This window comes from Streptomyces sp. NPDC057280, from assembly GCF_042668605.1.
Classification (GTDB): Bacteria; Actinomycetota; Actinomycetes; order Streptomycetales; family Streptomycetaceae; genus Streptomyces.
Genome location: NZ_JBHUYR010000002.1, coordinates 513,043 through 570,713 on the forward strand (window position 1 = coordinate 513,043; position 57,671 = coordinate 570,713).

Annotated in this window: 47 protein-coding genes and 1 tRNA gene (2 of these 48 only partly in view); 42 read left to right on the forward strand and 6 right to left on the reverse strand. The window is 70.8% G+C overall.

What is annotated here, in order from left to right:
• The 10 genes from ACFUO4_RS12915 to ACFUO4_RS12960 form a co-directional block, all read left to right on the forward strand.
• A protein-coding gene (locus ACFUO4_RS12915; protein ID WP_079311145.1) for a DUF4233 domain-containing protein crosses the window boundary here: on the forward strand, positions 1-52 show its end. It extends 311 nt beyond the left edge of the window; only the last 52 of its 363 coding nucleotides appear in the window; its start codon lies off the left edge, out of view; its stop codon occupies positions 50-52.
• 73 nt (positions 53-125) lie between these two features.
• Positions 126-539 (forward strand): nucleoside-diphosphate kinase, encoded by a 414-nt coding sequence (gene ndk / locus ACFUO4_RS12920; RefSeq protein ID WP_079311146.1) that lies wholly within the window; start codon positions 126-128, stop codon positions 537-539.
• A gap of 264 nt (positions 540-803) precedes the next feature.
• Positions 804-1,823 carry a rod shape-determining protein gene (locus ACFUO4_RS12925; RefSeq protein ID WP_004931372.1) on the forward strand — a complete coding sequence of 340 codons (1,020 nt, stop codon included), beginning with the start codon at positions 804-806 and terminating at the stop codon, positions 1,821-1,823.
• 154 nt (positions 1,824-1,977) lie between these two features.
• On the forward strand, positions 1,978-2,925 hold the full coding sequence (gene mreC, locus ACFUO4_RS12930) for a rod shape-determining protein MreC (RefSeq protein WP_383483387.1): 948 nt from the start codon (positions 1,978-1,980) through the stop codon (positions 2,923-2,925).
• A gap of 13 nt (positions 2,926-2,938) precedes the next feature.
• Positions 2,939-3,616, forward strand: coding sequence for a rod shape-determining protein MreD (gene mreD / locus ACFUO4_RS12935; protein ID WP_059191771.1), 678 nt, complete (start codon positions 2,939-2,941; stop codon positions 3,614-3,616).
• Positions 3,617-3,771: 155 nt separating this feature from the next.
• Complete coding sequence (gene mrdA / locus ACFUO4_RS12940; protein WP_383483390.1) at positions 3,772-6,027, forward strand: penicillin-binding protein 2; 2,256 nt, start codon at positions 3,772-3,774, stop codon at positions 6,025-6,027.
• Entirely contained in the window at positions 6,024-7,220 is a 1,197-nt protein-coding gene (rodA, locus tag ACFUO4_RS12945; protein WP_079311149.1) for a rod shape-determining protein RodA, read from the forward strand. The genes mrdA and rodA overlap by 4 nt, the downstream gene beginning before the upstream one ends.
• A gap of 23 nt (positions 7,221-7,243) precedes the next feature.
• Complete coding sequence (locus ACFUO4_RS12950) at positions 7,244-7,852, forward strand: hypothetical protein (protein ID WP_383483394.1); 609 nt, start codon at positions 7,244-7,246, stop codon at positions 7,850-7,852.
• Between the two features lie 74 nt (positions 7,853-7,926).
• A complete protein-coding gene (locus ACFUO4_RS12955) occupies positions 7,927-9,435 on the forward strand; it encodes a CHAD domain-containing protein (RefSeq protein WP_383483397.1) in 1,509 nt (502 codons plus the stop codon).
• A gap of 72 nt (positions 9,436-9,507) precedes the next feature.
• Positions 9,508-11,478, forward strand: a complete 1,971-nt coding sequence (locus tag ACFUO4_RS12960) for a TIGR03960 family B12-binding radical SAM protein (RefSeq protein WP_079311151.1) — start codon at positions 9,508-9,510, stop codon at positions 11,476-11,478.
• Between the two features lie 27 nt (positions 11,479-11,505).
• Here ACFUO4_RS12960 and ACFUO4_RS12965 read toward each other — a convergent pair whose 3' ends face one another.
• The gene (locus ACFUO4_RS12965; protein ID WP_383483401.1) at positions 11,506-12,612 is read right to left on the reverse strand and encodes a glycosyltransferase; all 1,107 of its coding nucleotides are present in this window, start codon (positions 12,610-12,612) and stop codon (positions 11,506-11,508) included.
• Between the two features lie 148 nt (positions 12,613-12,760).
• Here ACFUO4_RS12965 and ACFUO4_RS12970 point away from each other — a divergent pair, with 148 nt between their 5' ends.
• Positions 12,761-14,275, forward strand: coding sequence for a glycosyltransferase family 39 protein (locus ACFUO4_RS12970; RefSeq protein ID WP_383483404.1), 1,515 nt, complete (start codon positions 12,761-12,763; stop codon positions 14,273-14,275).
• Positions 14,276-14,305: 30 nt separating this feature from the next.
• Here ACFUO4_RS12970 and ACFUO4_RS12975 read toward each other — a convergent pair whose 3' ends face one another.
• Positions 14,306-15,157, reverse strand: coding sequence for a hypothetical protein (locus ACFUO4_RS12975; RefSeq protein ID WP_383483407.1), 852 nt, complete (start codon positions 15,155-15,157; stop codon positions 14,306-14,308).
• Positions 15,158-15,357: 200 nt separating this feature from the next.
• Here ACFUO4_RS12975 and ACFUO4_RS12980 point away from each other — a divergent pair, with 200 nt between their 5' ends.
• The 18 genes from ACFUO4_RS12980 (at position 15,358) to ACFUO4_RS13065 (ending at position 41,316) form a co-directional block, all read left to right on the forward strand.
• Positions 15,358-16,497: a hypothetical protein gene (locus ACFUO4_RS12980; RefSeq protein WP_383483410.1), complete on the forward strand. Its 1,140-nt coding sequence runs from the start codon at positions 15,358-15,360 to the stop codon at positions 16,495-16,497.
• A gap of 48 nt (positions 16,498-16,545) precedes the next feature.
• A complete protein-coding gene (locus ACFUO4_RS12985; protein ID WP_383483412.1) occupies positions 16,546-17,304 on the forward strand; it encodes a TIGR03936 family radical SAM-associated protein in 759 nt (252 codons plus the stop codon).
• A 260-nt stretch (positions 17,305-17,564) separates the two neighbouring features.
• Positions 17,565-21,551, forward strand: a complete 3,987-nt coding sequence (locus tag ACFUO4_RS12990) for an Rne/Rng family ribonuclease (protein WP_383483415.1) — start codon at positions 17,565-17,567, stop codon at positions 21,549-21,551.
• A gap of 262 nt (positions 21,552-21,813) precedes the next feature.
• On the forward strand, positions 21,814-22,881 hold the full coding sequence (locus ACFUO4_RS12995) for a glucose-1-phosphate thymidylyltransferase (RefSeq protein WP_383483418.1): 1,068 nt from the start codon (positions 21,814-21,816) through the stop codon (positions 22,879-22,881).
• Entirely contained in the window at positions 22,878-23,867 is a 990-nt protein-coding gene (gene rfbB / locus ACFUO4_RS13000; protein WP_079311156.1) for a dTDP-glucose 4,6-dehydratase, read from the forward strand. Before ACFUO4_RS12995 ends, rfbB begins: the two co-directional genes overlap by 4 nt.
• Positions 23,864-24,760: a dTDP-4-dehydrorhamnose reductase gene (rfbD, locus tag ACFUO4_RS13005; RefSeq protein ID WP_383483421.1), complete on the forward strand. Its 897-nt coding sequence runs from the start codon at positions 23,864-23,866 to the stop codon at positions 24,758-24,760. Before rfbB ends, rfbD begins: the two co-directional genes overlap by 4 nt.
• Positions 24,757-26,760 carry a glycosyltransferase family 2 protein gene (locus ACFUO4_RS13010; protein ID WP_383483424.1) on the forward strand — a complete coding sequence of 668 codons (2,004 nt, stop codon included), beginning with the start codon at positions 24,757-24,759 and terminating at the stop codon, positions 26,758-26,760. The genes rfbD and ACFUO4_RS13010 overlap by 4 nt, the downstream gene beginning before the upstream one ends.
• Positions 26,761-26,868: 108 nt before the next feature.
• Positions 26,869-27,462, forward strand: a complete 594-nt coding sequence (gene rfbC / locus ACFUO4_RS13015; protein WP_383483427.1) for a dTDP-4-dehydrorhamnose 3,5-epimerase — start codon at positions 26,869-26,871, stop codon at positions 27,460-27,462.
• Positions 27,463-27,653: 191 nt separating this feature from the next.
• A complete protein-coding gene (gene rplU / locus ACFUO4_RS13020; RefSeq protein WP_020269559.1) occupies positions 27,654-27,974 on the forward strand; it encodes a 50S ribosomal protein L21 in 321 nt (106 codons plus the stop codon).
• A gap of 14 nt (positions 27,975-27,988) precedes the next feature.
• Positions 27,989-28,243 (forward strand): 50S ribosomal protein L27, encoded by a 255-nt coding sequence (gene rpmA, locus ACFUO4_RS13025; protein WP_004950923.1) that lies wholly within the window; start codon positions 27,989-27,991, stop codon positions 28,241-28,243.
• A 117-nt stretch (positions 28,244-28,360) separates the two neighbouring features.
• On the forward strand, positions 28,361-29,806 hold the full coding sequence (gene obgE, locus ACFUO4_RS13030; protein WP_383483431.1) for a GTPase ObgE: 1,446 nt from the start codon (positions 28,361-28,363) through the stop codon (positions 29,804-29,806).
• A gap of 190 nt (positions 29,807-29,996) precedes the next feature.
• Complete coding sequence (locus ACFUO4_RS13035; RefSeq protein ID WP_383483434.1) at positions 29,997-31,403, forward strand: FG-GAP repeat domain-containing protein; 1,407 nt, start codon at positions 29,997-29,999, stop codon at positions 31,401-31,403.
• Between the two features lie 43 nt (positions 31,404-31,446).
• Positions 31,447-32,952: an FG-GAP and VCBS repeat-containing protein gene (locus tag ACFUO4_RS13040; protein ID WP_383483437.1), complete on the forward strand. Its 1,506-nt coding sequence runs from the start codon at positions 31,447-31,449 to the stop codon at positions 32,950-32,952.
• Between the two features lie 188 nt (positions 32,953-33,140).
• Positions 33,141-34,691, forward strand: a complete 1,551-nt coding sequence (locus tag ACFUO4_RS13045) for an alkaline phosphatase D family protein (RefSeq protein WP_383483440.1) — start codon at positions 33,141-33,143, stop codon at positions 34,689-34,691.
• A gap of 97 nt (positions 34,692-34,788) precedes the next feature.
• Positions 34,789-35,973, forward strand: a complete 1,185-nt coding sequence (locus ACFUO4_RS13050) for a hypothetical protein (RefSeq protein WP_383483443.1) — start codon at positions 34,789-34,791, stop codon at positions 35,971-35,973.
• 214 nt (positions 35,974-36,187) lie between these two features.
• The gene (locus tag ACFUO4_RS13055; protein WP_079310987.1) at positions 36,188-37,687 is read left to right on the forward strand and encodes a bifunctional cytidylyltransferase/SDR family oxidoreductase; all 1,500 of its coding nucleotides are present in this window, start codon (positions 36,188-36,190) and stop codon (positions 37,685-37,687) included.
• 155 nt (positions 37,688-37,842) lie between these two features.
• Positions 37,843-39,894 carry a hypothetical protein gene (locus ACFUO4_RS13060; protein ID WP_383483447.1) on the forward strand — a complete coding sequence of 684 codons (2,052 nt, stop codon included), beginning with the start codon at positions 37,843-37,845 and terminating at the stop codon, positions 39,892-39,894.
• Between the two features lie 207 nt (positions 39,895-40,101).
• Complete coding sequence (locus ACFUO4_RS13065; RefSeq protein ID WP_383483450.1) at positions 40,102-41,316, forward strand: glycosyltransferase family 2 protein; 1,215 nt, start codon at positions 40,102-40,104, stop codon at positions 41,314-41,316.
• Here the strand turns inward: ACFUO4_RS13065 and ACFUO4_RS13070 are convergent.
• Together ACFUO4_RS13070 and ACFUO4_RS13075 are read right to left on the reverse strand one after the other, a co-directional pair.
• A complete protein-coding gene (locus ACFUO4_RS13070) occupies positions 41,294-43,336 on the reverse strand; it encodes a hypothetical protein (protein ID WP_383485639.1) in 2,043 nt (680 codons plus the stop codon). The genes ACFUO4_RS13065 and ACFUO4_RS13070 overlap by 23 nt on opposite strands.
• Before the next feature lie 221 nt (positions 43,337-43,557).
• Complete coding sequence (locus tag ACFUO4_RS13075; RefSeq protein ID WP_079310990.1) at positions 43,558-44,955, reverse strand: polysaccharide pyruvyl transferase family protein; 1,398 nt, start codon at positions 44,953-44,955, stop codon at positions 43,558-43,560.
• A gap of 213 nt (positions 44,956-45,168) precedes the next feature.
• On the opposite strand from ACFUO4_RS13075, the gene proB reads away from it, so the two are divergent.
• The 5 genes from proB to ACFUO4_RS13100 all read left to right on the forward strand — a co-directional run bounded on the left by proB (position 45,169) and on the right by ACFUO4_RS13100 (position 50,254).
• The gene (proB, locus tag ACFUO4_RS13080) at positions 45,169-46,275 is read left to right on the forward strand and encodes a glutamate 5-kinase (protein WP_179143501.1); all 1,107 of its coding nucleotides are present in this window, start codon (positions 45,169-45,171) and stop codon (positions 46,273-46,275) included.
• Between the two features lie 256 nt (positions 46,276-46,531).
• Positions 46,532-46,990 carry a hypothetical protein gene (locus tag ACFUO4_RS13085; protein ID WP_079310992.1) on the forward strand — a complete coding sequence of 153 codons (459 nt, stop codon included), beginning with the start codon at positions 46,532-46,534 and terminating at the stop codon, positions 46,988-46,990.
• 90 nt (positions 46,991-47,080) lie between these two features.
• Positions 47,081-48,367 carry a glutamate-5-semialdehyde dehydrogenase gene (locus ACFUO4_RS13090; RefSeq protein WP_079310993.1) on the forward strand — a complete coding sequence of 429 codons (1,287 nt, stop codon included), beginning with the start codon at positions 47,081-47,083 and terminating at the stop codon, positions 48,365-48,367.
• A gap of 107 nt (positions 48,368-48,474) precedes the next feature.
• Positions 48,475-49,080, forward strand: coding sequence for a hypothetical protein (locus ACFUO4_RS13095; RefSeq protein WP_079310994.1), 606 nt, complete (start codon positions 48,475-48,477; stop codon positions 49,078-49,080).
• A 100-nt stretch (positions 49,081-49,180) separates the two neighbouring features.
• Positions 49,181-50,254: a hypothetical protein gene (locus ACFUO4_RS13100; protein ID WP_079310995.1), complete on the forward strand. Its 1,074-nt coding sequence runs from the start codon at positions 49,181-49,183 to the stop codon at positions 50,252-50,254.
• A gap of 139 nt (positions 50,255-50,393) precedes the next feature.
• On the opposite strand, the gene ACFUO4_RS13105 is transcribed toward ACFUO4_RS13100, so the two are convergent.
• Positions 50,394-51,479 carry a M48 family metallopeptidase gene (locus ACFUO4_RS13105; protein WP_383485644.1) on the reverse strand — a complete coding sequence of 362 codons (1,086 nt, stop codon included), beginning with the start codon at positions 51,477-51,479 and terminating at the stop codon, positions 50,394-50,396.
• 125 nt (positions 51,480-51,604) lie between these two features.
• Here ACFUO4_RS13105 and ACFUO4_RS13110 point away from each other — a divergent pair, with 125 nt between their 5' ends.
• From ACFUO4_RS13110 to ACFUO4_RS13140, 7 genes are all read left to right on the forward strand, one after another.
• Positions 51,605-51,766 carry a hypothetical protein gene (locus ACFUO4_RS13110; RefSeq protein WP_179143499.1) on the forward strand — a complete coding sequence of 54 codons (162 nt, stop codon included), beginning with the start codon at positions 51,605-51,607 and terminating at the stop codon, positions 51,764-51,766.
• 114 nt (positions 51,767-51,880) lie between these two features.
• Complete coding sequence (locus ACFUO4_RS13115) at positions 51,881-52,045, forward strand: hypothetical protein (protein ID WP_097263999.1); 165 nt, start codon at positions 51,881-51,883, stop codon at positions 52,043-52,045.
• A gap of 58 nt (positions 52,046-52,103) precedes the next feature.
• Entirely contained in the window at positions 52,104-52,742 is a 639-nt protein-coding gene (gene nadD, locus ACFUO4_RS13120; protein ID WP_079310996.1) for a nicotinate-nucleotide adenylyltransferase, read from the forward strand.
• Between the two features lie 16 nt (positions 52,743-52,758).
• Positions 52,759-54,471, forward strand: coding sequence for an LCP family protein (locus ACFUO4_RS13125; protein ID WP_383483457.1), 1,713 nt, complete (start codon positions 52,759-52,761; stop codon positions 54,469-54,471).
• Between the two features lie 131 nt (positions 54,472-54,602).
• Positions 54,603-55,049 (forward strand): ribosome silencing factor, encoded by a 447-nt coding sequence (gene rsfS / locus ACFUO4_RS13130; RefSeq protein ID WP_059191740.1) that lies wholly within the window; start codon positions 54,603-54,605, stop codon positions 55,047-55,049.
• Positions 55,046-55,720: a histidine phosphatase family protein gene (locus ACFUO4_RS13135; protein ID WP_079310998.1), complete on the forward strand. Its 675-nt coding sequence runs from the start codon at positions 55,046-55,048 to the stop codon at positions 55,718-55,720. The genes rsfS and ACFUO4_RS13135 overlap by 4 nt, the downstream gene beginning before the upstream one ends.
• Positions 55,721-55,795: 75 nt before the next feature.
• Positions 55,796-55,868, forward strand: a tRNA-Ala gene (locus ACFUO4_RS13140).
• Between the two features lie 50 nt (positions 55,869-55,918).
• Here ACFUO4_RS13140 and ACFUO4_RS13145 read toward each other — a convergent pair.
• On the reverse strand, positions 55,919-56,767 hold the full coding sequence (locus ACFUO4_RS13145; protein ID WP_128112298.1) for a helix-turn-helix transcriptional regulator: 849 nt from the start codon (positions 56,765-56,767) through the stop codon (positions 55,919-55,921).
• Between the two features lie 214 nt (positions 56,768-56,981).
• Here ACFUO4_RS13145 and ACFUO4_RS13150 point away from each other — a divergent pair, with 214 nt between their 5' ends.
• Positions 56,982-57,671, forward strand: partial view of an MFS transporter gene (locus ACFUO4_RS13150; protein WP_383485646.1) — the 5' portion only. 675 nt of this gene lie beyond the right edge of the window; 690 of the gene's 1,365 nt are visible here — the first part of the coding sequence; the start codon lies at positions 56,982-56,984; its stop codon lies beyond the right edge, outside the window.

Below are 57,671 nucleotides of genomic sequence, written 5' to 3' on the forward strand. Positions count from 1 at the left end.
CAGATTCGCGGCCCAGGCACAGGCCGAGACCCCCACACCTGACGCTGCGTGACAGAGGGCCGGACACGCCCTGTAACCTCGGTCTTCCCGCACCACGCTTGACACGCTCGATAAGGAGTCCCCTCGTGACGCAGCGCACCCTCGTCCTCCTCAAGCCCGACGCCGTCCGTCGTGGCCTGACCGGCGAGATCATCAGCCGTATCGAGCGCAAGGCCGGCTGGCAGATCACCGCGCTGGAGCTGCGCACGCTGGACCAGGAGACGCTGGAGCAGCACTACGGCGAGCACAAGGGCAAGCCCTTCTACGAGCCGCTGGTGGAGTTCATGGCCTCCGGCCCGGTCGTGGCGCTGATCGTCGAGGGCGAGCGGGTCATCGAGGGCGTGCGCGCGCTGGCCGGTCCGACCGACCCGATCGCCGCCGCCCCCGGTTCGATCCGCGGCGACTTCGGTGTGATCGTCCGTGAGAACCTCATCCACGCCTCCGACTCCGAGGAGTCCGCCGAGCGTGAGGTGAAGATCTTCTTCCCGGGTCGCGCCTGACGGGTGTGCCGTTGGTGAAAGTCCGGGGGGCCGCCTCCGGACTTTCTTGGCATATGCGTGGCGATCGAGGGAACGAGCACCCCCGAACGCCCCTCTCCAGAAGCGAACACCGTCGGCATCTGCTGACAATGGCGGAGACCCTTACGCAGTGTTCGTGCGGGCGCCACTACGATGGAAGCCTTCACGTCACAGCACCCACTTCGCCGACCTGAAAAGCCCTCAAAAGCTCCCAGGAAGGCCAGACGAATCCTGATGGGGAACTCAATGTCGTTCATCGGCCGTGACATGGCTGTCGACCTCGGGACCGCCAACACGCTGGTGTACGTCAGGGGTCGCGGGATCGTACTCAACGAGCCGTCCGTCGTCGCGATCAACACCAACACCGGTGGCATCCTGGCGGTCGGCGCCGAAGCGAAGAAGATGATCGGGCGCACGCCCGGCAACATCGTTGCCGTCCGTCCGCTGAAGGACGGCGTGATCGCCGACTTCGAGATCACCGAGCGGATGCTCCGCTACTTCATCCTGAAGATCCACAAGCGGCGGTATCTGGCTCGTCCGCGGGTCGTCGTCTGTGTGCCCTCGGGCATCACCGGCGTCGAGCGCCGTGCCGTCATCGAGGCGTCGTCCCAGGCCGGCGCCCGCCAGGTGCACATCATCGAGGAGCCCATGGCCGCGGCCATCGGTTCCGGCCTGCCGGTCCACGAGGCCACGGGCAACATGGTGGTGGACATCGGCGGCGGCACGACGGAGGTCGCGGTCATCTCGCTCGGCGGGATCGTCACCGCCCAGTCGATCCGCGTCGCGGGCGACGAACTGGACAACGCGATCATCCAGCACATCAAGAAGGAGTACTCCCTCCTCCTCGGTGAGCGGACGGCCGAGCAGATCAAGATCACGATCGGTTCGGCGTACGACCTCGACGCTGACGAGCACACCGAAATCCGCGGCCGGGACCTCGTCTCCGGGCTGCCCAAGACCGTCGTCATCTCGGCCGCCGAAGTCCGCAAGGCGATCGAGGAACCCGTCAACGCGATCGTGGACGCGGTGAAGACGACCCTCGACAAGTGCCCGCCCGAGCTGTCCGGCGACATCATGGACCGCGGAATCGTTCTGACCGGCGGCGGCGCCCTGCTGCGCGGTCTCGACGAGCGGCTGCGCCGGGAGACCGGCATGCCGATCCACATCGCCGAGGACCCCCTCGACAGCGTGGCGCTCGGCTCCGGCAAGTGCGTGGAGGAGTTCGAGGCGCTCCAGCAGGTGCTGGACGCCCAGCCGCGCAGATGACGTAACAGTGCGATTCCGCCGTACGAGATGATCTCCTCTCGTACGGCGGATCGTTGATATAGAGGCATAAGCTCGCCTCTGCACACCCGCACATACACAGACGCACATTCCTGAACACTGCACATTCCTATTGAGGAAGGCACGGCCGCCGCACGTGAGGGACACACGAGAGAGCCGGCTGCTCCTGGTGCTGCTGATCGCCATCGCGTTCGCACTGATCACGGTGGACATCCGCGGCGGGGAGGACTCACCGGTCGACGGTGCCCGCCAGGCCGCGGCGACGGTCTTCGGCCCGATCGAGGACGGCGTCTCCGCCGCGGTGAACCCGGTCGGCAACGCGATCTCCTCGATCCGCGACTCCGGCGAGCGCCACGACCGGCTCGCCGCGCTGGAGAAGGAGAACGCGGCCCTCAAGGCGAAGCTCGGCAGCGACGACCGCAACGCCAGCCGCCTCAAGCAGCTCAACAAGCTGATGGGCGTCGCGGCCGAGGGCCAGTACGGCATCAAGGGCGCCGAGGTCATCGCCATAGGGGCGGCCCAGGGCTTCTCCTGGACCATCACCATCGACGTCGGTTCGAATGACGGCATCAAGCGCGACATGACCGTCCTCAACGGCGACGGACTGGTCGGGCGTGTGACGACGGTCGGGCCGAACACCGCGACCGTGCTCCTCGCCAACGACCCCGACTTCACCGTCGGCACCCGCATGGAGGCCGGCGACGAGCTCGGCTTCGCCTCCGGGCAGGGCGACCGCCCGCTGCGCGTCGAGCTCCTCAACGGCAAGGCCGAGGTGAAGAAGGGCGACCGTCTGGTCACCTTCGGTTCGCAGGCCGACAAGCCCTTCGTGCCCGGCGTCCCGGTCGGCGTCGTCTCCCGCGTGGACCCCTCCGGCGGCGGCCTGACCCGCACGCTCTACGTGACGCCGTACGTCAGCTTCACCAAGCTCGACGTCGTCGGTGTCGTCGTCGAGGCCCCCAAGAAGGACCCGCGGGACACGGTGCTGCCGAAGAAGCCGAAGCCGACCCCCACCCCGACCGTCACCGTCACGGTCACCCCCTCGGCGAACGCCAATGCCGACGGCCAGTTCGAGCAAGAGCAGTAGGAGCTGATTCCCCGTGCGTGTCAACCGGATCCTGCTCTCCACCTCCCTCGTCGTCGTCGCCCTGGTCCTCCAGGTCAGCGTCCTGTCCAGACTCCACCTCCCGGGCGCCGTCCCGGACGTTCTCCTGCTGACCGTCCTCGGCCTCGCCATGGTCTACGGCCATGTCGGCGGCGCGCTCGTCGGGTTCGGCGCCGGGCTCCTCGCCGACCTCGCGCCGCCCGCGGACCACGCCGCCGGCCGCTACGCGCTGGTGCTGTGCGTCATCGGCTACCTCGCCGGCCTCGCCAAGCCGGAGAACGGCCGCCTGAAGTCGGCCACGGGCCCGATGGTCGTCGTGGTCGTCGCCGCCCTCGGCACGACGCTGCTGTACGCCGGTGTCGGCGCCCTCGTCGGCGACACCGCCGCCCGCCATGTCGGCCTCGGCAGCCTGCTGTTCACGGCCGCGCTGTACGACCTGCTCCTCGCGCCCTTCGTCGTCCCCGGCATCATGGCGCTCGCCCGCCGCGCCGAGAACGACCCGCTCGCGGAGACCAACTCCGCCGCGAAGGCCGCCGACATCTCGTCGGGGTGGCTGTCGTCCGGGACGGGGCTGAAGATCGGCGGCCAGCGGGGCGGACTGGGCTCGCTGAAGACCAAGGCGCGGACGCGCACCGCGCGGGTCGGCCGCATCAAGGGGGTCAAGCGGCTGTGAGGGCGGGTGTGTTGAGGCCGGATCAGATGACTGGTACGGCCTCGGACGAGTTCACTCGAACGGGTTCGCCGGGGCGGAACGGGCATTCACAGGTCAGCCGTTCATCATTCGTACGCGCACACAACTCCGCGCACTGAGAGGGGGCGGCAGCCGCAGTGACCAACATCCCCGAGACCGGTCGGACCCCACGGGTCCAGATCAGGCTCATCGTGATCCAGATCCTCGTCCTGTCCCTCCTCGGCACCCTCGGCGGGCGCCTGTGGTACCTCCAGATCCGCGAGGGCGACGAGTACGCGAAGGAGGCGTCCGGCAACCACGTCCAGCAGGTCGTCGAGCCCGCCGTCCGCGGCTCGATCCTGGACGCGCGCGGCGTGCCGATCGCGGACAACGAGACCCGGCTGGTGGTCTCCGCCTCCCGCACGGACCTGCTGAAGATGAAGGACGACGGCAAGGCCGTCCTCACCAAGCTGGCCAAGGTCCTCGGCATGAAGCCCGAGGAGGTCATGCAGAAGGTCCGCCTGTGCGACGCCGAGACGCCGCAGCCCTGCTGGAACGGCTCGCCGTACCAGCCGATCCCCATCACCGACGAGGCCACCGCCAAGCAGGCCCTGCAGATCCGCGAGCGCGCCGAGGACTTCCCCGGCATCACCGCCGAGCCCGAGGCCGTGCGCCGCTACCCGAGCCCCGGCAAGGCCAACACCGCCCAGGTCCTCGGCTATCTCTCCCCGGTCACCGACGAGGAGATCACCAAGGCCCAGGACACCGACTCGCCCTATCTGCGCTCCGACCAGGTCGGCCGCTCGGGACTCGAGCGGGAGTACGACAAGGAGCTGCGCGGCAAGGCCGGCGTCACCCGGTACGAGGTGGACAACCTCGGCCGCGTCATCGGCCAGGCCGAGGCCGACGAGGCCCAGCCCGGCGCCAACCTCGTCACCAGCATCGACTCCCGGGTCCAGCGCGTCGCGGAGTACGAGCTGAACGACGCGATGAAGGAGGCCCGCAAGGTCTTCGACGACAACACCGGCGAGAACTACAAGGCGGACTCCGGTGCCGTCGTCGTCATGGAGGCCAAGACCGGCCGGATCGTCGCCATGGCCTCCAACCCGACCTACGACCCCAACGCCTGGGTCGGCGGCATCTCCGCCAAGGACTACAGGAAGCTGACGGGCAAGGACTCCAACTACCCGCTGCTCAACCGGGCCATCCAGGGCCAGTCGGCACCGGGCTCCACCTTCAAGGTGATCTCCACGGCCGCCGCCGTCGAGGCCGGCTACGACTTCGACGGCCGCTACCCGTGCACGAGTTCGTACTCGGTGGGCGGCCAGGTCTTCAAGAACTTCGAGTCGGAGAACTTCGGCCCCATCAACCTCGGCCGCGCGCTGGAGGTCTCCTGCGACACCGTCTTCTACGGCCTCGCGCACCGGGAGTGGCAGCGGGACGGCGGCATCAACCCGAAGAAGGGCCAGCCCAAGGACTACTTCTTCAAGGCCGCCCACCAGTTCGGCCTCGGCAAGACCACCGGCATCGACCTGCCCAACGAGGTCTCCGGCCGGGTCCCCGACCGCCAGTGGAAGCAGGCGTACTGGGAGGCCAACAAGGACGCCTGGTGCAAGACGGGCAAGAAGGACGGCACGTACGTCGAGAAGATCTCGTACGAGAACTGCCTCGAGGGCAACAAGATGCGTGCCGGTGACGAGATCAACTACTCCATCGGCCAGGGCGACACCATGGTCACCCCGATCCAGATGGCCACGATCTACGCGGCGATCTCCAACGGCGGCACCCTGTACAACCCGACGGTCGGCAAGGCCGTCGTCAGCGCCGACGGCAAGACCGTCGACGAGATCAAGCCCAAGTCCCACGGCAAGCTGCCCATAAGCAAGACCACGCTGGCCAAGATGGACGACGCCCTCGCGGGCGTGGCCACCCGCGGTACGGCCGCCTGGCGCTTCGCCCAGGTCGGCTGGCCGCAGGACAAGATCCCGATGCACGCCAAGACGGGTACGGCCGAGGTCTACGGCAAGCAGACGACGTCCTGGTTCGCCACGTACACCAAGGACTACTCGATCGTGATGACGATCTCCCAGGGTGGTACGGGCTCCGGCGCCTCGGGTCCGGCGGTGCGCAACATCTACGACGCGCTGTACGGCGTCTCCGACGACGGCACCATCAACAAGAAGAACGCGCTGCTGCCCACCCCGCAGAAGGGCCTGCCGAAGGTCCGCACGGACGGCACCATCAAGTCCCCGAAGGTCGCCAAGGACCCGGCCAAGCAGCAGCGGGTGAGCCAGGAAGGCGCCCCCAAGCCGGAGGAGACCACGCTGGCGGCGACCATCGGGCAGCCGACCAGCGGCAACCGCAACACCCGCAGGCGGCGGCGCCGCAGGGGAAGCCGGAGGATGTGCACATGACCGGCAACAGCTTCTCCGTCTCCGGGTACGGGCCCGAGCGCGCGGGCTGGACGCGGCTGTTCGCCCGTGACTCGCTCGCCCGCCGGCTGGACTGGCCGATACTGTTCGCGGCGCTCGCGCTGTCGGGCATCGGCTCGCTGCTGGTCTTCTCGGCGACCCGCAACCGCACCGAGATCAACCAGGGCGACCAGTACTACTTCCTGATCCGGCACATCATGAACACCGGCATCGGGTTCGCCCTGATGATCGGCACGGTGTGGCTCGGTCACCGGGCGTTGCGAACGGCCGTGCCGATCCTCTACGGCGCCTCGGTGTTCCTGATCCTCCTGGTGCTCACGCCGCTGGGCTCCACGGTCAACGGCGCCCACTCCTGGATCGTGCTCGGCGGCGGTTTCTCTCTCCAGCCCTCGGAGTTCGTGAAGATCACGATCATCCTGGGCATGGCGATGCTGCTGGCGGCGCGGGTCGACGCGGGCGACAAGCCCTACCCGGACCACCGGACCGTGCTCCAGGCCCTCGGCCTGGCCGCCGTGCCGATGCTGATCGTCATGCTGATGCCCGACCTCGGGTCGGTCATGGTCATGGTCATCATCGTGCTGGGCGTGCTGCTCGCCTCCGGCGCCTCCAACCGCTGGGTGTTCGGGCTGCTCGGTACCGGCGCGATCGGCGCGATCGCGGTCTGGCAGCTCGGCGTCCTGGACGACTACCAGATCGCCCGCTTCGCCGCCTTCGCCAACCCCAGCCTCGACCCGGCCGGTGTCGGCTACAACACCAACCAGGCGCGGATCGCGATCGGTTCGGGCGGTCTGACGGGCGCGGGGCTGTTCCACGGCTCGCAGACCACCGGCCAGTTCGTGCCCGAGCAGCAGACGGACTTCGTCTTCACGGTCGCGGGCGAGGAGCTGGGCTTCGTCGGCGCCGGCCTGATCATCGTGCTGCTCGGTGTGGTGCTGTGGCGGGCCTGCCGGATCGCCCGGGAGACGACGGAGCTGTACGGCACGATCGTCGCGGCGGGCATCGTGGCCTGGTTCGCCTTCCAGTCCTTCGAGAACATCGGGATGACGCTGGGCATCATGCCGGTCACCGGCCTGCCGCTGCCGTTCGTGTCCTACGGCGGAACGTCCATGTTCGCGGTCTGGGTGGCGGTCGGGCTGTTGCAGTCGATCAAGGTGCAGCGGCCGATGTCGGCCTAGCGGTGTCAGAAGGAGGGAGCGGGGTGTCCGAGGAGTACGTGGCCGTGTGCCCGGTCGACGAGGAACTGGTCGACCGGCTGCTGGACCTGGCGGAGCTGGACCTGACCGACGGCGGGACGGTGGCGGCCCGGCTGCGTGAGGCCGGCTGGCCGGACTGGTCGGAGGCGGTCGCCGGGCCGGCGTACGAGGAGACGCCCGACGTCCCCGAAGCCACCCACGTCACCCCGCACGGCCACTTCGTCACCGCCGACGGCGACGGGACGCTCCACCTGCCCTTCGCCTACCTCTACACGGTCGACGGCGGCCTGCTCGACGAGGACATCTGGGCGGCCGTCCCCGGCTGGACGAGTCAGGAGGGCGCCTGGCGGCCGGAGTTCGACGCCCACCACGCCACCGTCGTCCAGCGCTTCACCGACCGCCTCGGCCTCCCGCACCACGACATACGTCAGCCCAAGTTCCCCACGCGGTACGTGAGCTGGCGTCTGGAGCACAACGTGGTGATCGTCGGGCAGGGCCCCGAACCGATGTCGTACGACCAGTTCGAGGACGCCCACGTGCTTCTGCTGTCCCGTACGGCGCAGGACGCGCCGTTCCCGGACAGCCAGGCGATGCGGGCGCTGCTCACCTCCTGAGGCCCCGGCGTTTCCCCGGGATTCGGACTCGGCGCCCTCTGCCTTCCCGCCGCGACTCCGTCTAGATTCAGGTCATGGCGGACACAAAGCGCGAGATCGAGCGGAAGTACGAGTCCGACGACAGCGGACTGCCCGACCTCACCGGCGTCGCCGGGGTCGCGGCCGTCATCGACAAGGGTGTCGCCCACCTCGACGCCACCTACTACGACACCCCGGACGAGCGCCTCGCCGCAGCCTCGATCACCCTGCGCCGCCGCGTCGGGGGCGTGGACGCCGGCTGGCACCTGAAGTTCCCGGTGGCGCCCGGCGTGCGGGACGAGGTCCAGGCGCCGCTCTCCGACACCCTGCCCCGTGTCCTCGCAGGTCTGATCCGCTCCCGGGTCCGGGAGGCCGAGCTGCTGCCCGTGGTCCGGCTGCTGTCCGAGCGGGACGTCCGCCATCTCGTCGACGCCGAGGGTGTCCTGCTCGCCGAGGCCAGCGTGGACGGCGTGCGCGCCGAGCGGCTCACCGAGGGCGGCGGCAGCGCCCAGTGGACCGAGATCGAGATCGAGCTCGCCGACGGCGGTGACCCGGTCTTCCTCGACAAGATCGAGAAGCGGCTGCGGAAGACGGGCGTACGGCCGTCGACGTCGGCGTCGAAGCTGGCGCGGGCGCTGGCGGAGACGGGCGGGAAGAAGAAACGGAAGAAGAAGGCCGTCGAGGCGGCCGCCCCGGAGACCGCCGGGGACCATGTCCTCGCCTACCTGCGCGCCCAGCGGGACGCGATCGTCGAGCTCGACCCGGCCGTGCGGCGGGACCTGTACGACTCCGTGCACCGCATGCGGGTCGCCACCCGCCGGATGCGCAGCGCCTTCCGGTCGTACGGCAAGGTCCTGGACCGGACCGTCACCGACCCCATCGGTGCGGAGCTGAAGTGGCTCGCCGGTGAGCTGGGCGTGGACCGCGACCAGGAGGTGCTGACGGAACGGCTGACCGCCCGCCTCGACGAGCTGCCGCGCACCCTGCTCGTGGGCCCCGTCCGCACCCGGTTGCGCACCTGGTCGCACGCCCGCAGCGGCGGGTCGCGGCGCCGTCTGATCGCCGTACTGGACGGGAAGCGGTACCTGGATCTGCTCGTCGCCCTGGACGCGCTGGTGGCCGATCCGCCGGTGCTGAAGGCGGCCGGGGGGAAGCCGGAGAAGGTGCTCGCCAAGGCCGTACGGAAGGATTTCGGGGAGCTGACGGACCTGGTGGAGCAGGCGCTGGAGCTGCCGCCCGGGCCCGGCCGGGACCTCGCGATCCACGAGGCGCGCAAGAAGTGCAAGCGCACGCGGTACTCGGCGGAGGCGGCGGCCGAGGCACTCGGGGAGCCCGCCGTCGATCTCGTACGGTCGATGAAGTCTCTGCAGGGGCTGCTCGGCGATCACCAGGACAGCGTGATGACCCGCGCGGCTCTGCGCGATCTCGCAGGTCAGGCGCATACGGCGGGGGAGAGCACGTTCACCTACGGGGTGCTGTACGGGCACGAGGAGCGGCGGGCCGAGCTGGTCGAGCTGGACCTGCCCGTCACCTGGCCGGTGATCAAGGGCGACCTCGCGGTCTGAGCGGACGGACGGGGCAGGCCCGCGCTCGCGTTACGCTAGATGGTCACCCCTGTCAGTCCACGGAAGTGCGAGATGTCAGCCGAAACCGCCGAGTCGGTGTTCCCGCAGCTCGAAGCTCTGCTCCCGCATGTGCAGAAGCCGATCCAGTACGTCGGCGGCGAGCTCAACTCCACGGTCAAGCCCTGGGAGTCCAGTGACGTCCGCTGGGCGCTCATGTACCCGGACGCCTACGAGGTCGGGCTGCCCAACCAGGGCGTCATGATCCTCTACGAGGTGCTGAACGAACAGGAGGGCGTCCTCGCCGAGCGCACGTACAGCGTGTGGCCGGACCTGGAGGCGCTGATGCGGGAGCACGGCGTCCCGCAGTTCACGGTGGACAGCCACCGCCCGGTGAAGGCCTTCGACGTGTTCGGCCTGTCCTTCTCCACGGAGCTGGGCTACACGAACATGCTGACGGCGCTGGACCTGGCGGGCATCCCACTGGAGTCCAAGGACCGCGGCCTCGACGACCCGATCGTGCTCGCCGGCGGCCACGCGGCCTTCAACCCGGAGCCGATCGCGGACTTCATCGACGCGGCGATCATCGGCGACGGCGAGCAGGCCGTCCTCGACATGACGCGGATCATCCGCGAGTGGAAGGCGGAGGGACAGCCCGGTGGCCGTGAGGAGGTCCTCTTCCGCCTGGCGAAGACGGGTTCCGTCTACATCCCCGCGTTCTACGACGTCGAGTACCTCGCGGACGGCCGGATCGCCCGTGTGGTCCCCAACAAGTCGGGCGTGCCGTGGCGGGTGTCCAAGCACACGGTGATGGACCTCGACGAGTGGCCGTACCCCAAGCAGCCCCTGGTCCCGCTCGCCGAGACCGTCCATGAGCGCATGTCGGTCGAGATCTTCCGCGGCTGCACCCGCGGCTGCCGCTTCTGCCAGGCGGGCATGATCACCCGCCCGGTGCGCGAGCGCTCGATCACGGGCATCGGCGAGATGGTCGAGAAGGGCCTGAAGGCGACGGGCTTCGAGGAGGTGGGCCTGCTCTCCCTGTCCTCCGCGGACCACTCGGAGATCGGCGACATCGCCAAGGGCCTGGCGGACCGGTACGAGGAGGACAAGATCGGTCTGTCCCTCCCGTCCACCCGCGTCGACGCCTTCAACGTGGACCTGGCGAACGAGCTGACGAGGAACGGCCGCCGGTCCGGCCTGACCTTCGCCCCCGAGGGCGGCAGCGAGCGCATGCGCAAGGTCATCAACAAGATGGTGTCCGAGGAGGACCTCATCCGCACGGTCGCGACGGCCTACGGCAACGGCTGGCGCCAGGTGAAGCTGTACTTCATGTGCGGCCTGCCGACGGAGACCGACGAGGACGTCCTCCAGATCGCCGACATGGCCGCGAACGTCATCGCCAAGGGCCGTGAGGTCTCCCGCTCCAACGACATCCGCTGCACGGTCTCGATCGGCGGTTTCGTCCCCAAGCCCCACACCCCGTTCCAGTGGGCCCCGCAGCTCTCGGCGGAGGAGACCGACGCCCGCCTGGAGAAGCTCCGCGACAAGATCCGCGGCGACAAGAAGTACGGCCGCTCGATCGGCTTCCGCTACCACGACGGCAAGCCCGGCATCGTCGAGGGCCTGCTGTCCCGCGGCGACCGCCGCATCGGCGCGGTCATCCGCGCGGTCTACGAGGACGGCGGCCGCTTCGACGGCTGGCGCGAGCACTTCTCCTATGACCGCTGGATGGCGTGCGCCGACAAGGCCCTCGCCCCCTTCGGCGTGGACGTCGACTGGTACACGACCCGCGAGCGCACCTACGAGGAGGTCCTGCCCTGGGACCACCTCGACTCCGGCCTGGACAAGGACTGGCTCTGGGAGGACTGGCAGGACGCCCTCGACGAGACCGAGGTCGACGACTGCCGCTGGACGCCCTGCTTCGACTGCGGTGTCTGCCCGCAGATGGACACCCACATCCAGATCGGCCCGACCGGCAAGAAGCTGCTGCCGCTGACGGTCAAGAACGCGGCGCCTGCGCCTGCTGGGAGTGGTCACTCGCACTGACGTGAGTGGGGGTGACCCCTCGCAGAGTCACCTTGCTCCCGGGACGCTTCCGGACTTCGCCCGCACCGCCAGTTTGGTGCGGGCGAAGTCATGGTTGGCGGCCACCCGTTCGCGGTGCTGCGGCGGGAGCTTTCCGCCGTCCAGGAGCTGCTCGCAGGCCTCCAGGGACTCGCGGTAGGCGCCCATCCAGTACGCCGCCACCGCCAGCTCGTCCAGCGCCCGCCAGTCGTACCAGCCGTGCTCGACGAAGAGGATGTCGTCGGGCGGCGGGAGCTCCGCCGCGCGTCGTGCGAACAGGTAGGCGAGCGGCCAGCGCTCTCCGCGGGTCCGGCACAGGTGGGCGAGTTCGCCGAGGGGTTCCGCTCGGGTGGGCCGGTGTTCGTGGGCGTCCAGGAAGCGGGACATGACCTCGGGCATACGGCGCTTCAGCTCCAGGGCGAGGCGGGCCGCGTAGAGCCGGGAGCAGAACGCCTCCTCGGCGAAGCCCTCGTCCATGGCCGCGCGGCGGTCGTAGGCGGCCAGCGCCTTCGCCGGTTCGTCGGCGTCCCGCCAGCTCTGGGCGAGATAGAAGGCGTACCGGGTGTTGCCGGGTTCCTTGGCGAGGCCGTCCTTCAGGAGCGCCGCGTCCCGCAGGTACTTCGTACGGGAGCTGCCCTGCGACCGGCCTCCGCCGCCCATGATGACCATGCGGACGCCGTCGAGGCCGGCCCGGCTGAACTCCGTGTCGCACTCCAGGTATTCGTGCAGCACACCGACGTACCGCCAGGGGAGGCGGGTCGACACCAGTGTCGGGCGCCAGTGGACGACCGGGCCGTGGCGCACCTGCATGTCGTAGCAGTCGTGGGTGAGCGTCGGCAGCGTGAAGCCGGGGTCGGTCTCCAGGACGTCGTCGGCGTCGATGAACAGCAGATGGCCCGCCCGCTCCCGGGCCCGTTCGATCGCCTCCGTGCGGCTCGCGCCGAAGCCGCGGAAGGGGCTCTCGTACAACGCCCCGGGCAGGTCGGCGAGGGTCTCGCGGACGATGTCCTGGGTGCCGTCGGTCGAGCCGGTGTCCAGGATCACCCAGCTGTCGACGAGAGGCCGTACGGACTCGAGGCAGCGTCGGATCACATGCGCCTCGTCCTTGACGATCATATTGAGGCAGACCGCGTTTGTGTTATTCGCGTTTGTGTTATTCATGGCATCTTCTTTTCTCTGCAGAAAAGGACCGCCCGGTGAAATTATCCAGCGCCGGGGGTGCGTGCAAGCAGCCACCGGTGAAATGACAGGTATAGGTATTCCTATGGTCATCGCCGCGCAGCTTCCCCCGCCTCGCGAAGAATTCCGTCCCGCCGTCGCGGCCGTGTCCGTGCGCGGCCGCGTGCTGCTCTGGGCGGCGCCCTTCGCCCTCACCCTGGGGCTGGGCGGCTTCGGGCTCACCGGCCCGCTGCTCGGCCGTGACGAGCTGGTCACCTGGGACATGGCCGGCCGGGACACCGACCGGATCCTCGCCACGCTGCGCAACGTCGACGCCGTGCACGGCACCTATTACCTGCTGATGCACGGATGGGTGGAGCTCTTCGGGGATTCCGTCCTTTCACTGCGACTTCCGTCCCTGTTCGCGGTGGCCGGAGCGGCGGCCCTGGTGGCACTGCTCGGGAACCGGCTCTTCGGATATCGGGCCGGAATTCTTGCCGGGCTTCTCCTCGCGCTCGTCCCGGCCGTGAGCCGCTACGGCCAGGAAGCCCGCTCCTACGCGCTGGTGATGGCGGCCGTCGCCGGCGCCACGCTCCTGCTGCTGCGCGCCCTGGACCGGCCGCGCGGCCCCTGGCGCTGGGCCGCCTACACGCTCGCGCTGGCGTTCACCGGGCTCCTGCACCTGATCGCGCTCTCCGTCGCGATCGCCCACCTCTGTCTGCTCGCCGCCCACGCGCGCCGGGACCGCGCCCTGTGGTGGCGGGCCGGCCTCGCCCTGACCGCGGTCGTCGCGATGGTCGCCCCGCTCGCCCTGCTCGGCCGCTCCCAGGCCGGACGCCAGCTGTACTGGGTCCCGGCGCCCGACGGCTGGGCACTGCTCTCCCTCCCCGGCGAGGTCTTCGCCTCCGCGCTGTGCGCCGGAGCCCTGATCGCCCTCGCCCTGGCGGCCCGTTCGCAGCGCAGGGCGCCGCTGCTGCTGTGCGGCACCTGGGCGCTGCTGCCCCCGGCCCTGGTCTGGGCCGCCTCCCACGGTGAGGTCTCCTACTTCCGCGGTGTCTACGTCCTGTTCACCCTCCCGGCCTGGGCGCTGCTGGCCGGCTCGGGACTGGCCGCGGCCCGGCGTTCCTGGAAGGCGGGGGCGGTCGTCGTCGTGGCGCTGGCCCTGCTCGTCCTGCCGGACCAGCGCCAGATGCGCCGGCCCTTCGAGCACAACGCCCCGGTGCCCCTCGACTACGCGGCGGCGGCCGAGGTGATCGAGCGGCAGCACCGGCCCGGGGACGCGGTCGTCTACGACCGGTTCGACAGCTGGCAGCTCGACGGTGGTGTGCGGTACTACCTGCCGCGCGCTCTGGAGCTGCGGGACGTCTTCCTGACGCGGACCCCGGCCGGGATCGACGACCTCTACGCGGTCCAGTGCCCCGTGCCGGAGCGGTGCCTCGGGGGCGAGCGCCGGATCTGGCTGGTGACGCAGGGCGCCGAATTCCCCTTGAACGCGATCGATCCGGCGCAGGCGGGGGCCTTGCAGACGCGGTACCGGGTGTCGACGAGCACGCCGGTGACGGGGATGACGGTGAGTCTGCTGGAGCGCGTCGGCGCGGCAGGGGGCGCCCGGCAGTCCTGACATGCCGCCGGACACCCCCTTGCCGTGGTGCTACGGCATGATGATCGTGCCGCCGTTCACTGCGCCGGGTGCAGGCTGCCTGTTGACCAGCGTCCACGCGTTGTTCCCGCAGTTCAGCGTGCGGTCACTGGTGACCACCGCGCAGGTGGTCTCGTAGATGGCTCCCGTCGTGGTGATGACGTCGATCCTCAGGTCCCCCTCGACCTGATTGCCTTGGGAGTGCTGGGCGATGGAGATCCCGCAGGCGTTCTGCGGGTAGTTCGGGTGACCGGTGAGGTCGGTCCACAGGAAGGGACCGGGTGTCGCGGTGGTGAGGTCCCGGATGCCCGCGTAGGTCCTGTTCGGGCCGCCCATGACCGGCGGGGTGAGCGCTGCCCGGAGCTCGAAGTTGTTGCTGTCCTGGCTGGCGTCGATCTCGGTGCACGGGCCGACGGGACCGGTGGCTCCGGTGGCACCCGTGGGTCCGGTCGCCCCGGTTGCTCCCGTCGCGCCCGGCGTGCCGTTCTCGCCCGAAGGGCCGGTGGCACCGGTGGCACCGGTCGCACCCGTGGGTCCGGTCGCCCCGGTGGCTCCCGTCGCACCCGTGGCGCCCTTCGGACCCGTGGCGCCCTTCGGGCCCGTCGCCCCCGTGGCGCCCTTGCACTTGTCCTTGCCGGTGTACGCCTCCGCGCCCACCCGCGCGTGATGGGGTTTGTGCGGTTTGCACTTGTCGCCCGTCCGCGGCGTCGCCGCCGGCCTCTCGGACACCGCCTTCGCGGCCGCCGCGGCCGGGGTGACCAGCCCGCCGGCGATGACCAGGGCGAGGGAGGTCAGCACCCCGGCCTTCTGGAACCTCGCCCGGGCCGGCGGCCCCAGCAGCGAGGGAGTGTGTCGAGGACTCATAGGCATGCTCCTTGGCACAAAGCGGGCCCGGGGGAGTTCCCGGACCTCCGTGCGAGCGTGACCCGATCACCCACGACAGCCGTACTGACGCGCGGCGGACGCGCCGTCAAATAGGTAAAACGGTCTAGCGGACGAGCGCCGTGACGGCATCGCAACCCACGGGGTGCATCCAGGGCGCGGGGCGCGGCGTCTTGTCCGGTATGGAACCGCAGAAGCCGCTGCCCGAGCCCCGACAGCCGGAGGGGTGTCTCGTGACGGCCATCCGCATCCCGGTGCGGATCGTCGTGCTCGTGCTGGTCGTGCCCGTGCGCATGGCGTGGGACGCGCTCGTCGTCGCCGGACGGTTCCTCAACGACACCGTGCTGCGGCCGCTGGGCCGGGCCCTGGAGTGGGTGCTGGAGTGGACGGGGCGCATCCTGTTCGTGTGGCCGCTCCTGGGGCTGTGGCGGTATCTGCTCGTACCGCTCGGCAAGGGGCTCGCGTGGCTCGGGAACGTCCTGGTCGTCGTACCGCTGACCTGGCTGTACCGGTATGTGCTGACCCCTCTCGGGCACGGCTTCGCCTGGACCGCGCGGGCGCTCGCGGCCGGACTGTACGCCGCGGGGGCCTGGCTGGTGCGCTACCTCGTCGTCGTACCCGCCGTCTGGCTGTACCGGTGGGTCCTCACACCCTCCGGACACGGCGTGATGTGGCTGCTGCGGGGGATCGGGCGCGGGATCGCCGCCGTCGGCATCGGCGTGTACACAGTCGTCGCCTGGCTGGTGCGGTATCTCGTCGTCGTGCCCGCCGTGTGGCTGTACGCGTGGGTCCTCACGCCCGTCGGGCATGGAGTGGCGTGGCTGCTGCGGGGGATCGGGCTGGGGTTGTACTGGGTCGCGCGTGTGGTGCTCGTGCTGCCGGTGCTCGCCCTGTGGCGCTGGGTGCTCACGCCGGTCGGGCGGTTCCTCGCCGTGGCCGGGCGGGAGGTGGGGGACGCGCTCGGGCACGCCTGGCGGATCGCCGGGCACGTCTCGCTCGCCGTCGGACGGTTCCTCGCCGCCCTCTTCCGGTGGGTCTTCGTCGAGCCGGTGCGCTGGGCCTACCGCACCCTGCTCACCCCGGTCGGACATGTCGTGCGCGAGGTCGTGCTGCGGCCCGTCGCCGAGGTCGCCCGCGGTGTCGGACGGGCCACGCGGGAGGCGCTCGCCTCGGTACGGGAGACCGCGCGGCAGGCGCGCGCCGACTTCCGGCGCATGCTCCTCGGCGAACCCCGGGAGACGGTCGCCGTGGACCGGCGGGAACCGACCGGGCCCGAGACACGTACTCTTGGTAGGAGTACGACCGCTCTCACGAAGGACTGAACGACACTGGGCAAGCGACAGCCCGAAGGCCCGCCGCCCGCACCCGCGGTGCAGCGCATCCGACTGCGTTACACCAAGCGCGGCCGCCTCCGGTTCACCAGCCACCGTGACTTCCAGCGCGCTTTCGAGCGTGCGCTGCGCCGTGCCGAGGTGCCGATGGCGTACTCGGCGGGGTTCACGCCGCATCCGAAGGTGTCGTACGCCAATGCCGCACCCACCGGCACGGGCAGTGAGGCGGAGTATCTGGAGATCGCCCTCACCGAGGCGCGGGACCCCGAGAAGCTCAGGGTTCTGCTCGACGAGTCGATGCCCCTCGGCCTCGACATCGTCGACGCGGTCGAGGCCCGCACGTCCGGGCTCGCCGACCGGCTCACCGCCTCGGTGTGGGAGCTGCGGCTCGACGGAGTGGAGCCGGCGGAGGCCGAGAAGGCCGTTGTCGCCTTCAACGCCGCCGACGCCGTCGAGGTCCAGCGCAAGACCAAGAACGGCATCCGTTCTTTCGACGCCCGCTCCGCAGTCGTACGGCTTCAGACGCACAGTCCCCAGGCTGATAGGCCGACCGACCAGCCCTGTGCGATACTGCGGCTGGTTGTTCGGCACGTGACGCCTGCCGTACGACCCGACGACGTCCTGTCCGGTCTCCGCGCCGTGGCCGACCTGGCGCCGCCGGTCCCCGCAGCGGTGACCAGGCTGGCGCAGGGGCTGTTCGATGAAGAGACCGGCGAGGTGACCGACCCGCTCGCGCCCGACCGCGAGGCAGCTGAGGCCCCCACAACGGCCGCTGCCGCCGCGAAGGCGCCGGAGTAGGGAAGGTCCCGCGAAAGGACGGACGTCGTAGCGCCGCCCTCGTACTCGGGAGCCACCTGGGTCGGGCAGCGCACCGACCAGAAGACTTTCGCCAGGCCGTACCCAACAGGGTGTACGGAACCGGCGAGACAGGACACAGAGAGCTCCCGTGCGGCGCCCGCGCCCCGGACGGCGGCACCGCGCATCGCGCGAGCCGCGGACGTCACCGGCATCGCCGGACCAGGCGCGGCGCCCGGGAGCCTGACGGGAGAAACGCCCGCATGCTCGAGCCGACCGAACCCACCGAGGGTTCCGAACTCAACACCCCCAGCGACACCCTGCCGCCGCGCCGCCGGCGCCGTGCCGCATCCCGGCCGGCGGGTCCGCCGGTCGCCGGCGCGGCCGAAGCGCCGGACGAGGTGACGCCGGCCATACCGGCCGCCACCGAGACCGCCGCCGAAGAACCGGCGGTGGCCGAGGAGACGGTGACCGAAGAGGCGCCCGCGCCGCGTACGCGCCGTCGTGCCACCCGCCGGGCCTCCGCGCCCGCCGGGGCTCCCGCTGCCGCCGAGAGCGCCGTCGCCGAGACGGTCGTGCCGGTGGCCGAGGAGAGCGCGCCCGCCGCCGTCGAGGCCCAGGCCGCCGAGGCCACCGAGTCCGTCGAGGAGGCCGCACCCGCGCCGCGTACGCGTCGCCGTGCCACCCGCCGGGCCTCCGCGCCCACCGGGTCCCCGGCCGCCGCCGAGACCGCGGCCGCCGAGACCGTCGTACCCGCCGAACCGCAGGCGGAGGTCGAAGCCGAGGCCGAGGTCGTCGAGGAGCCGAAGGCCGAAGAGGCGCCCGCGCCGCGTACGCGTCGGCGTGCCACCCGCCGGGCCTCCGCGCCCGCCGGTGCGCCGGTCGCCGAGGCGGCTCCTGAGGCGGTTTCCGAGCCCGCTGCCACGGCCGTTTCCGAGGCCGTTTCCGAGGCCGAAGCCGACGCCGCCCCCGAGGCCGCCGTCGAGGAAGAGGCCCCCCGTCGGGGTCGTCGGCGTGCCACGCGTCGAGTGGCCGCGCCCGCCGAGGCGCCCGAGACCGTGGAGGCGCCCGTGAGCGCTGACGAAGAGACCAAGCCCGCCGAGGAAGCCGCCGCCGAGGCCCCGGCCGCCGAGGAGGCCGCCCCGCGCCGCGCCACCCGCCGGCGTTCCGTGCGCCGCGCCGCCACCGGGTTCTCCGAGCCCCCGCGGGCCGCCGGTGACGAAGCCGCCGAGGAAGACTCCCCGCGCCGCCCCGCGCGGCCCGCCGTGGCCGTGTTCCAGGCGCCCGTGTTCACCGAGCCGCAGTTCCAGACGCCCGAGCGGGCCGCCGCCGCGGCCGCCGCCGAGGCGGAGGTCGAGGAGCCCGAGGAGCCCGCCGCCGAGGAGCCCCAGGAGGAGCCGGTCGCCACGCGGCGCCGTCGCCGCCGCCGGGGTGAGCCCGCCGAGACCGAGTCGCCGCAGGCCGTCGAGACCGAGGCCGAGGACGAGGCCGAGGAGGCCGACGCCGAGGACGCCGTCGAGGGCGACGCGGAGGACTCCGAGGAGACCGGCTCCCGTCGTCGCCGTCGCCGTGGTGGCCGTCGCCGGCGCCGCGGTGAGTCCGCCGACTCCGAGGCGGAGGGCGAGGAGGGCGACGAGCTCGCTGCCGATCAGGACGACCGGGCCGATCAGGAAGCTGCGGACACCGCCGAGCAGATCGAGGAGGACGCCGAGGACGAGCACGGCGACGAGGGCGGTTCCTCGTCCTCCAGCAGCCGTCGCCGCCGGCGCCGTCGTCGTCGCGCCGGTGACTCCTCCCCCGACATCGAGCCCGGTGACGGCGACCCGGAGCGCACGGTCGTCAAGGTCCGCGAGCCCCGTCCCCCGCGGGAAAGGGGTGCCGAGCCGTCCGACGAGGTGCAGTCCATCAAGGGCTCGACCCGTCTGGAGGCCAAGAAGCAGCGCCGCCGGGAAGGCCGCGAGCAGGGCCGCCGCCGCGTCCCGATCATCACCGAGGCCGAGTTCCTGGCCCGCCGCGAGGCCGTCGAGCGCGTGATGGTCGTCCGGCAGAGCGGTGAGCGCACGCAGATCGGCGTCCTGGAGGACGGCGTGCTCGTCGAGCACTACGTCAACAAGGAGCAGGCCACTTCGTACGTCGGCAACGTGTACCTGGGCAAGGTCCAGAACGTGCTGCCGTCCATGGAGGCCGCGTTCATCGACATCGGCAAGGGGCGCAACGCCGTCCTGTACGCCGGTGAGGTCAACTTCGAGGCGCTGGGCATGGCCAACGGGCCGCGGCGCATCGAGTCCGCCCTGAAGTCCGGCCAGTCGGTGCTCGTCCAGGTGACGAAGGACCCGATCGGTCACAAGGGCGCGCGTCTGACCAGCCAGGTCTCCCTCCCGGGCCGCTACCTCGTGTACGTCCCCGAGGGCTCGATGACCGGCATCAGCCGCAAGCTGCCCGACACCGAGCGGGCCCGGCTGAAGACCATCCTCAAGAAGATCGTCCCCGAGGACGCGGGCGTCATCGTGCGCACCGCCGCCGAGGGCGCTTCCGAGGACGAGCTGCGCCGCGATGTCGAGCGACTGCAGGCGCAGTGGGAGGACATCCAGAAGAAGTCGAAGAACGGCAACGCGCCGACGCTGCTGTACGGCGAGCCGGACATGACGGTCCGGGTCGTCCGCGACATCTTCAACGAGGACTTCACCAAGGTCGTCGTCAGCGGCGACGACGCGTGGGAGACCATCCACGGCTACGTCTCGCACGTCGCGCCCGACCTGGCCGACCGGCTGTCGAAGTGGACCAGTGAGGTCGACGTCTTCGCCACCTACCGGATCGACGAGCAGCTCGCCAAGGCGCTGGACCGCAAGGTCTGGCTGCCCAGCGGCGGTTCGCTGGTGATCGACCGGACCGAGGCGATGGTCGTCGTCGATGTCAACACCGGCAAGTTCACCGGTCAGGGCGGCAACCTCGAGGAGACGGTCACCAGGAACAACCTGGAGGCGGCCGAGGAGATCGTGCGTCAGCTGCGGCTGCGCGACCTCGGCGGCATCATCGTCATCGACTTCATCGACATGGTGCTGGAGTCCAACCGGGACCTGGTGCTGCGCCGCCTCCTGGAGTGCCTGGGCCGGGACCGGACCAAGCACCAGGTCGCCGAGGTGACCTCGCTGGGCCTGGTCCAGATGACCCGCAAGCGGGTCGGCCAGGGTCTGCTGGAGTCGTTCTCCGAGACCTGCGTCCACTGCAACGGCCGCGGTGTCATCGTCCACATGGAGCAGCCGACCTCCGTCGGCGGTGGCGGCAAGCGCAAGAAGCGCGGACGCGGCGGCATCGAGCACGTGCACGAGGCCGCGGTGGCGGCGGAGGCGGCCGAGGCTGTCGACCACGACCACGACGACGAGGTGGAGACCGAGGCCGAGGTCGCCGCCGAACTCGCCGAGCCGGTCGCGCTGCCCGCGCCCTTCGAGCCGGACGAGGAGCTGTACAGCAGCGCCGCCGAGGCGGAGGCCGCGGCCACCCGGGGCCGTTCGCGGCGCCGGGCGAGCCGCCGGGCGTCCGCTCCGGCCGGTGCGCCGCGCCGCGAGAGGGCTGGACGGTCCGAGCGGGCTGAGCAGGCCGAGGAGGTCGAGCAGGCCGAGGAGACCTCGCCGGCCGTCCCGACCGCGCAGGATGTCACCGTCGCGGAGGAGGTCGAGCGTCCGGTGCAGCCGGAGCCGGCCGCCGAGGCGCACGCCGAGCCGGTCGCCGTCGAGGACCCGGTCGTCGAGGAGGCCGCGCCCAAGGGCCGTACCCGTCGCCGTGCCACCCGCAAGGTGTCCGCGCCGGCCGGGTCGCCCGCGGGTGCCGAGGCCGCCGTGGTGACCGTCGCCGAAGCCGCTCCCGCGGTCGAGGCGCCGGTGGAGCAGCCCGAGGCCCAGCCGGAGGTGTCCGCCGAGAGCGCCGCCCCGGCCCGTCCGCGGCGCCGCGCCGTGCGCAAGGCCACCGCGCCGACCGCGTCCGAGGAGGCGGCCGTCGTGGTCGTGCCGACGGCGACGGAGACCGCGGAGGCGTCGGAGACCCCGGACGCGTCGGAGGCTTCGGCCGCCGACACCGAGGACGCCGCGCCCGCCAAGAAGACGGCCCGTAAGACGGCCAAGAAGGCGACGGCGAAGAAGGCCGCCACCAAGAAGACGGCGGCCAAGAAGACCGCGGCGAAGAAGACAGCCGCCAAGAAGACGACCGCCAAGAAGGCGGCCGCGAAGAAGACGGCGGCGGCCGACCAGGGCTGACGCCCCGACAGCCGCGCACATGAAGCCGCCCCCGGGCCTTACGGTCGGGGGCGGCTTCGTGTTTTTTTCGTGTTACGTGGGCAACCCTCACGGAGTTCGGGCCGTCATACAAGTGTCGAAAGTGCGAACAGGTGTTGAATCAGCCCTCCACGTGGTGAATCACCGTTCCGCCAGCATGGTTACGATGTAGACCGAGATCGACGACAAATCCTGACAGTTGGGGTTTCACCCCCTTCTCGGCACAGTCATTGGGGCTTAATACGTGAAGGCACTCGTGCTCTCCGGGGGAGCGGGCACTCGCCTCCGCCCGATCACCCACACTTCCGCCAAACAGCTCGTGCCGGTCGCCAACAAGCCCGTGCTCTTCTACGGCCTGGAGGCGATCGCCGACGCCGGGATCACCGAAGTCGGCATCGTGGTCGGCGACACCGCGGACGAGATCCGTGAAGCGGTCGGCGACGGCTCGCGGTTCGGCATCGAGGTCACCTACATCCCGCAGGACGCCCCGCTCGGGCTGGCCCACGCGGTGCTGATCGCACGGGAGTTCCTCGGCGACGACGACTTCGTCATGTACCTCGGCGACAACTTCATCGTCGGCGGCATCACCGGTCTGGTGGAGGAGTTCCGGGCCGAGCGGCCCGAGGCGCAGATCCTGCTGACCCAGGTGCCCAACCCGACGTCCTTCGGTGTCGCCGAACTCGACGCCCAGGGACGGGTGGTGGGCCTGGAGGAGAAGCCGAAGCAGCCCAAGAGCGACCTCGCGCTCGTCGGCGTCTACCTCTTCACCCCGGCCATACACGAGGCCGTCCGCTCCATCGAGCCGTCCTGGCGCGGCGAGTTGGAGATCACGCACGCCATCCAGTGGCTGATCGACGAGAAGCGCGACGTCCGCTCCACCACGATCTCCGGCTACTGGAAGGACACCGGCAACGTCGCCGACATGCTGGAGGTCAACCGCTCGGTCCTGGAGACGGTCCCGCCGTCCAACGAGGGCACGGTCGACGAGGACAGCGAGATCATCGGCCGGGTCCGCATCGAGGCGGGCGCCCGGGTCAGCGGCAGCCGGATCGTCGGCCCCGCGATCATCGGGGCCGGGACGGTGGTCAGCGACGCGTACATCGGCCCGTTCACCTCGGTGTCCGAGGACTGCCGGATCGAGGACAGCGAAATCGAGTACTCCATCGTGCTGCGCGGCTCGTCCGTGACCGGTGTGCGCCGCGTGGAGGCCTCGCTCATCGGACGTGACGTCGAGGTCACGCCCGCTCCCCGTAACCCGTCGGCCCACCGGCTCGTGCTCGGTGATCACAGCAAGGTGCAGATCTCCTCATGACGACCACCAAGATCCTGGTGACCGGCGGTGCCGGTTTCATCGGCTCGCACTACGTCCGTACGGTGCTCGGCCCCGACGGCCCCGGTGACGTCGAGATCACCGTCCTCGACAAGCTGACGTACGCGGGCAACCCGGCCAACCTCGACGAGGTGCGCGAGCACCCCGGGTTCTCCTTCGTGCAGGGCGACATCTGCGACCCCGAGCTGGTCGGCAAGCTGATGGCCGAGCACGACCAGGTGGTGCACTTCGCCGCCGAGTCGCACGTCGACCGGTCCATCGACGGCGGCGCCGAGTTCGTCCGTACGAACGTCGTCGGCACCCACACCCTCATCGACGCGGCCCACCGCGCGGGCATCGAGACCTTCGTGCACATCTCCACCGACGAGGTCTACGGCTCCATCGACGAGGGCTCCTGGCCGGAGACGCACCCGCTCCAGCCGAACTCGCCGTACTCCTCCGCGAAGGCCTCCAGCGACCTGATCGCGCTGTCGTACCACCGCACCCACGGCCTGGACGTGCGGGTCACCCGCTGCTCCAACAACTACGGGCACCACCACTTCCCCGAGAAGGTCATCCCGCTGTTCGTGACCAACCTCCTCGACGGCAAGAAGGTCCCGCTCTACGGCGACGGCGGCAACGTCCGCGACTGGCTGCACATCGACGACCACGTCCAGGGCATCGAGCTGGTCCGCACCAAGGGCCGGGCCGGCGAGGTCTACAACATCGGCGGCGGCACCGAGCTCTCCAACAAGGAGCTCACCGGGCTGCTCCTGGAGGCCTGCGGCGCGGACTGGGAGACCAGCGTCGAGTACGTCGAGGACCGCAAGGGCCACGACCGCCGCTACTCGGTGGACTGCACGAAGATCCGCGAGGAGCTCGGCTACGAGCCCCGCAAGAGCTTCCGGCAGGGGCTCGCGGAGACCGTGCAGTGGTACAGAGACAACCGCGCCTGGTGGGAGCCGCTGAAGGAGCGGGCCGCGCTGTGACCGACAACCGCATCTGGCTGGTCACCGGCGCGGGCGGCATGCTCGGCCAGGACGTCCTGGCCCGGCTCGCCGAGGCGGGCGAGCAGGCCGTCGCCCTCGACCGCGCCGCCCTCGACCTCACCGACGCCGACGCCGTGCGCAGCACCCTTGAGGCGCACCGGCCCGCGGTCGTCGTCAACTGCGCGGCCTGGACGGCCGTCGACGACGCCGAGAGCCGCGAGGAGGAGGCCCTGCGCATCAACGGCGACGGCCCGGCCCATCTCGCCGCCGCCTGCGCCGCCACCGGCGCCGTCCTCCTGCACGTCTCCACCGACTACGTCTTCGCGGGCGACGCGACGAGTCCGTACGCGGAGGACGCCCCCACCGCCCCGCGCAGCGCCTACGGCCGCACCAAGCTCGCCGGCGAGCGGGCCGTGCTCGGCTTCGAGCGCGGCTATGTGGTGCGCACGGCCTGGCTGTACGGCACGGGCGGGCCCAACTTCGTCCGTACGATGATCAAGCTGGAGGGGCTCAAGGACACCCTGGACGTCGTCGACGACCAGCGCGGCCAGCCCACCTGGAGCGCCGATCTCGCCGGACTGCTGTACGAGCTGGGCCGCGGCGCCCTGGCCGGCACCGCCCCGGCCGGCGTCTACCACGGCACCAGCTCCGGCGAGACGACCTGGTACGGCCTCACCCGCGAGATCTTCCGGCTGCTCGGCGCCGACCCCGACCGGGTCCGCCCCACCACCAGCGAGGCCTTCGTCCGCCCCGCCCCCCGCCCGGCCTACAGCGTCCTCGGTCACGACCGCTTCGCGGCGGCCGGTCTCACGCCCCTGCGGGACTGGCGGGCGGCGCTCGCCGAGGCCTTCCCGGAGATCCACCGGGTCCAGACGAAGGAGGACCCGGCGTGACCGTCAAGGTCAGCGTGGTCGTCGCCGTCCACAACCCCGGCAAGTACGTCGAGGACTGCATCGGCGGTCTGCTGCGGCAGAGCCTGCCCACCGACGAGTTCGAGGTGTTCTTCGTCGACGACGGCTCCACCGACGAGACCCCGGCCCGGCTGGACGCACTCGCGGCGGAGCACCCGCATCTCCACGTCGTCCACCAGGAGGCCTCCGGCTGGTCGGGCAAGCCCCGCAACACCGGCATCGACGCCGCCCGGGGCGAGTACGTCATGTTCGTCGACCACGACGACTGGCTGGGCGACGAGGCCCTGGAGCGGATGTACGACTACGGCACGGCGAACGACGCCGATGTCGTCGTGGGCAAGATGGTGGGCATCGGACGGCCGGTGCCGCAGGAGCTGTTCCGGGTCAACCGGCCGCGGGCCACCGTCGAGAACGCGCCGCTGATCGACAGCCTCACCCCGCACAAGATGTTCCGGCGCGCGTTCCTCGCCGAGCACGGCATCCGCTTCAAGGAGGGGCGTCGGCGCCTGGAGGACCACGTCTTCGTCGCCGAGGCGTACCTGCGGGCCAAGAGCGTCGCCGTCCTCGGCGACTACCCGTGCTACTACCACATCACCCGCGACGACGGCTCCAACGCGGGCTTCCAGCGCTTCGAGCCGGCCGGCTACTTCGGCAACCTCCGCGAGGCGCTGGACGTGGTCGAGGAGCTCACCGAGCCCGGCCCGCTGCGCGACCGGCTGTTCAGCCGCTGGCTGCGCGTCGAGATGGTCGAGCGGCTGCGCGGCAACCGGCTGCTGAAGCTCCCCGAGGACTACGCCGAGGAGCTCTACCGCGAGATCCGCGGGGTGGTCGTCGAGCGCTTCGGGCCCGGCGTCCTCACCCATGTCGCCCCGATGCAGCGGGTCGTCGCGGGCCTCGTCGCCGCCGACCTCTACGACGACATCCGCGAGCTCGCCCACTGGGAGGCCGCGATCCGGCCCACCGGCGAGCTGACCTCCCTGACCTGGGAGAACGGTCGCCTGAACATCGGCTTCGGGGCCGAGTACGAGGCCGGCGGCAGCCCTCTCGTCCTCCGCCGGGAGGACGGGCGTGACGTGCTCGACCTGCCGCTGTCCGAGAAGGCGCGCGAGGCGCTGGACGGGCAGGGCATCACGCTGGACGCCCGCACCGAGGAGAGCGACGTCGACCTGGTGGTCCGCAACCGCGACGACGCCACCCAGTACTACCTGCCGCTGAAGAGCGAGCGGCACGAGGTCGACGCCGAAGCGGAAGGCGCCTTCCGGCAGCGGATCACGGCGACCGCCGTGCTCGACCCCGAGACCGCCGCCGGGGGCTCACCCCTGGCCAAGGGCATCTGGGACTTTTACCTGCGCATCAAGGCCGGCGGCTGGAGCAAGGAGTGCCGGATCGGTGCCGTGCACGGCGAGGGCGTGGAGCCCGGGCGGCTGGCCGCGCTCACCGGTGAGCCGCGCCGGCTCGTGCTGCCGTACTGGACCGACGGGCCGGGGAACCTCTCCCTCGACGTCGACCAGCACACCAACAAGCTGGAGCGCGAGGCCGTGGTGCTGGTGGACCCGGCCGGCGCGGCGGTGGCCGAGGAGGCGACCGTCCGGCTTCCGCTGCCGCTCGCGGTGACCGGCGAGGAGACCGTGCGGCTGCGTTTCGAGCGCAAGAACGTCGGCAAGTTCGCCGCCGACGCCGTGGCGGACGGCCGTACCGTGACCGCGAAGCTGCCGGTCGAGCGGCTCACCGGGGCGCGCTGGGCGGTCCGGATCGGGCTGCCCTCCGCCGACCGGGGCGAGCCGAAGTGGACCCGGCTCCCCGTCGACGTGGTCGTCGCGGCCGACGGCACCGCCGAGGTCATCGACCGGCACATCCCGCCCGCGAAGCCCGCCCCGGCGCCGGCGCCGGAGCCCAGGCGGCCCGCCCCGCCGCGGCCGCTGTGGCGCCGGGTCGCCGGACGCGTCAAGCGGGTCCTGACGAACCGGCCGAAGAAGAGCTGAGGGCGTTGTGACGCGACGTCCGCAGAAGAAGAGCCCGATGATGATGCCTGTGATGACGACCTCCGCGGCGGAAGAGCCGACCGCGGCAGAACAGCCGAGGACCCCGTGATGCGACCTCTTTCGATTTCCGGTTCCTGGGTGCACGAGCCGAAGGTCTTCCCCGACGGCCGGGGCAGCTTCCACGAGTGGTTCAAGGCCCCCCTCTTCACCGAGGCGGCCGGCCACCCGCTGACCCTCGCCCAGGCCAACATGTCCGTCTCCAGCCGGGGCACCCTGCGCGGCATCCACTTCGCGGACGTGCCGCCCGGCCAGGCCAAGTACGTCAAGTGCGTGCGCGGTGCGGTCCTCGACGTGATCGTGGACATCCGGGTCGGCTCGCCCACCTTCGGCCAGTGGGAGATCGTCCGCCTCGACGACCAGGACCACCACGCCGTCTACCTCTCCGAGGGCCTCGGCCACGGCTTCATGGCGCTGACCGACGACGCGACCGTGGTCTACCTGTGCTCCGAGGGCTACGCCCCGGAGCGCGAGCACGGCATCCACCCGCTCGACCCGGCCCTCGGCATCGAGTGGCCCGCCGACCTCGCTGCGCTGCTGTCCGCCAAGGACGAGCAGGCGCCGAGCCTGGCCGAGGCCCGTGAGCAGGGGCTGCTGCCCTCCTACGAGGAGTGCGTGGCGTACCGGGCCGGTCTCGGCGGGTGACGGGGACGGGGCCGGTTTGACCCGTTCGGCAGCGGCCCCGTAACCTTGACCGTCGGCGTGTCCTTGGATATGGGCGCGCCACATCCCCGTAAACCTCATCCTCTCGGGCCTTGCGGCCGGGAGAGGCCGCTCGTTCTGCCGGGCGGCTGGACTGCGGGGGTGCCGTTCCCGAGCGAGAGAGTGAGATCCGCGTGTACGCCATCGTGCGCAGCGGTGGTCGCCAGCACAAGGTTGCTGTCGGCGACATCGTTGAGGTTGACAAGATTTCCACCGCCCAGGTTGGCGACACGGTCGAGCTCTCGACCCTGCTCGTTGTCGACGGCGACGCTGTGACCAGCGACCCGTGGGTGCTGGCCGGCATCAAGGTCCAGGCCGAGGTCGTGGACCACCACAAGGGCCAGAAGATCGACATTCTGCGCTACAAGAACAAGACCGGTTACCGCCGTCGCCAGGGCCACCGCCAGCAGTACACGGCGATCAAGGTCACTGAGATCCCCACGGCTGCGAAGTAAGGGACTGAGGAGAAATGGCACACAAGAAGGGCGCATCGTCCACCCGGAACGGTCGCGACTCCAACGCTCAGCGGCTCGGCGTGAAGCGCTTCGGCGGTCAGGTCGTTTCCGCTGGTGAGATCCTCGTCCGCCAGCGTGGCACGCACTTCCACCCCGGCGCGGGCGTCGGCCGTGGCGGCGACGACACGCTGTTCGCGCTGAACGCCGGTGCGGTGCAGTTCGGTACGCACCGTGGCCGCAAGGTCGTGAACATCGTTCCGGTCGCCTGAACCAGGCACTGATCGGAAGCTTTCGCGAGGCGGACCTCACTTCCCTTCCGGGAAGGCGGGTCCGCCTTTCGCGTGTTACGCAAGTAAGTATTCGTACGTTTCTGGAGGCACCGAACCATGACCACCTTCGTGGACCGCGTCGAACTGCACGTCGCCGCGGGTAACGGAGGTCACGGCTGTGCCTCCGTCCACCGGGAGAAGTTCAAGCCGCTCGGCGGCCCGGACGGCGGCAACGGCGGGCGGGGCGGCGACGTCATCCTGACCGTCGACCAGTCGGTGACGACACTCCTGGAGTACCACCACTCCCCGCACCGCAAGGCCACCAACGGCAAGCCCGGTGAGGGCGGCAACCGCTCCGGCAAGGACGGCCAGGACCTCGTCCTGTTCGTGCCGGACGGCACCGTCGTCCTCGACAAGGCGGGCAACGTCCTCGCCGACCTCGTCGGCCACGGCACCTCGTACGTCGCCGCCCAGGGCGGCCGCGGCGGCCTCGGCAACGCGGCGCTGGCCTCGGCCCGCCGCAAGGCGCCCGGCTTCGCGCTGCTCGGTGAGCCGGGGGACCTGCAGGACGTCGTCCTGGAGCTGAAGACCGTCGCCGACGTGGCGCTGGTCGGCTACCCGAGCGCGGGCAAGTCCTCGCTGATCTCGGTGCTGAGCGCGGCCAAGCCGAAGATCGCCGACTACCCCTTCACCACCCTGGTCCCGAACCTGGGTGTGGTCACCGCCGGCTCGACCGTCTACACCATCGCCGACGTGCCCGGTCTGATCCCGGGCGCCAGCCAGGGCAAGGGCCTGGGCCTGGAGTTCCTGCGGCACGTGGAGCGGTGCAGCGTGCTGGTGCACGTGCTGGACACGGCGACCCTGGAGTCCGACCGCGACCCCGTCTCCGACCTCGACGTCATCGAGGAGGAGTTGCGGCAGTACGGCGCCGGCCTCGACAAGCGGCCCCGCATGGTCGTCCTCAACAAGATCGACGTCCCCGACGGCAAGGACCTCGCCGACATGGTCCGCCCGGACCTGGAGGCCCGCGGCTACCGCGTCTTCGAGGTGTCGGCCGTGGCCCACATGGGGCTCAAGGAGCTGTCGTTCGCGCTGGCCGACGTGGTCGCCAAGGCGCGGGCCGCGAAGCCGAAGGAAGAGGCGACGCGGATCGTCATCCGGCCGAAGGCCGTCGACGACGCGGGCTTCACCGTCACCCGCGAGGAGGACGGGCTGTACCGGGTGCGCGGCGAGAAGCCCGAACGCTGGGTGCGGCAGACCGACTTCAACAACGACGAGGCCGTCGGCTACCTCGCCGACCGGCTCAACCGCCTCGGTGTCGAGGAGGAGTTGATGAAGGCGGGCGCCCGCTCCGGCGACGGCGTCGCCATCGGACCCGAGGACAACGCCGTCGTCTTCGACTGGGAGCCGACCGTCATGGCCGGTGCCGAGATGCTCGGCCGCCGTGGTGAGGACCACCGCCTGGAGGCCCCGCGTCCGGCCGCCCAGCGTCGCCGCGACAGGCAGGCCGAGCGGGACGAGTCGGAGCGGGAGTACGACGACTTCGACCCGTTCGAGAAGTAGCCGTTCGAGAAGTAGCCGTTCGAGAAGTAGCCGTTCGGGGGAGGGTTAACGGCGGGAAAAGCCGTGGCCTACGGCAGGGCAACCAACCGCGGTCCCGGTGTGTCGTACAGGGCAGCACGGAAGAGGATCTTGGGATCTCCCCAGGTGATCCTCTCCGTGGTCAACTGCCCTTGCGGCCATCGGAGTTCGCATGTCCCTGCCCAGTCACCGAACGCGGCGCGCGCTCGTCGTCGCGATCACCCTGATCGCCGCCACGTGCGGCGCGCTCCCCGTCGCCCAGGCCGCCCCGCCGGCAGCGGGCGCACGGCAGGACTTCAACGGCGACGGCTACGAGGACCTGGCCGTCGCCGCGCCCCATGCGACGGTCGGCGGCAAGGCCAAGGCGGGATACGTCGCCGTGCTGTCCGGCTCGGCGAGCGGTCTGCGGACCTCTTCCAAGAAGGTCTACAGCCAGGCCTCCGCGGGCATCCCCGGCACCCCCGAGGCCGGTGACCTCTTCGGCTCCCGGCTGGCCGCGGCCGACCTCGACGGCGACGGGTACACCGACCTGCTCGTCGAGTCCCTCGGCGAGCAGTGGCAGCAGGACGGCGTCGAACACTCCGGCACCCGGACCGTGCTCTGGGGCGGCCCCGCCGGTCTCACCTCCGGCACGGTGCTGCCCGCCGAGGGCACCGGCCGCCTCCAGGCCCCGCTGACCGTCGCCGGTGACTTCGACGGCGACGGCCACCAGGACCTCGCCCGCGACGGCCGTGTCCTCCTCGGCCCCCTCGGCCGCGACGGACGCCCGGCGGCCACCCAGGAGAACGCCCCCTTCACCGACGCCGACCTGCTGATCGTCGCCGTCGCCACCGGGGACACCGACGGTGACGGTACCGACGACCTCGCGATCATCGCCCGGGAGCACGACTGGGACAGCGAGACCGACTACGGCAACTACGTCTACTACGCGCACGGCAGCCGCGAAGGCCTGCGCCCGGGCGCCCAGTTGACGGCCCTCGCCCTGCGCAGGCAGGACGCCATCGCCCTCGGCGACCTCGACGGCGACGGGCGCGCCGACCTGGTCCTGGGCGAGAACAACCTCCGCGTCGTCCGCGCGGGCCGGCAGGGCCTGCCCGACACCGCACCCCGGGTCATCACCCAGGACACCCCGGGGGTGCCCGGCGCCCAGGAGACCGGGGACGACTTCGGCTGGACGGTGTCCATCGGGGACACCGACGGCGACGGGTACGGCGACATCCTCGCCGGCATCCCGGAGGAGGACTTCGGCGGACTGAAGAACGCCGGGACCTTCGCCGTCGTACCCGGCGGGCCGCGCGGGGCGACCGGGGCGGGCGCCAAGGTCCTCAGCCAGAACACCCCGGGCGTGCCCGGCACCGCCGAGAACGGTGACCGCTTCGGCCTGAACGCCACCCTGGTCGACGGCAACGGTGACGGAAAGGCCGAGCCGGTCGTGGCGTCCGTCGCCGAGAACTCCTTCGCCGGCGGCGTCTGGGTCTTCCCCGGCGGCGCCACGGCCAAGGGCTCCTTCACCTTCGGCGCCCGCACCCTCGGCACGGTCGCGAGCGGCGCCCGGCTGGGTGACCAGTTCCCCCGCTGACGGTCGCCGCCGACCGTCTTTCCCATCGATCAACCGGAGCACCATGAGCAAGCGCAGGCTCGCCCTCGCGGCGGCCGTTGCGGTCACCGCTGCCCTCACCGTCCCCGTGGCCGCGCAGGCCGCCGAGGCCGGGCCGGCCGCGAGCAGGCCGCACGACGACTTCAACGGCGACGGGTACGCCGATCTCGCGGTAGCCGCGCCTGCGGCGACCGTGGGCGGCAAGGCCAGGGCCGGGTACGTCGCGGTGCTGTACGGGTCGGAGAACGGACTGACCACCACCGGCCGGAAGGTGTTCACGCAGAACAGCGCGGGGGTGCCGGGCACCGCCGAGGCGGGGGACGGCTTCGGCTCCGCGCTCGGCACCGCCGACCTGGACCGCGACGGCTACGCGGACCTCGTGGTCGGCGTGGGCGGTGAGGACACCTCGGCCGGTGTCGACGCCGGGCTCGTCGAGGTGGTGTGGGGCGGTGCGCACGGGCTCGCGGGCGGTGCGTCCGTGGCGAGCGGGAAGGCGTACGACCGGCTCGGCGCCACGGGCCGGCTGACCGTGGGGGACATCGGCGACGACGGCTCCCCGGACGTGGTGACCGTGGCGAACCAGCACGATCTGCGGGTCCTCCAGGGCCCTTTCACCCACGGCGGTGCGTACGGCGGCGAGGTGCTGGTGCCGGACCGGTTCGACAGCCGCGTCCTGGACCTGGCCACCGGTGACGTCAACGGCGACGGCCGCACCGACGTCGTCGGCGCCGAGAACGACGGCGACGAGTACGACGCCCGCCGGGTCGTGTACTGGCCGGGCGACGGGGCCGGGCTCAGCCCGTACACGGTGGTCCGCGACGTCGACGGCGCCCGCCTCCAGGGCGGCGAGAGCCTCGACGTCGGGGACGTGAACCGGGACGGCTGCGACGACATCGTGGTGGGCCGGGCGATCGACGGCTACGACAGCGACCTCGACACCCCGCTCGCCAAGGGCGGCCGGGTCGCCTGGATCCCGGGCACGGCCGAGGGGCCGGACGGGGCGCACGCGCAGTTCGTCAACCAGGACAGCCCCTCCGTGCCCGGCACCGCCGAGAAGGGCGACCGGTTCGGCACCGACGTGCAGCTCGGGGACGTCGACGGGGACGGCTGGCTGGACGTCCTCACCGGGGTGCCCGGCGAGGACATCGGGTCCGTCGCCGACGCCGGTGCCGTGGTGGTGCTGAGCGGCCGGGCCGACGGGCTGACCGGCGCCGGCTCCCACCAGGTGGTCACGCAGGAGACCGGCAACGTGCCGGGCACCGCCGAGAAGGGCGACGCGTTCGGCACGGCCGTCCACCTCGGGGACGCCAACGGCGACGGGCTGGCCGACGCGGCCGTCGGGGCGCCGGGGGAGAACGCGGACACCGGGTTCGTGTGGACCTTCCGCTCCCGGGCGTCGTACGTCGTCGAGCCCGGCGGGGTGCCGCTGCCGGCGACGATCGTGGCGCCGAACGGCACGACGGCCTTCGGCAACACGCTGCTGGGGACGACGGCGACGGGGGCGCGGCTGGGCAGCGGGTTCGCCTACTGAGCTGGACGAGCCCAGCTGTCCGATCATCTCTCAGATCCGTTGCGGCCACGCGGAGTTCGTGTGCCGCAGCGGATCTCCTGTTGTCTGCCCAGTTGTCATGTGCGTGCATCCCGGCGTTCAGCGGGTGGACCGCCCCGGAGCATGAGCTTCCTGTGTCCATGAGGCCAGTGAGGCAAGGGAGTTCGCTGATGACCGGAGCACTTTCGCCCGACCGCCGCCGCTTTCTGACCGCTGGGGCCGCCGTGCTCGGCGCCGCCGCCTCCGCCCAGCTGTGGCTGCCGACCGCCGCCCGGGCAGCCGAAACCCCCCTGCCCGACGGGGTGTTCAGCCTCGGCGTGACCTCCGGTGACCCGCTGCCCGACGGCATCGTGCTGTGGACGCGGCTCGCCCCGGACCCGCTGAACGGGGGCGGCATGCCCGACCGCGCGGTCCCCGTGGAGTGGGAGCTCGCCGAGGACGACCGCTTCAGAAAGCCCGTCCGCCGCGGCGTCACCCAGGCCCGGCCCGAGTACGGGCACAGCGTTCACGTGGATGTACGGGGTCTGCGCCCGGGACGTGAGTACTGGTACCGCTTCCGCACCAGCGGCCAGCTCTCCCCGGCCGGCCGTACCCGCACCGCCCCGCACCCGCACAGCAAGGGCGGCAGCCTGCGCGTCGCGCTCGCGTCCTGCCAGAACTACCAGCACGGTTACTTCACCCCGTACGCCGACATGCTCGCCCAGGACCCCGACTTCGTGCTCTTCGTCGGCGACTACATCTACGAGTCGACGCCGTCCTCGACGGGCGTACGCCGTCACGAGGGCACCGGTGAGCCGTACAGCCTGGTCCAGTACCGCAACCGCTACGCCCAGTACCGCAGCGATCCCGACCTCGCCGCGATGCACGCGAACGCTCCCTGGGTCGTCACCTTCGACGACCACGAGGTCGACAACGACTTCGCCGGCGAGATCCCGCAGGACCCCGACAAGCAGGCCCACGACGCCTTCGTGGCCCGCCTGACCGCGGCCTACCAGGCGTACTACGAGCACATGCCGGTCCGCGCGACCTCGGTGCCGAACGGTCCGCACATCCAGATGTACCGGCGCCTGGAGTTCGGCCGCCTGGCCCGCCTCAACGTGCTGGACACCCGGCAGTTCCGCAGCGACCAGGTGACGAGCCAGGAGGCCGCGAAGGACCCGTCGCTCACCATGCTCGGCGCCGGGCAGAAGGAGTGGCTGCTCGACGGGCTGCGCGACTCGCCGGCCCGCTGGAACCTCATCGCCTCGCAGATCATGATGGCCGAGACGGACATCCTGCCGGGCGAGGGCAAGCAGTGGTACTACGACGCCTGGGACGGCTACCAGGCCGAACGCAACCGGTTCCTCGCCGAGTTCGAGGACGTCCGCAACCCGGTCGTGCTCAGCGGCGACCGCCATCTGACGATGATCAGCGACCTCAAGAAGGACTTCGCCGACCCGGACTCGGACGTCGTCGGCGCCGAGTTCGTGGGCACCTCCGTCTCCAGCAACGGCGACCAGGACCAGGCCGCCTTCCACGCCCAGTGGGACCCGCTGAGGGCGGACAACCCGCACTGGAAGCTGATCGACGCCCACCGCGGCTACCACCTGTTCGACATCGACCGGCACGGCATCGACGCCCAGGTGAGGGTCGTGGACACGGTCCGGCAGCCGACCGCGACGGCGAGCACGCTGGCCGCGCTGCGGGTGGAGGCGGGCCGGCCGGGCGTCGAGCTCGCCTGACCGGCGGTGAATCCTGTGTGACGGGAGCCTGGGACTCATCTGTGTCCCAGGTCTCTCTCAGCGCAGCCTCAGGAACCCCTCTTACCGTCCCTTGACCATGGAGACGGACTGTACGAGAAGATCCGAGGGTGGCGTCCCGGCACTGGCCCCCGGCACCCGGCTGCTGCACATCGGCCCCCACAAGACCGGCACCACGTCGATCCAGGGTGCGCTGTTCGCCGCCAAGGACCGCCTCGGCGAGCACGGCGTCCTGTGGCCGGCCGCCACCCGGCACCCGATGGAGGCCGTCCTCGCGGCCTGCGCCCGGCCCGGGATGATGGGCGACGCCGGGCCCAGCGAGCGGCAGTGGCTGCACCTGGTGGACCGGGTGAACGGCGCCGGGCGGGCCGTCACCTCGGTCATCAGCAGCGAGTTCTTCGCCGATGCCGCCGACGACGCGACCATCGGGCGGATCGTGGCGCAGCTCGGCGGCGACCGCGTGCACGTCCTGGTCACCCTGCGCCCGCTGGCACGGATCATGCCCTCGCAGTGGCAGCAGTACGTGCAGAACGGGCTGCGCATGGGCTACGAGGAGTGGCTGGAGCACATGCTCCGCAAGGCCCCGTACGACAAGCCCAACCCCAGCTTCTGGCGGCGGCACCGGCATGACCGGCTGGTCGAGCGCTGGGTCCGGGCGGTCGGCGCCGAGCGGGTCACCGTCGTCGTGGTCGACGACCGCGACCGTGACGGGCTGATGCGCACCTTCGAGCAGCTCCTCGGCCTTCCGCGGGGCCTGCTCCAGGAGGTCCCCGACACCGCGAACCGCTCTCTCACTCTCGCCGAGACCGAAATGCTGCGGAATCTTAATAAGGAATTCCGCGGCAATGGACTCCCCGACGAGCTGTATTCCAAGCTGGTGCGGCACGGCGCGGTGATGCATATGAAGAACGCGTGCAGTCCGACCCCGCAGGACGTGAAGATCCGCACCCCGCAGTGGGCCGTCGAGGCCGCCGCGGAGATCGGCGCCGGGATGGCGCGGCGGATCGGCGCGACGGGCGTGCGCGTCCTCGGTGACCCGGCGCTGCTCTCCGCCGTGCCGAAGCCCGGCACCGGCACCCTCGCGGAACCGCGGATCGCTCCCGAGGTGGCCGCTCAGGCCCTGTACGGAGCCTTGGCCGCGGCTGCCGCGGCGCCGATCCGGAACACCACCCCGGCCAAGTCCCGGACCGTGCACCAGACCTCGTCGAAGGAACTCGTGAAGGTGCTGGGACACCGGTGTCTGAAGCGGCTGCGACGCCGCTGAGCGGTACCGTCGTGACACACAGCAATACGTAACTCCTGTGGAGTTACTCACAGCAATTCCAGGGTGCTCACCACAACGGTCTCCTCAATCACCAGGAGTGCAAGGTGAATGACAGGTGGCGCGCACATATGCGGCGGACGGCGCTCACCTTGCACTGCGGTAACCCCAAGTGGGACCATTTCCACGTTCCCTGTCGCCCCGAGGTAGGTCACCTGTGTCCCAGCACATCGCCAAGCCCCGTACCACCGCAGTGATCCTGGCCGGCGGTACCGGTCAGCGCGTGGGTCTCTCGATCCCCAAGCAGCTGCTGAAGATCGCCGGCAAGGCAGTCATCGAGCACACCCTGACCACCTTCGAGAACGCCGACTCGATCGACGACATCATCGTCCTGATGGCGCCGGGCTACGTGCCGGACATAGAGAAGATCGTGGCCAAGGCCGGGTTCACGAAGGTCAAGAAGATCATCGAGGGCGGTTCCACGCGGAACGAGACCACCGAGCGCGCCATCGAGGCGCTCGGCGAGGGCCTGGCCCCCGGCGAGGACCTCAACGTCCTGTTCCACGACGCCGTTCGCCCCCTGCTCTCGCAGCGCGTCATCGACGACTGCGTGGTCGCCCTGCAGCGCTACCAGGCCGTCGACGTCGCCATCCCGTCCGCGGACACCATCATCGTGACCCGCACCCACGGCGAGGACGGCGAGTTCATCACCGAGATCCCGGACCGCTCCCGGCTGCGCCGCGGCCAGACGCCGCAGGCCTTCAAGCTGTCCACGATCAAGCGGGCCTACGAGGTCGCCGCCGGCGACCCCAACTTCCAGGCCACGGACGACTGCTCGGTCGTGCTCAAGTACCTGCCGGACGTGCCGATCCACGTCGTCGCGGGCGACGAGTACAACATGAAGGTCACCCAGCCCGTCGACGTCTTCATCGCCGACAAGCTGTTCCAGCTGGCCTCCACCGCCGCCCCCGAGCAGGTCTCCGAGGAGGCCTACCGCGAGCTGCTGACCGGCAAGACCATGGTCGTCTTCGGCGGTTCGTACGGCATCGGCAAGGACATCGCCGAACTCGCCGAGTCCTACGGTGCGAAGGTCTACGCGCTGGGCCGCTCCACCACCGGCACGCACGTCGAGAACCCCGAGGAGGTCGACGACGCGCTGTCCAAGGCGTACGCCGAGACCGGGCGCATCGACTACGTCGTCAACACCGCCGGCGTGCTGCGCATCGGCAAGCTGGCCGAGACCGACAACGCGACCATCGAGGAAGCGCTCAAGGTCAACTACCTGGCCCCGGTGCAGATCGCCCGTTCGTCGTACAAGTACCTGTCCGAGACCAAGGGCCAGCTGCTCCTCTACACCTCCAGCAGCTACACCCGCGGCCGCGCCGAGTACAGCCTCTACTCCTCCACCAAGGCCGCGATGGTGAACCTCACCCAGGCCCTGTCCGACGAGTGGGCCGGCGACGGCATCCGCGTGAACTGCGTGAACCCGGAGCGCACCGCAACTCCGATGCGCACCAAGGCCTTCGGTCAGGAGCCGGCCGGTTCGCTGCTGTCCTCCGAGGTCGTGGCCCGTACGTCGCTGGACGTGCTGCTGTCCGAGTTGACCGGACATGTCATCGACGTCCGCCAGCAGGACCCGACGGCCGCCGCGGGCAAGGCCTCCGGGTTCGAGCAGGCGCTGGCCTCCGTTCTGGACCGTCAGGACGGCGTGGCATAATCAACTGCAATTAGACATCTGTTATTCAGGCCTCTGTGTCTGCCCGTTATCGGAGCATTCGCAGGGGCCTGAATCAGTACCTCTCGCGAATTCCTCACATTTTCGCCGCACCACAGAACAAAACCGGCACTCCCCCTCCAAGAGCAGGTTCCTCCGTGATAACCAGAGCCATTCGCGTCGCCCGGGTGGGCAGTGCGGCCGAGCTGGCCGCGGCGGCCCTCATGATCCTGGGCTTCCCTGTGCTCATGCTGGCCGCGCTCGTCCCGAGCGTTCCCGCCTTCGCGGCCGCGGCCGCAGTGACGTACCTGGCGGACCACTATCTGCATCGCAAGAGCAGCTATCTGATCAACCGCCTCAGCAAGGTGCGCGCGGGTCTGTCGATCCGCTTCCTGATCCGCCAGCTGCTGCTGATCCTGCTGCTGGCTCGGCTGGATCTCGCGGACGGCATCGTCTTCTACGGGGCGGTCGCCTGCTTCATCGCCTTCTACGGCCTCCAGGCCCCGCACGGCGCGCTGGTCACCCTGATCCGCAACCGCCGCCGGATGCCGGTCGCCACCCGCAACGTCGACCTGGCCGCCCGGATCCGCATCCCGGACGCTCCGCCGCGCGGCCTGCTCAACCGCTCCGCCGAGAAGATGCTGCACCTGGACCTGTTCGCCGTCGTCGGTGTGCTGGTCTCGGCGTTCATGGACGACACCCTCGCCGCGTTCATCGGCATCGGCGCGACGATAGTGCTGGGCACCGGGTACGTCCTCGCGCTCATGCCGTACGTCCGCGGCAGCAAGATCCCGCCGAACGCGGAGAAGGTCCTGGCCGCGGTCGACGACTGGCTGGCCGGCTACCGCCCCGAGACGGTGCTCTACTTCTCCGGCTCCAAGGACTCCGCCTACCAGGTCAACATGTGGCTGGAGACCATGGAGCAGCTGGACTCCAAGCCGCTGATCATCCTGCGCGAGCGGGCGATACTGAACAACCTGGCGCCGACCACGGTCCCCGTCATCTGCGTGCCCGGAGGGGTGCACCTGATGAACATGGACTTGTCGACCGTGCGCGTCGCGCTCTACGCGGCCAACGTCGGCAAGAACATCCACCTGCTGCGCGTGCCGACCATGAAGCACGTCTTCATCGGCCACGGCGACAGCGACAAGCTCGCCAGCGTCAACCCGTTCAGCAAGGTGTACGACGAGGTGTGGACCGCCGGCCGCGCGGGCCGCGACCGCTACGCCATCGCCGACGTCGGTGTCCGCGACGACGACATCGTGGAGGTCGGCCGCCCGCAGCTGGCGCCCATCCAGACCTGGCAGGGCGTGCCCGACGGTCGTATCCCCACCGTGCTGTACGCGCCCACCTGGGAGGGCTGGGACGGCAACCCCGGCAACACCTCCCTGGTGCTCGCCGGCGAGAACATCGTCAAGAAGCTGATCAAGGCCGACCCGCCGGTCCGCATCCTCTACAAGCCGCACCCGTTCACGGGCACGGTCAGCAAGGAGGCGGGCGCCGCCCACGCGCGCATCACCGCGCTGGTGGCGAAGGCCGCCGCCGAGCGCGCCATGGACCCCCGCTTCACCGGGGACGCCGCCGCCCAGGCGCAGGCCAAGGCCGAGCTGGCCCGCATCGAGGCGCGGATCGCCCAGCTGGCCGGCAACGGCGGTGAGAAGGGCGACGAGGCCGAGGCCACCCGTGACGGCCTGGTCGACGTGGCCAAGCACGAGGAGATCGCCCGGCTGCGCGCCGAGTGGAACGACGCCTACTGGCGTTCCTTCGGCACCCACGAGCACCGCGTCATCACCGGCGCCGAGCCGCGGCTGTACGACTGCTTCAACGTCTCCGACGCGATGGTCTCCGACATCTCCTCCGTGGTCTCCGACTTCATCGCGAGCGGCAAGCCGTACGCGGTGACGGACTCCGCGGAGCTGGGCGTGGAGGAGTTCAAGCGGCAGAACACGGCGGTGCGGGCGGCCACCATCCTGTCCAACAGCGCCGCCGAGCTGGGCGAGCTGCTGAGCGCGGTCCGCGACCCCGCGGGCGACCCGCTGGCCGAGGACCGCAAGGAGCTCAAGCAGTACCTGCTGGGCCCGGACGAGCCCACGTCCATCGAGCAGTTCAACACCGCCGTGGCGGACCTGGCCCGCAAGGCCGACACCCGCAACGTCGGCCAGGAGTCACGGGCGGCGGCCGGAGCCGCGGAGGCCGCGACCACGGCCTGATCCATCGCCTGACCCAGTGCTCTGGCCCATTCGGCCCAGGGGCCCGGTTTTCGAGGAGTGATTCTCGAAAACCGGGCCCTTTTGCGTATCTGACGGGGGAACGGTCGTTGTAATCCGTGACCTGCGCCACAAAGAACGCACACAGAGACAACCGCTTGCCGCGTTCAGCCGTCTGACTGATTGTGAATATGAGGATACGGGGGAAATGTGACCCAGCCTGATGTGACCGTGGTCATCGGTGCCTACGAAGCGATGCCCTACCTCGTCGAGTGCCTCGCCTCCGTCGAGGCCCAGACCCTCGACCACGCCCGCATCGAGGTCATCGCGGTCGACGACGGTTCCACGGACGGCACGGGGGAGTGCCTGGAGGCGTTCGCCGCCCGCGTGGACATGCCGGTCACCGTCATCCGCCAGGACAACTCCGGCGGCCCCAGCGGCCCGCGCAACGTCGGCCTGGACAAGGCCGCCGGGCGGTACGTGTTCTTCCTCGATGCCGACGACCGGCTCGGCGCCGAAGCGCTGGAGCGGATGGTCGCGATGGCCGACCGCAACTCCACGGACGTGGTGCTCGGCCGCGTCGAGGGCATCAACCGCAAGCCCCCGCAGTCCATGTGGGGCAGGACGCTGGAGCGCACCGACGTCTGGTCCTCCAACATCAAGTTCACCCTCAGCGCGCAGAAACTCTTCCGCCGCGAGCTGCTGAACCGTCACAGCATGCGCTTCGACGAGTCGCTGTGGACCGGCGAGGACGCCCTGTTCACCATGGAGGCCTATCTGCGGGCCGACGGCGTCTCCCTCATCGACGACTACACCTGCTACTACCTGGTGGGCCGCGACGACGGCAAGCACGTGACGAAGAGCGGGAGTTACACCCTGCGCTTCGACTCCGCACGCGCCCTGATGACCCTCATCGCCGACATGCTGCCGCCGGGCCCGCGCCGCGACATGCTCATGGTCCGCCCGTTCGTCGTCACCCTGCTCCCGCAGTTCGGCCCCAAGTACCTCAAGGACAGCGAGCAGGTACGACGGCACAAGTTCGAGCTGGCCAAGCCGCTGCTGGACGCCTACTGGACCGACGAGGTCGCCCACCGCCTGCGTGTCGAGGAGCGGCTGCGGATGCACGCGGTGGCCGAGCAGCGCCCCGAACTCCTCCTGGAGCTCCTGGAGTTCCGGCGGGCCGGGAAGCAGCCCGAGGCGCTGCTGGAGAAGCGCGGCCGCCGGGTGTACTTCGCCTACCCGCACTTCCGGGACACCGCCGCCGGCATCCCGGAAGCCTTCTACCTGGCCGAGCCCCGCGAGGCCCGCGCCGTCCCGGGCTACCGGGAGGGCGGGCTCGACTCGTTCGTGCGACGGGCGGTGCGCAAGGCCCGCCGGACGCTGCCCTCCCGGTCCCGGGACGTCAGGCCGGCTGCGGCGGCGTGACGTCGGCGGGGTCCTCCGCCGGCCGGGGCGCGGGGATCTCCGCGGCCAGCCGCTCGGCCATCCGCACGCGATGCTCCCGCGCCGCCGAACACAGCGCCTGCACAGCCGCGTTGAAGCGCTCCTGCGAGGACGGCTCGTCCGGCCCCAGCAGATGCCGCTTCAACTCGGCCCGCGCCTCGGCGAGTCGGTCCTTCTCCGGATGCCGTACGGCCTCCAGCAGCCCCGGCACCCCCGCCGCGTCCGGCGTCAGCACGGTCGCCGCCCGCACCGTCGGGAACGCCTCCCGGAAGGCGTCCTCGCCCAGCCCGCTGGTGTTGGCCACCGCATAGGGCTTGCCGCTCGCCAGGAAGTCGCTCACCACGCTCGACACATCGCTGACCAGCAGATCGGCCTGGTTGAAGCAGGCGTACAGCGCGGGCCGGACACCGGTGACGACCTGGTGCTCCCACTCCGGCAGCGAGGCCCAGTACGCCGCCTCCCAGGCCGCCGTGGCCCGCTCCACCGCCCTGGCCCGCCCCCGCGGCGGCGCGGACTGGAGCAGCATCCGCTCCACCGAGTCGGCGCTGGTGCGGAAGTCGGCGGTGGTGAGCCGGTCCAACTCCTCGGTGCACCGCGCCAGTTCACCCCCGGACGCGGGCCGCGGCCCCGACCGCGCCCGGTTGGCGGCCCGGATCAGCTCCCGGATGCGCAGATCGGCCGCTCCCGCCCGGGGATCCACCGACCCGGTCAGCGGATGCGGCTTGTACAGCAGCCGTACGCCCGGATCGGCGAGCAGTGCCCGTACGAGGTTCTCGCCGGCCTCGATGACCGAGGTGTTGCCCGGATTGCCGTCCCAGCCCTCCCAGGTGGGCGCGTACAGGACGGTGGCGTACGTCCCCTTCGGCGGCGGACCCGCGTACGGCCGTACGGCCTCCAGCTGCGGCCGTCCGATCTCCCGCACCTCGCGGTCGTCCACGCCGACCTCGGCCAGCGCGTAGCGCTCCCGCGCCGCCGGGCCGGCCACCCACACCTCGTCGTACGCCTTCGCGTACGGGTTGCACGAGGACAGCTTGTCGCTCTCGCCGTGGTTGACGAACGTGTGCTTGAGGGTGGGGATGCGCAGGACCTGGGAGGTCTTGCCGGAGTTCGACGGGTGGATGAGGACCTGGAGGGTGGAGTGCTCCAGGCGCATCAGGGTGGTGACCTTGGGCAGGCAGATGATCGGCACGTCGGTCGCGGCGATCTTCTGCACCATGAAGCGCTCGCGCAGCACGATGACCGGCCGCCCGTCGAGCTTGGCCAGCGGCTCCAGCCACATGTTCGCCTGGTAGGCCGAGGACGCGCCGCCGGAGAAGTACAGGCCGACGGTGGGCTTGTAGTCGGCCAGCCAGGCGTCGAACCAGTCGAGGACCTGCTGCTCGCCCGCCGGGCGACGGCTCGGCAGCAGCCGCAGCAGCAGCTCGCCCAGACCGAGCAGCCCGAGGACGAGGGACACCGCGAGCCCGCCGGCCGCGGCGGCCGGGTGGTCGGTCGCCGCCGTGGCCGCCAGGCCGAAGGTCGCGGGCAGCCCGAACACCAGCAGCCGGTGTCCGGGGCGGCGCAGCAGCAGCGCGGGCGGGGCGGTCGACAGCCGGAGCGCGGAGGCGTCGATGTTCCGGGTCACCACCGGCAGCGTGCGGGTGCGGCGGACCAGCACGGAGACCGCCTGGATGGCGCAGTGCAGGGCGTAGAAGAGCAGCAGGGCGGCGACGATCGGGCCGTACACGCCCTCCCGGTCCTGCTCGCCCACCCGCAGCAGGCCCGCCACCAGCAGCAGGTCCCGCAGGACGTGCCGGACGGTGATGTCCGCGTGCGACTTGGCGAACACCGTCGCCATGCCCCGCTGCCACCGGTGCAGCACCCCCTCCCCGGCGACCGAGGCGGCCGTCGCGGCGAGCAGCAGCGGTACGTCGGGGAGGAACGCGGCGACGGCCTGGGCGGCGAAGGCGGCGGCCAGCAGGAGCGTGACGAAGACGCGGGGAGCGGCGCGCCGCAACGGCAGGCGCCTGCGCCGCGGGCGGCTCTTCGGGCTGTCGGTGGCGGAACGCTTCAGCGGGCGTCTGCGGCGGAGCAGACGGGGTCGGCGGAGTCTCTTCGTGGGCACGGCGTCACTCCAAGGTCGTCAAGGACGTGCGCCCGGGTTAACGCCCGCCGACCACTGGACGACACGCGCGTGTCCGGGCGCCTTGGAGCGACCGTGGAGTGATAAGACGTCCGGTCCGCTCAGCGACCCGACTGCAGGGCCCGGCGGATCGGGGCGCCGACGACCCGGCGGGCGCGGCGGTAGACCGACGGCGCCGGGATGACCCCGCCCGCCCCTCCCGACCGGGAACCGGCCTTGGCGCGGGCCAGGTCCCGCTTCAACCGCTCGTTGTCCTGCGTCAGGTCGGCGATGGTGCGCTGCATGAACGCCATCCGCGTGGCGAGCGAGCCGAGGTCGGCCTCCAGCCAGGGGCGGACGCCCGCCGGGAAGGACAGCTTCCGCAGCCGCTCCTCGAAGGCGGCACCGCCGTCGCCGTGCGTGAAGGTGTTCTGCAGGCCGTTGCGGTCGAGGAAGCCCATGAACCGCTCGTAGCGCTCGTGGTGACCACTCATCAGCTTGCCGAAGTCCGCCTCCGCGTACAGCCGCGCCGGGTCCAGGTCCGCGGGCACCTTGTCGATGCGCAGGTGCGGGATGTCGAAGTAGCGGCACAGCTCCAGCGTCCGGGAGTCGCCGGAGAGCACGGTCGCGGGCGTACCGGCGAGCAGCGCGGCGATGTTGCCGTGGATGCGGGAGCCGAACGAGTAGTCGAAGCCGCGCAGGTCGTCGATCCAGGTGACCGGGTCGATGTAGACGCGGACCTTGTCCTCGGCGTACATCGGGTGGTCGGGGTGCGTCGGTATCGCCTTGACCTTGGCGTTCGGGTCCGACAGGTCCCGCCAGTGCAGCTGCCGCGCGTCGGACAGGTTCTGGCCGATGAAGCGCAGGTGCGGGTAGGCGGCGTGGGTGCGTTCGATGACCTTGCCGAGGCCCTGCTTCCGGACGGCGCTGTGCGAGCCGTTGATCGCGATCCGGGACTCGGCCGTCAGCTCCGGCGCCCGCTTGTGTACGGCGAGCTCCTTGCCGTACATGAACAGCGACGGGCAGCCGATCACCTCGACGTCCCGGAAGCCCATGTCCTTGAGGTACTGCTCGGTGAACTCGCCGCGCACGCCGATCGAGGCACTGTGGTCCAGCACCGCCGAGACGAAGTCGCGCACCGAGGGCTCGATGGGCTTGAGCCGCGAGGGGTCGTAGTTCAGCCCGGTCTGCGCGCCGACACCGGCCACCACGACGGGGATCTTCAGCCGCCTGATGAGCCGGGTCAGCCGCTTGAGCGCGACCTCGAACGACGGGCGGAAAGCGTTCGCCAGCGGTACGACGAAGGCGTCGTACTCCGCGTTGATCTGGTCCGCCGACGCCACGTCCGTCCTCATGCCGTTCGACACCACTTCGGTGGACGGCGTCTGGAGGATCTTGTGGGCGGCGTCGCTGAAGATCAGATTGCCCGAGTTGGTGGCGATGACGTCCCGCTGGAGGGCTTCCTCCACGCCGACGACGTCGAAGGGACTCTTACCGGACCTTAGGAGAACGCGCTTCACGGCGTTCAACTTAAGTTGACGTGTTCTTTGATTTCTATACGGAACGCCTACAACCTTTTTGCCGTATGCGACGCGTGAGCAAGCAGTTACTTGCTGGTGTGTCCGGGAGCTGAAACGCCGAGGCGGACGGAGGGGCGCTTCGCGTAGATTGCTGCCACGCGCAAGGAAATGGGGACAGTGCAGGTGGCAAGCGTCGCAAGCGCTCGGCGGGCCGTGACCGAGGCCCGCAGGATCGTCGTCAAGGTGGGCTCCTCGTCGCTGACCACCGCGTCGGGAGGGCTGGACGCCGACCGCGTCGACGCGCTCGTCGACGTCCTCGCCAAGAGCCGCAGCGGGGGAGAGAAGGAGGTCGTCCTCGTCTCCTCCGGTGCCATCGCCGCCGGACTCGCCCCCTTGGGCCTGCGCCGCCGCCCCAAGGACCTGGCCCGCCAGCAGGCCGCCGCCAGCGTCGGTCAGGGCCTCCTCGTCGCCCGCTACACCGCCTCCTTCGCCCGCTACGGCGTCCGCGTCGGCCAGGTGCTGCTCACCAGCGACGACATGAGCCGCCGCTCCCACCACCGCAACGCCTCCACCACCCTCGACAAGCTCCTCGCGATGGGCGCGTTCCCGGTTGTCAACGAGAACGACACCGTCGCCACGGACGAGATCCGCTTCGGCGACAACGACCGCCTCGCGGCCCTCGTGGCCCACCTGGTCCGTGCCGACCTGCTGGTGCTCCTGTCCGACGTCGACGGCGTGTACGACGGCGACCCCAGCAAGCCCGGCACCTCGCGGATAGCGGAGGTGCGCGGACCGGCCGACCTCGCGGACGTCGAGATCGGCAGCACCGGCAAGGCCGGAGTCGGCACCGGCGGCATGGTCACCAAGGTCGAGGCCGCCCGGATCGCGGCCGCCGCCGGCATCCCGGTGGTGCTCACCAGCGCCGTGCACGCGGCCGACGCGCTGAGCGGCGCCGACACCGGCACGTACTTCCACCCCACCGGCAAGCGCTCCGCCGACCGGCTGCTGTGGCTCCAGCACGCGTCCACCCCGCAGGGCTCGCTGACCCTCGACGACGGCGCGGTGCGGGCGGTCGTGCAGCGCCGCACGTCGCTGCTGCCGGCCGGGATCGCCGCCGTGGACGGCGAGTTCAACGCCGGGGACCCGGTGGAGCTGCGGGACGCCGAGGGGCGCGCGGTGGCCCGGGGGCTGGTCAACTTCGACGCCAAGGAGATCCCCCAGCTGATCGGCCGCTCGACCCGGGAGCTGGCGCGGGAGCTGGGGCCGGCCTACGAGCGGGAGGTCGTGCACCGGGACGATCTGGTGGTGCTCCAGCCCTGAGGGCGGCGGTGCCGTGAGAGCGGGAGGGCGGCCGTGTCTTGAGGGCAAGAGGGCGGCCGTGCCTTGAGGGCAAGGGTGTGCGGTACACCCGAAAACAGGGGGAACGCCCTGTACGGGAAGCCACCCCCAGGTGGACGTTCCGCAAAAGTGCCACGCGAGCCCTTGCGGCCTGCTCAACTTTGTCTCAGGGACACATTCCGCAGACCACCGTGTCGGTCACTGGGATCACTGGGTAAAGGAGGCCGTCGTGAGACGAGTGCGCCCTGGGGCCGCGCCCCGTGGTGGTGCCGGAGAGGCCTCGTCCCGAGCGGCCGGTGAGGAGCGCCTCTTGACGAGCGTCGCGGCCGGCGACCGCTACGAGGAGCCGGCCGAGCTGCCCCGGCTGTGGCATGTCACGCTCAGCGTCTCCGGCAAGGAGGCCCCGCTGAAGGAGGTGCGGCGCGGACTGGAACAGCTGGCCCACGACCACCCCTTTCTGCTGACCAGCCGCTACGCCAACGACCACGCCGAGATCCGCTACTGGGAGGAGGCCCGCGACCTCCACGACGCCGCCGCCGTCGCCCTGCGCCTGTGGGGCGAGCACCGCCAGACCGCCCAGCTGCCGCCCTGGGAGATCGTCGGCTTGGAGGTCATCGACCGCGAGACCTACCACCAGCGCGTCGCCGAGGGCTACGGCCCGGCACCGGCGACCCCGGTAGGGGTTCACCCCTTTTGACCTGCGTCGCCGCATAGCGACCCATTGGCCCCGTCTCGCGGTGCAAGACGACGGGGCCCTCATCCCCGCACGGCGCACTACCCTTCCCTCATGACCACGCTCTCGCCGTACGACTCGATGTCCCCGGTCACCCAGGCCGCCTACCGTGCCAAGGCCGCCGCCGCCGACCTCGCCCCGCTGCCGCGGGCCGAGAAGGACGACGCGCTGCTCGCCATCGCGGACGCGCTCGAGGTCCGTACGAGCGAGATCGTCGAGGCCAACGCCAAGGACATCGCCAAGGCCCGCGAGGCCGGCACCAGCGAGACCGTCATCGACCGGCTGACCCTCACCCCGGAGCGGGTGCGCGCCATCGCCTCCGACGTGCGGGACGTCGTGGCGCTGCCCGACCCGGTCGGCGAGGTGGTGCGTGGGTCGACGTTGCCGAACGGCATCGACCTGCGCCAGGTCCGCGTCCCGCTCGGCGTCGTCGGCATCATCTACGAGGCCCGGCCCAATGTGACGGTCGACGCCGCCGCCCTCTGCCTGAAGTCCGGCAACGCGGTGCTGCTGCGCGGCTCGGCCTCCGCGTACGAGTCCAACACCGCCCTCGTACGGGTGCTGCGCGACGCCGTGGGCGGGGCGGGGCTGCCCGCCGACGCCGTGCAGCTGGTGCCCGGCGAGAGCCGCGAGAGCGTGCGCGAGCTGATGCGGGCCCGCGGTCTGGTCGACGTGCTCATCCCGCGCGGCGGCGCCTCGCTGATCCGGACCGTCGTCAGCGAGTCGACCGTCCCCGTCATCGAGACCGGCACCGGCAACTGCCACGTCTACGTCGACGCCCACGCCGACCTCGACATGGCCATCGACATCCTGATCAACTCCAAGGCCCAGCGTCCCAGTGTCTGCAACTCCGCCGAGACCCTCCTCGTCCACCAGGACATCGCCCCCGAGTTCCTGCCCCGCGCCCTGGACGCCCTCGCGGAGGCCGGCGTCACGGTCCACGCCGACGACCGGGTCCTGGCGTACGCAAAGGAGTCCAAGGCGACCGTCGTCGAGGCCACCCTGGAGGACTGGGAGACCGAGTACCTCTCCTACGACATCGCCGCCGCCGTCGTCGACTCCCTGGACAAGGCCGTCGAGCACATCCGGCTGTGGACCTCGGGCCACACCGAGGCCATCGTGACGACCTCGCAGCAGGCCGCCCGCCGCTTCACCCAGCTGGTCGACTCCACCACCGTCGCCGTGAACGCCTCCACCCGCTTCACCGACGGCGGCCAGTTCGGCTTCGGCGCCGAGATCGGCATCTCCACGCAGAAGCTGCACGCCCGCGGCCCGATGGGCCTGCCGGAGCTGACCAGCACGAAGTACATCGTCACGGGGGACGGGCACGTACGACGCTGAGGGCGTGCGCGCTCGCGCATATGCGGGCGGCACGCGCGGCGGGCGTACGCCCGTGCGCACGGGAGCCGTCTCACCCAGCGGATGAATTTCCATACCGTCTGCCCAAATTGACCCCCCAGGTCTACTCTGGATCCGTGCCGGAGGACGTGGGGGGTACGCCGTTCCCTGACGGCTGGGAGCCCGACGACGACCACGACCGCGGGGTGTCGGACGAAGAGTTCGCCTCCGTGGTCTTCGACGAGGCCTTCATCCGGGCGGCCGTGGTGCACGAGCCGACCGCTGTCGAACGCCTCCTGGCCGCCGCCCAGGCGAGAGCGGAGGCCTCCGAGGCCGAGGCCCGCCGGGCCCACAGCCGCGGCGAGCGCTACGACGACGGGTACGGCACCGACGGCCGCGCCGGTTTCGGCCATGATCCCGAGCTTGACGACCTGGACGACACGGACATCCTCGAAGGCCGCTACGGCGCCCCGGGCACGTACGGCAAACAGGTCCGCTGGCACCGCCCCGTCGCCTGGATGCTCGCGCTCGTGATGGGCATCGGCATGGTCACGCTCGCCTTCAGCGCGGTCTACCGCGGCGCGTCCTCGAACAACCGCGACCAGGTCCCGCCCCCGCCCGCCACGACCGGCCTCGAACAGGGCCGCACGGCGACCCCCTCCGCCTCCGCCGAATACTCCCAGCCGGCCTTCTCGGCAGACCCGAAGACGCCCTGACAGCCGACCGGGCATCCGCTGACGGTCCTGGTGAGAACCTGTCAGAACTTGTCGTGCGGCGGGGCGTTTACCTGAGCTCCCGGAGACCTACTCTGAAGATATGGGAGGGCCTGGAGAACCACCTGAGGGTGCACCCGAGGGCGGCCCCGGGGGTGGTGAGGACGAGTACCGATCCGTCGTGTTCGACGAGTCGTTCGTTCGTGCTGCCCGGCTCCAGGAGTACTCCGCGCAGGAGCGCATGGCCGACCACGCCCCAGCCGTCCGGCGCCGCCCGCCGATGCGCCGGGGACTGTCCCGGCAGGCCCTCGCGCTCGTCCTGCTGATCGCCCTCGCCTTCGGCACGGCGATCTACATGGGCGTACGGCACCCCTACGACACCCCCGCCGCGGTACGGGACGTCTCGATGCCCCTCCAGACGACCGTCGTCCCGCTCGCCCCCGTGGGCAAGGTGCCGGGTGCGGCCGACCCCGAGTACCTGTACGACCACAGCCCCGCCGCGCACTTCCGCATCGGCGCCGCCGGGATCACGCTGCCCGCCGCGCGCGACACCTCGCACTTCTCCGAGACCCAGGTGATGAGCGCGCTGGACACGGTCAAGGAGTACTTGGTCCGGTCCGCGCTCTACCCGGAGGTGCTCACCGGAGGCCAGACCCGGCCCGTCCGCGTCCTGCTCCCCGCCGACCAGCACCTCCAGTTCGACGAGAGCCTGAGCCATCCGGCCGCGGACGGGCGGCACGCGGTGACCGGGTGGCTGGTTCGCTTCGACGCCAGGAGCGTGAAGCTGGCCGACCCGCAGATCCGGGTCCGCGGGACGCTGGCCGTGAGCGAGACCGAGTCCACGATCCTCGAGGTGACCGCGGACCACACGTACGTGTACGCGCTGCGGCCCGCCGGGGCCGGTGCCAAAGCGGACGCCTCGCTGTTCACCGTCCGGCGGGAGCTGCACTTCCGGTTCGACCGGGAGGATGTACGGCTGCATCAGGCGCAGCTGTCCACGTCGTACGTCCAGGCCGGGCCGTTGTCCTGCGGTGACAACGCGGCGGATGTGCTGAGTCCGCTGCTGGCGGGGCAGGTGGCGAAGGCGGGCGGGCCGGTGGGGACCGATCCGTTCGCCACGGATCGGGCCACGGCGGTTTGCGGGACCTTGGCGGCGGGGGCATTGCCCAAGGGGTGAGGGGCGTTTGCTGCCCAGTCGCCGTAGGGGTTCGGTTGTGTGGCGGCTGCGGGCCGTGGGGGTTGGTCGCGCCCACGCGGCGGAGCCGCAAATCGATACAGCCCCGCGCCCCTCAGGGACGTCAGCCCCGGGGCGTTGATCAGTCCTCGTCTGTTTCCCTGGGGGGCTGGTCCTTCGGGTTGGTGGTCGTGAAGCCGCCGAAGCCTCGGCGGACCCGGCCGCCCAGGTCGCCCGCGCCGCCCGCGATGTCCGTGACCAGCTTCATCAGCGGGTCCTTGGAGCTCTTGACGTTGGTCGCGTAGCTCGCCGCCGACTCGCGGAAGGAGTCGGTGACCGACGTGTCCTTGTCCTCGGTGCGGCGCGGGTAGTGGCCGTCCATCAGGCGCTGGTAGTCGCGGGACTCGGACCACTTCTTCAGCTCGGCCGCGCGGACCGTGGTGAAGGGGTGGCTGCGCGGGAGGACGTTGAGGATCTTCAGGACCGAGTCGCGCAGGTCGCCGCCGGCCTCGTACTCCTCGGCCTGCTTCAGGAAGGCGTCCACGTTCATCTCGTGCAGATGGTGGCCGCCCGCGAGCTTCATCAGGCCGCGCATCGAGGCCTGGAGGTCCTGGCCGACGAGCAGGCCCGCGCGGTCCGCGGACAGCTCCGACTTGCGGAACCACTCGCGCAGCGCGGTCACGATCGCCATGATCGCGAGGTTGCCCAGCGGGATCCAGGCCACCCGCAGCGCGAGGCTCGTCAGGAAGAGCAGGATGGTGCGGTAGACGGCGTGGCCGGACAGGGCGTGCCCCACCTCGTGGCCGACGACGGCCCGCATCTCCTCCTCGTCGAGCAGATCGACGAGGCCGGTCGTCACCACGATGATCGGCTCGTCCAGGCCGATGCACATCGCGTTCGGCTTCGGGTCCTGGCTGACGTACATCGGCGGGACCTTCTCCAGGTCCAGGATGTAACAGGCGTCCCGCAGCATGTCGTTGAGGTACGCGAACTGCTGGTCCGAGACCCGCACCGAGTCGGACAGGAACAGGAGCCTGAGGCTCCGCTCGGGCAGCAGACCGCTGAGCGCCTTGAAGACCGTGTCGAAACCGCTGAGCTTGCGCAGCGCCACCAGGGCGGAGCGGTCGGCGGGGTGTTCGTACGCACGCGAGGAGATCCCGGGGAAGCGCCTGCGCTGCCTGCTCGGGACGTTCTCGTGTCCGTTCTGCTCGTGGCCGTCGTCGGACATGTCTTCCCCCATGTGCGTGAGTGTGGTCCTTTGCGGACCCTTGTGCGGCCCTTTGCGCCCCCCGAAGCAGAGCCCAGCCTAGGCGGAGATACCGTGGACGGGCAGTACAGCGAAGGAGTCCCGTCATGCAGCACAGCCCCGCGTCCGCCTGGCTGACCGAAGCCGCGAACGCAGCCCAGCAGGGAGGGTCGGGGTATCTGCTCCGGGTCGTACTGGTCGTGATGGTGGTGGGCTGTGTGCTGACCGCGTGGTTCCTGCTGCGGGGCTACAAGCAGAAGGACGACTGAGCCGGGCCGGAAGTTCCGTCCGGTGCGCCAACGGCGGAGTCGGCGTGATCGCCGCCGAGCCGCCCGCTTACGATGGGCCGACATCTTTATCCCGCCCACATCGGATAGGTCCAGATGAGCTTCCACAGCACCGCTGCCCAGTTGGTCACCCTCGCCGCCGAGGGCGAGGAGCACGGCGGCAACCACGAGAGCCTGAGCCCCTACCTCACCGGCGGTGGCGCGTTCGTCGTCCTGCTGCTTCTGCTGTGGATCACCACCCGCTTCAACCGCGACCGCTGAGCCGCCGAGGGCCCGGGGGAGACCGGCCCCACGGAACGGGCCGGTAGGGTCTGCACGCATGGGAGAGCAGGACATGCCTACCGGCCCGGGCAACGCCCCGTCGAACCCCGGCAAGCGCCGCCTCGGCGTCATGGGCGGGACGTTCGACCCGATCCACCACGGACACCTCGTGGCGGCCAGTGAGGTCGCCGCGCAGTTCCACCTGGACGAGGTGGTGTTCGTACCGACCGGGCAGCCGTGGCAGAAGAGCCACCGCAGTGTCTCGCCGGCCGAGGACCGCTATCTGATGACGGTCATCGCCACCGCCGAGAACCCGCAGTTCTCGGTGAGCCGCATCGACATCGACCGCGGCGGACCCACGTACACCGTGGACACCCTGCGCGATCTGCGGGTGCTCAACCCCGACACGGACCTCTTCTTCATCACCGGAGCCGACGCCCTCGCCCAGCTCCTCACCTGGCGGGACACGGAGGAACTGTTCTCCCTCGCGCACTTCATCGGCGTGACCCGGCCGGGCCACCACCTGACCGACGCCGGGCTCCCGGAGGGCGGTGTCTCTCTGGTGGAGGTTCCCGCGCTCGCCATCTCCTCCACAGACTGCCGTGCGAGAGTCGCCAAGGGCGACCCGATCTGGTACATGGTGCCGGACGGAGTCGTGCGCTACATCGACAAGCGCGAGCTGTACCGCGGCGAGTGAGCCGAGAGGGGCACCGGTGAACGACCGATACGACGCGGGCCACAGTGGCGACGCCGACGACCAGTACCAGCTCGTCGGCTACGACGAGTACGGCCGGCCCGTCTACCAGCAGGTGCCCCAGCAGCAACCGCACCAGCAGCCGTACGACCCGTACGCGCAGCAGCCGCAGCAGCCGCAGCAGGGTTACGGCTACGACCCGTACGCCGGGCAGTACCCCGCGCAGGGCTACGACCCGTACGACACCGGTCAGCAGAACCCGGTGCCGTCCTACGACCCCTACGGGGGCGCGCAGGGCGGGGCGCCGGCAGCCCCGTACGACCCCTACGGGCAGGCGGCCACCAGCGCGCAGCAGCCCCGGGTCGCCGAACAGACCGCCTACATCCCGCAGCAGGCCGGCCCGGCCGAGACCGAGGAACCGGGCGGCCGCGCCCGGCCCGAGGCGGCCGAACGCGACTACCACACAGGGCAGTTCTCCTTCGTCGAGGAGCCCGACGGTGACTCCGAGGACGTCATCGACTGGCTGAACTTCACCGAGAACCGCACCGAGCGCCGCGAGGAGGCCAAGCGCCGCGCCCGCAGCCGGCTCGTCGCCCTGGTCGTCGTCCTGGCCCTCGTCGCGGTCGGTGGCGTCGGCTATCTCTGGTACGCCGGGAAGCTGCCCGGACTGTCGTCCTCGTCCGGCTCCGGGACCGGCACCGGCACGTCCGCCGCCGCCCAGAACCGTGACGTGATCGTCGTCCACCTCCACAACACCAAGGGCGGCGGCACCTCCACGGCGCTGCTGGTCGACAACACCACCACCAAGCAGGGCACCACCGTCCTGCTGCCCAACTCCCTCGCCCTGACCGACGACGACGGCACCACGACCACGCTCGCCAAGTCCGTCGAGGACGACGGCTCCTCCGGCACCCGCGACGCGATCGACACCGTCCTCGGCACCCAGATCCAGGGCACCTGGCGCCTGGACACCCCCTACCTGCAGAACCTCGTCGACCTCGTCGGCAACATCGACGTCGACACCAACACCGACGTGCCCGACCCGGCCGCCAAGAAGAAGGGCACCGCGCCCCTGGTGAACAAGGGCAAGGACCAGACCCTCAGCGGCAAGACGGCCGTCGCCTACGCCACCTACCGCGCCGCCGGCGAGGCCCAGAACGCCCAGCTGGAGCGGTTCGGGCAGGTCATGCAGGCCGTGCTGCGCAAGCTGTCCTCCGACGCGGGCGCCGCCACGACCACCGTGCAGACGCTGGCGCAGATCCTCGACCCGTCGCTCACCGACAAGGACCTCGGCACCTTCCTCGCCAAGCTCGCCGACCTCGCCAAGGGCGGCGACTACAAGACAGCGCTGCTGCCCGTCCAGGCCGACGGCACCCTCAGCGCCCAGGCCAGCGACAGCGTCGTCAAGGACGTCCTCGGCGGCACCGCCAAGAGCCCCGACAAGGACGCCGCCGTCCGCGTCTCGGTCCAGAACGCCAGCGGTGTGAAGGACAACACGGAGAAGGCCCGCGTGGTCCTCCTCAACGGCGGCTTCACCTTCCTCGAAGGCGGCACCGCCTCCGGCACCCAGGCCACCTCCAAGGTCGTCTACGCCGACGCCGCCGACAAGGAGAACGCCACCGAGGTCGCCAAGACGCTGGGCCTGCCCACCAGCGCCGTCAGCAAGGGCAGGACCACCTCGAACGCGAACGTCTCCGTGGTCCTCGGCCAGAACTACGACCCGTCCTCGTAGCGGCCCCCGTGAAGGCCGGGTCGCGGACGTCCGTGACCCGGCCCGACCTGGTGGTCCCTTAATCACATGGGGTGCGCTCCGCGGTCCGTGAGACCCTTGAGGTCAAGTGACCGCCGACCGAAAGCCGTGTAGTGACCGCCACTGACCGCTCCATCGAGCTCATCCACACCGCCGCCCAGGCGGCCGCCGACAAGCTCGCGCACGACATCATCGCCTACGACGTCAGCGACGTGCTGTCGATCACGGACGCCTTCCTGCTGGCCTCCGCGCCCAACGACCGCCAGGTCAAGTCGATCGTCGACGAGATCGAGGAGCGCCTGCAGAAGGAGCTCGGCGCCAAGCCGGTCCGCCGCGAGGGCGACCGGGACGCCCGCTGGATCCTGCTCGACTACGTCGACATCGTCGTCCACGTCCAGCACAGCGAGGAGCGTGTCTTCTACGCCCTGGAGCGGCTGTGGAAGGACTGCCCCGAACTGGACCTGCCCGAGGACGCCAAGGCCACCCGCGGCAAGGCCGCGGAGCACGCCGAGCTGCAGGCCGCCGAGGAGTCCGCCGACCTCGGTGGTGACTGGCGATGAGCGCCACCGGTGAGGTGACGGACGCGAAGCGGGGCGGCCGCGGCCGCCGCGTCATCCTGTGGCGGCACGGCCAGACCTCCTGGAACGTGGAACGCCGCTTCCAGGGCACCACGGACGTCGCCCTCACCGAGGCCGGTGTCGCCCAGGCCCGCCGCGCCGCCCGGCTGCTCGCGTCCCTGAAGCCCGACGCCATCATCGCCTCGGACCTCCAGCGGGCCGCGAACACGGCCGCCGAGCTCGCCGTGCTCACCGGACTCGACGTCAGCCACGACGAGGGTCTGCGCGAGACGTACGCGGGCGCCTGGCAGGGGCTGACGCACGAGGAGATCATCGCCTCCTACGGCGAGGAGTACGCCGCGTGGAAGCGCGGTGAGCCGGTCCGCCGCGGCGGCGGCGAGCTGGAGACCGAGGTGGCCGACCGCGCCGCCCCCGTGGTGCTCCGGCACGCCGACAAGCTGCCCGACGGGGGCACCCTCGTCGTCGTCAGCCACGGCGGCACCATCCGCACCACCATCGGCCGTCTCCTCGGCCTGGAGGCCCGGAGCTGGGAGAGCCTCGGCGGCCTCTCCAACTGCTGCTGGTCCGTCCTCGGCGAGGGCGCTCGTGGCTGGCGGCTGCTCGAGCACAACGCCGGCACCCTGCCGGAACCGGTGCTCGGGGACGACGACTGAGCGGATTTCACTTTCTGGCAGGTCGCAGGCTAAAGTTCTTCTTGTTCGCCCCGCCGAGCGGGAAGAACAAAGCTTGGGGCTATAGCTCAGTTGGTAGAGCGCCTGCATGGCATGCAGGAGGTCAGGAGTTCAATTCTCCTTAGCTCCACAGATCGACACTCTTGAGTTGTCAAAGATCAGTTGATGAAGATCCCGTCCCTAGTGGGCGGGATTTTTCATTTCCATCAGGCGGGCCGTCCGCCGCGCCGTCTCCTCGTCGTCCGGCGTGTAGACGACGATCCGGCACTCCGGCATCCCGTGGATCGACAACGACACCGACGTCATCCGCAGCTCACCCACCGCCGCATGCCGGAACGTCTTCACACGCCGTCCGGGCTCCGCCACGTCGCCGCTCTCCCACAACCGGGCGAACAGCGGACTCGCCGCGGACAGCTTGCGTATGAAGCCCTCCCAGGCGGGCTCGCCGGCATGCAGGCCGTAGGCCGCGCGCAGGGTCGCGACCATCACCGGCAGCTCCGTCTCCCGGAACATCAGCGGGCAGTCGTCCTCCTCCGCGGTGAACAGCCCCCACAGGGCGTTGGGAAGGCGACCGGAGGGCTGCATCAGCGGCACGTCGAACAGGGTGCGGTAGACGTCGTTGGCGGCCAGGATGTCGAACCGCGAGTTGTACGCCACCGCCGGGCGCGGTTCGAGGGCATCGATGATGCCCTGTACCTCCGGACTCACGCTCTGCGCGGCGGTCTCCGGGACGGCGGAGTACGGCACGTCCGCCAGGTGGTACAGATGCTCCCGCTCCGGCGGATCGAGCCGCAGGGTGCGGGCCACGGCGTCCAGGACCTGCGCGGAGGCGTTGATCGGGCGGCCCTGCTCCAGCCACGTGTACCAGGTCACGCCCACCCCCGAGAGCTGGGCGACCTCCTCACGCCGCAACCCCGGGGTACGGCGCCGTAAGCCCGGTGGCATCCCCACGTCCTGCGGTGTCACCCGGGCCCGCCTGCTGCGCAGGAAGGCGGCCAGCTCAGGTCGGCGGCGCTGTGTCGTCCCCATCGTCACATCCCCCATCGTCGGCGCCCGGCCCGTGCGCTGCCAGGTGCTGTCAGTACCAGCATCGGTGGGCTCTCGGCACCCGTACCGGAGCGGCGGCACGCTCGACGGCATGACGACAACACCCCGTTCCGGACCGGGTACAGCACCCGTCCCCAGCACTGCGATCAGTGAAGCACCCGGCACTGACAACGGGCCCCGCCCGCTGCTCGCCGTCGTGCTCGCCGCCCTGTTCATGGCGCTGCTCGACGTCTTCATCGTGAACGTCGCCGCGCCCACCATCGGTTCCGAACTCCACGCCTCCGGCGCGGAGTTGCAGCTGGTGGTCGCCGGTTACACCATCACGTACTCGGTGCTGCTGATCACCGGGGCCCGGCTCGGCGACCGGTTCGGGCACGGCCGGGTCCACCTCGCCGGGATGGCGCTGTTCACCGCCGCCTCGCTCGCCTGCGGTCTCGCACAGGGCGTCACGGAACTCATCGTCTTCCGGCTGGTCCAGGGCGCCGGCTCGGCGGTGATGATCCCGCAGGTGCTCAGCCTCATCCAGCGGAACTTCGTCGGCGAGGCCAGGGTGAAGGCGCTCGGCGCGTACTCGGCGGTCCTCGCCGTCGGCGCCGCCGCCGGGCAGATCCTCGGCGGAGTCCTGGTCAGCGCCGATCTGCTGGGCACGGGCTGGCGGCCGGTGTTCCTGGTGAACGTGCCCGTCGGCGCCGCCCTCCTGATCATCGGCCGGCGCGTCCTGCCGCGGGAACGCGGGGGCGAGCGGGAACGCGGACGCGGCATGGACCTGCCGGGACTGGTGCTGCTCGGCGCGGCCGTGTCGCTGTTCACGGTGCCGCTGGTGCTCGGGCAGGAGGAGGACTGGCCGTTGTGGTCGTGGCTGTCGCTGGGCGCGGCCGCCGTGCTG

Coding starts and splice junctions, on each gene's coding strand:
- rfbB (WP_079311156.1), top strand. CDS start 22,878: ATGACGACCACCAAGATCCTGGTGACCGGCGGTGCCGGTTTCATCGGC.
- ACFUO4_RS12990 (WP_383483415.1), top strand. CDS start 17,565: ATGCTCGAGCCGACCGAACCCACCGAGGGTTCCGAACTCAACACCCCC.
- ACFUO4_RS12925 (WP_004931372.1), top strand. CDS start 804: ATGTCGTTCATCGGCCGTGACATGGCTGTCGACCTCGGGACCGCCAAC.
- ACFUO4_RS13105 (WP_383485644.1), bottom strand. CDS start 51,479: ATGTCCGACGACGGCCACGAGCAGAACGGACACGAGAACGTCCCGAGC.
- ACFUO4_RS13135 (WP_079310998.1), top strand. CDS start 55,046: ATGAGCGCCACCGGTGAGGTGACGGACGCGAAGCGGGGCGGCCGCGGC.
- ACFUO4_RS12965 (WP_383483401.1), bottom strand. CDS start 12,612: ATGATCGTCAAGGACGAGGCGCATGTGATCCGACGCTGCCTCGAGTCC.
- ACFUO4_RS12980 (WP_383483410.1), top strand. CDS start 15,358: ATGGAACCGCAGAAGCCGCTGCCCGAGCCCCGACAGCCGGAGGGGTGT.
- ACFUO4_RS12960 (WP_079311151.1), top strand. CDS start 9,508: ATGTCAGCCGAAACCGCCGAGTCGGTGTTCCCGCAGCTCGAAGCTCTG.
- ACFUO4_RS13045 (WP_383483440.1), top strand. CDS start 33,141: ATGACCGGAGCACTTTCGCCCGACCGCCGCCGCTTTCTGACCGCTGGG.
- ACFUO4_RS13040 (WP_383483437.1), top strand. CDS start 31,447: ATGAGCAAGCGCAGGCTCGCCCTCGCGGCGGCCGTTGCGGTCACCGCT.
- ACFUO4_RS12955 (WP_383483397.1), top strand. CDS start 7,927: ATGGCGGACACAAAGCGCGAGATCGAGCGGAAGTACGAGTCCGACGAC.
- ACFUO4_RS12970 (WP_383483404.1), top strand. CDS start 12,761: ATGGTCATCGCCGCGCAGCTTCCCCCGCCTCGCGAAGAATTCCGTCCC.
- obgE (WP_383483431.1), top strand. CDS start 28,361: ATGACCACCTTCGTGGACCGCGTCGAACTGCACGTCGCCGCGGGTAAC.
- ACFUO4_RS13110 (WP_179143499.1), top strand. CDS start 51,605: ATGCAGCACAGCCCCGCGTCCGCCTGGCTGACCGAAGCCGCGAACGCA.
- rpmA (WP_004950923.1), top strand. CDS start 27,989: ATGGCACACAAGAAGGGCGCATCGTCCACCCGGAACGGTCGCGACTCC.
- rodA (WP_079311149.1), top strand. CDS start 6,024: ATGACCGGCAACAGCTTCTCCGTCTCCGGGTACGGGCCCGAGCGCGCG.
- ACFUO4_RS13145 (WP_128112298.1), bottom strand. CDS start 56,767: ATGGGGACGACACAGCGCCGCCGACCTGAGCTGGCCGCCTTCCTGCGC.
- ACFUO4_RS13050 (WP_383483443.1), top strand. CDS start 34,789: ATGGAGACGGACTGTACGAGAAGATCCGAGGGTGGCGTCCCGGCACTG.
- ACFUO4_RS13035 (WP_383483434.1), top strand. CDS start 29,997: ATGTCCCTGCCCAGTCACCGAACGCGGCGCGCGCTCGTCGTCGCGATC.
- ACFUO4_RS13100 (WP_079310995.1), top strand. CDS start 49,181: ATGGGAGGGCCTGGAGAACCACCTGAGGGTGCACCCGAGGGCGGCCCC.
- ACFUO4_RS13090 (WP_079310993.1), top strand. CDS start 47,081: ATGACCACGCTCTCGCCGTACGACTCGATGTCCCCGGTCACCCAGGCC.
- ACFUO4_RS13115 (WP_097263999.1), top strand. CDS start 51,881: ATGAGCTTCCACAGCACCGCTGCCCAGTTGGTCACCCTCGCCGCCGAG.
- rfbC (WP_383483427.1), top strand. CDS start 26,869: ATGCGACCTCTTTCGATTTCCGGTTCCTGGGTGCACGAGCCGAAGGTC.
- ACFUO4_RS12975 (WP_383483407.1), bottom strand. CDS start 15,157: ATGAGTCCTCGACACACTCCCTCGCTGCTGGGGCCGCCGGCCCGGGCG.
- nadD (WP_079310996.1), top strand. CDS start 52,104: ATGGGAGAGCAGGACATGCCTACCGGCCCGGGCAACGCCCCGTCGAAC.